The sequence below is a fragment of the Flavitalea sp. genome (assembly GCF_035489435.1).
Taxonomy (GTDB): domain Bacteria; phylum Bacteroidota; class Bacteroidia; order Chitinophagales; family Chitinophagaceae; genus DATHKG01.
Genome location: NZ_DATHKG010000056.1, coordinates 1 through 44284, shown reverse-complemented (window position 1 = coordinate 44284; position 44284 = coordinate 1). Strand labels below are relative to the sequence as shown.

Annotated in this window: 38 protein-coding genes; 6 read left to right on the top strand and 32 right to left on the bottom strand. The window is 40.9% G+C overall.

Going from position 1 to position 44284, the window contains the following annotated elements:
• The first annotated feature begins 276 nt into the window (after positions 1 to 276).
• Positions 277 to 1098 carry a substrate-binding domain-containing protein gene (locus VK664_RS08825; protein WP_461398278.1) on the top strand — a complete coding sequence of 274 codons (822 nt, stop codon included), beginning with the start codon at positions 277 to 279 and terminating at the stop codon, positions 1096 to 1098.
• Here VK664_RS08825 and VK664_RS08820 read toward each other — a convergent pair.
• Positions 1095 to 1367 (bottom strand): TonB-dependent receptor plug domain-containing protein, encoded by a 273-nt coding sequence (locus tag VK664_RS08820; protein ID WP_461398277.1) that lies wholly within the window; start codon positions 1365 to 1367, stop codon positions 1095 to 1097. The two genes, VK664_RS08825 and VK664_RS08820, sit on opposite strands and share 4 nt — an antisense overlap.
• A 154-nt stretch (positions 1368 to 1521) precedes the next feature.
• Positions 1522 to 1692 (bottom strand): peptidase associated/transthyretin-like domain-containing protein, encoded by a 171-nt coding sequence (locus VK664_RS08815; RefSeq protein ID WP_461398276.1) that lies wholly within the window; start codon positions 1690 to 1692, stop codon positions 1522 to 1524.
• A 1032-nt stretch (positions 1693 to 2724) separates the two neighbouring features.
• Between VK664_RS08815 and VK664_RS08810 the strand changes: the two genes are divergently transcribed.
• Positions 2725 to 3507 carry a LytR/AlgR family response regulator transcription factor gene (locus tag VK664_RS08810; RefSeq protein WP_461398275.1) on the top strand — a complete coding sequence of 261 codons (783 nt, stop codon included), beginning with the start codon at positions 2725 to 2727 and terminating at the stop codon, positions 3505 to 3507.
• 186 nt (positions 3508 to 3693) lie between these two features.
• Here VK664_RS08810 and VK664_RS08805 read toward each other — a convergent pair whose 3' ends face one another.
• From VK664_RS08805 to VK664_RS08765, 9 genes are all read right to left on the bottom strand, one after another.
• The gene (locus VK664_RS08805) at positions 3694 to 4473 is read right to left on the bottom strand and encodes a bestrophin-like domain (RefSeq protein WP_461398274.1); all 780 of its coding nucleotides are present in this window, start codon (positions 4471 to 4473) and stop codon (positions 3694 to 3696) included.
• Between the two features lie 55 nt (positions 4474 to 4528).
• Positions 4529 to 5899, bottom strand: coding sequence for a DUF1254 domain-containing protein (locus VK664_RS08800; RefSeq protein ID WP_461398273.1), 1371 nt, complete (start codon positions 5897 to 5899; stop codon positions 4529 to 4531).
• Between the two features lie 39 nt (positions 5900 to 5938).
• On the bottom strand, positions 5939 to 8329 hold the full coding sequence (locus VK664_RS08795; protein WP_461398272.1) for a hypothetical protein: 2391 nt from the start codon (positions 8327 to 8329) through the stop codon (positions 5939 to 5941).
• A 24-nt stretch (positions 8330 to 8353) separates the two neighbouring features.
• Positions 8354 to 9136 (bottom strand): bestrophin-like domain, encoded by a 783-nt coding sequence (locus VK664_RS08790; protein ID WP_461398271.1) that lies wholly within the window; start codon positions 9134 to 9136, stop codon positions 8354 to 8356.
• A gap of 91 nt (positions 9137 to 9227) precedes the next feature.
• Positions 9228 to 10496: a BamA/TamA family outer membrane protein gene (locus VK664_RS08785; protein ID WP_461398270.1), complete on the bottom strand. Its 1269-nt coding sequence runs from the start codon at positions 10494 to 10496 to the stop codon at positions 9228 to 9230.
• A gap of 6 nt (positions 10497 to 10502) precedes the next feature.
• A complete protein-coding gene (locus VK664_RS08780) occupies positions 10503 to 11114 on the bottom strand; it encodes a hypothetical protein (RefSeq protein ID WP_461398269.1) in 612 nt (203 codons plus the stop codon).
• 59 nt (positions 11115 to 11173) lie between these two features.
• Entirely contained in the window at positions 11174 to 11743 is a 570-nt protein-coding gene (locus VK664_RS08775; RefSeq protein WP_461398268.1) for a hypothetical protein, read from the bottom strand.
• A gap of 98 nt (positions 11744 to 11841) precedes the next feature.
• Complete coding sequence (locus VK664_RS08770) at positions 11842 to 12450, bottom strand: hypothetical protein (RefSeq protein ID WP_461398267.1); 609 nt, start codon at positions 12448 to 12450, stop codon at positions 11842 to 11844.
• A 68-nt stretch (positions 12451 to 12518) separates the two neighbouring features.
• Positions 12519 to 13001 (bottom strand): hypothetical protein, encoded by a 483-nt coding sequence (locus VK664_RS08765; RefSeq protein WP_461398266.1) that lies wholly within the window; start codon positions 12999 to 13001, stop codon positions 12519 to 12521.
• 553 nt (positions 13002 to 13554) lie between these two features.
• Between VK664_RS08765 and VK664_RS08760 the strand changes: the two genes are divergently transcribed.
• Positions 13555 to 14565, top strand: coding sequence for a DUF481 domain-containing protein (locus VK664_RS08760; protein WP_461398265.1), 1011 nt, complete (start codon positions 13555 to 13557; stop codon positions 14563 to 14565).
• 54 nt (positions 14566 to 14619) lie between these two features.
• Here the strand turns inward: VK664_RS08760 and VK664_RS08755 are convergent, their stop codons facing one another.
• From VK664_RS08755 to VK664_RS08690, 14 genes are all read right to left on the bottom strand, one after another.
• On the bottom strand, positions 14620 to 15798 hold the full coding sequence (locus VK664_RS08755; protein WP_461398264.1) for a BamA/TamA family outer membrane protein: 1179 nt from the start codon (positions 15796 to 15798) through the stop codon (positions 14620 to 14622).
• Between the two features lie 88 nt (positions 15799 to 15886).
• Complete coding sequence (locus VK664_RS08750; RefSeq protein WP_461398263.1) at positions 15887 to 16702, bottom strand: hypothetical protein; 816 nt, start codon at positions 16700 to 16702, stop codon at positions 15887 to 15889.
• A 26-nt stretch (positions 16703 to 16728) separates the two neighbouring features.
• Complete coding sequence (locus tag VK664_RS08745; protein WP_461398262.1) at positions 16729 to 17451, bottom strand: porin family protein; 723 nt, start codon at positions 17449 to 17451, stop codon at positions 16729 to 16731.
• A gap of 17 nt (positions 17452 to 17468) precedes the next feature.
• Positions 17469 to 18620: a hypothetical protein gene (locus VK664_RS08740; RefSeq protein WP_461398261.1), complete on the bottom strand. Its 1152-nt coding sequence runs from the start codon at positions 18618 to 18620 to the stop codon at positions 17469 to 17471.
• 20 nt (positions 18621 to 18640) lie between these two features.
• Entirely contained in the window at positions 18641 to 19141 is a 501-nt protein-coding gene (locus tag VK664_RS08735; RefSeq protein WP_461398260.1) for a nuclear transport factor 2 family protein, read from the bottom strand.
• Between the two features lie 80 nt (positions 19142 to 19221).
• On the bottom strand, positions 19222 to 19776 hold the full coding sequence (locus VK664_RS08730) for a glycine zipper domain-containing protein (RefSeq protein WP_461398259.1): 555 nt from the start codon (positions 19774 to 19776) through the stop codon (positions 19222 to 19224).
• 49 nt (positions 19777 to 19825) lie between these two features.
• Positions 19826 to 20281, bottom strand: coding sequence for a hypothetical protein (locus VK664_RS08725; RefSeq protein WP_461398258.1), 456 nt, complete (start codon positions 20279 to 20281; stop codon positions 19826 to 19828).
• A gap of 64 nt (positions 20282 to 20345) precedes the next feature.
• A complete protein-coding gene (locus VK664_RS08720; protein WP_461398257.1) occupies positions 20346 to 21167 on the bottom strand; it encodes a bestrophin-like domain in 822 nt (273 codons plus the stop codon).
• A 29-nt stretch (positions 21168 to 21196) separates the two neighbouring features.
• Positions 21197 to 21520, bottom strand: a complete 324-nt coding sequence (locus tag VK664_RS08715) for a hypothetical protein (RefSeq protein WP_461398256.1) — start codon at positions 21518 to 21520, stop codon at positions 21197 to 21199.
• Between the two features lie 272 nt (positions 21521 to 21792).
• Entirely contained in the window at positions 21793 to 23865 is a 2073-nt protein-coding gene (locus VK664_RS08710) for a sigma 54-interacting transcriptional regulator (protein WP_461398255.1), read from the bottom strand.
• 29 nt (positions 23866 to 23894) lie between these two features.
• Entirely contained in the window at positions 23895 to 24647 is a 753-nt protein-coding gene (locus VK664_RS08705) for a hypothetical protein (protein ID WP_461398254.1), read from the bottom strand.
• 88 nt (positions 24648 to 24735) lie between these two features.
• Positions 24736 to 25506 (bottom strand): hypothetical protein, encoded by a 771-nt coding sequence (locus tag VK664_RS08700; protein ID WP_461398253.1) that lies wholly within the window; start codon positions 25504 to 25506, stop codon positions 24736 to 24738.
• A gap of 252 nt (positions 25507 to 25758) precedes the next feature.
• A complete protein-coding gene (locus tag VK664_RS08695; RefSeq protein WP_461398252.1) occupies positions 25759 to 27159 on the bottom strand; it encodes a DUF2252 domain-containing protein in 1401 nt (466 codons plus the stop codon).
• A 19-nt stretch (positions 27160 to 27178) separates the two neighbouring features.
• A complete protein-coding gene (locus VK664_RS08690) occupies positions 27179 to 27550 on the bottom strand; it encodes a hypothetical protein (protein WP_461398251.1) in 372 nt (123 codons plus the stop codon).
• Between the two features lie 160 nt (positions 27551 to 27710).
• On the opposite strand from VK664_RS08690, the gene VK664_RS08685 reads away from it, so the two are divergent.
• Together VK664_RS08685 and VK664_RS08680 are read left to right on the top strand one after the other, a co-directional pair.
• Positions 27711 to 28163, top strand: coding sequence for a hypothetical protein (locus VK664_RS08685; RefSeq protein WP_461398250.1), 453 nt, complete (start codon positions 27711 to 27713; stop codon positions 28161 to 28163).
• A gap of 399 nt (positions 28164 to 28562) precedes the next feature.
• Positions 28563 to 30956 (top strand): arylsulfatase, encoded by a 2394-nt coding sequence (locus tag VK664_RS08680; protein WP_461398249.1) that lies wholly within the window; start codon positions 28563 to 28565, stop codon positions 30954 to 30956.
• Between the two features lie 42 nt (positions 30957 to 30998).
• On the opposite strand, the gene VK664_RS08675 is transcribed toward VK664_RS08680, so the two are convergent.
• From VK664_RS08675 to VK664_RS08660, 4 genes are all read right to left on the bottom strand, one after another.
• Positions 30999 to 31775: a hypothetical protein gene (locus tag VK664_RS08675; RefSeq protein ID WP_461398248.1), complete on the bottom strand. Its 777-nt coding sequence runs from the start codon at positions 31773 to 31775 to the stop codon at positions 30999 to 31001.
• A gap of 214 nt (positions 31776 to 31989) precedes the next feature.
• A complete protein-coding gene (locus VK664_RS08670) occupies positions 31990 to 34359 on the bottom strand; it encodes an arylsulfatase (protein ID WP_461398247.1) in 2370 nt (789 codons plus the stop codon).
• Positions 34360 to 34507: 148 nt separating this feature from the next.
• Positions 34508 to 35320 carry a hypothetical protein gene (locus VK664_RS08665; protein ID WP_461398246.1) on the bottom strand — a complete coding sequence of 271 codons (813 nt, stop codon included), beginning with the start codon at positions 35318 to 35320 and terminating at the stop codon, positions 34508 to 34510.
• Between the two features lie 134 nt (positions 35321 to 35454).
• A complete protein-coding gene (locus VK664_RS08660; protein WP_461398245.1) occupies positions 35455 to 35607 on the bottom strand; it encodes a hypothetical protein in 153 nt (50 codons plus the stop codon).
• Positions 35608 to 35937: 330 nt separating this feature from the next.
• Between VK664_RS08660 and VK664_RS08655 the strand changes: the two genes are divergently transcribed.
• Positions 35938 to 36141 (top strand): hypothetical protein, encoded by a 204-nt coding sequence (locus tag VK664_RS08655; RefSeq protein ID WP_461398244.1) that lies wholly within the window; start codon positions 35938 to 35940, stop codon positions 36139 to 36141.
• Here the strand turns inward: VK664_RS08655 and VK664_RS08650 are convergent.
• The 3 genes from VK664_RS08650 to VK664_RS08640 form a co-directional block, all read right to left on the bottom strand.
• Positions 36120 to 38753 carry a TonB-dependent receptor plug domain-containing protein gene (locus tag VK664_RS08650; RefSeq protein WP_461398243.1) on the bottom strand — a complete coding sequence of 878 codons (2634 nt, stop codon included), beginning with the start codon at positions 38751 to 38753 and terminating at the stop codon, positions 36120 to 36122. The two genes, VK664_RS08655 and VK664_RS08650, sit on opposite strands and share 22 nt — an antisense overlap.
• A 507-nt stretch (positions 38754 to 39260) precedes the next feature.
• Positions 39261 to 41894, bottom strand: coding sequence for a TonB-dependent receptor plug domain-containing protein (locus tag VK664_RS08645; protein ID WP_461398242.1), 2634 nt, complete (start codon positions 41892 to 41894; stop codon positions 39261 to 39263).
• A 611-nt stretch (positions 41895 to 42505) separates the two neighbouring features.
• A complete protein-coding gene (locus VK664_RS08640) occupies positions 42506 to 43510 on the bottom strand; it encodes a methylenetetrahydrofolate reductase (RefSeq protein ID WP_461398241.1) in 1005 nt (334 codons plus the stop codon).
• Between the last annotated feature and the right edge of the window lie 774 nt (positions 43511 to 44284).

Here is a 44284-nt window from a genome sequence, read left to right as displayed (position 1 = left end):
GGTAACCTTATTAAGCTTACAAAAATCTTTTATGGTTATGCCTGGGGTCTTATCAAAATTTGCAATCAATTCAAGTAATTGCTGTTTGTTGCGCCTGGGTGGCCGGTGTTGCGGTTCTTGGTCGTCCATCGATCATTTTTTAGTAAGCGACAAATGTAACCGGCACATTTTGAAATTCAGTCGTGGTTCTGGTTAGAGGTTTACAAGGAAATTGGCTATGAACCAAATACCAAGGCAATTTTATTTAAACAAAAGAGAACCCAGGTTATCGGTGTTGTGTTGCCTTATATCAGGGAAGAGTTTTTTAGTGATGCGATAAGCGGCATTGAAACCGCGGCTATGGAACACGATTACACAATTTTGTTCGGCCAGAGTTATGATGACACTGACAAGGAGATCAAAGTGGTGGAAGCCATGAAAAAACAAAGAGTTGACGGACTCATCATTTCTTTATCAAAACAAACTATTAAATACGATCACCTGGTTGCGCTTGATAAATATAATATTCCCGTGATTTATTTTGATCGCGTTCCTCCATTCGAGAAGGTACACAAAATTTATTGCAACCTGTATAAGGGCACTGTTGAGATGGTTGGCTGGTTATTTAACCAGGGTTTAAGAAGGATTGCTTTTATCAATGGTCCGGATAAAATACTGGCAAGCAAAGAACGTCTCAATGGATATATAGAAGGAATCTCAAAACAAAAACTTAAGGTTGATATGCAACTGGTGGAAAAGACTGACCTTTCAAAGGATAGCACCTATGCTGCCATTAAAAAATTGCTTGAACTAAAAAATCCTCCGACAGCTATTATAACCTTTAATGATTATGTTCATATGGATGCAGTTCAATATGCAGAAAAGCATGGCATCAAAGTGAACAAAGACATTGTTTTCGTTAGTTACGCAAACCTTCCCATTACAAGTTACACCGCCTATCCGCCACTGGCTTCGCTTGAGCAATATCCACTGAAGCAGGGTCAGAGAGCCATGGAACTAATGATCAGCTTGCTTTCCGGTAAAGACGACCTACAAACTAAACCTGTTACGTACCATAATGAAGAGTTGTCGGCTACTTTGATTACCCACGTAAATTAGTGGTGAAAATCTATTTTTTCAACAGTCTCGGGGATAAGAAAATGTAAGTCAGCATATCCCTGGCCATGAGCATGACTAACCATATTAACCGGCATACCATCCACGCTGATGTTGATATCCGTTCCATGGTCTATGTCGAAACCACGCAGGAAGATCTGTTCAGCTTTTCCTCCACCGGCATGCTGGCCAATAAAAAGACCTGGCACCTTACGTAATAATTCCTGGGAATTGTTGACCGGGTTAGTCTGAAGATCGATATTAGATATCACATTCAGATGCCTGGTAGTAGAGCGGATTTCGACTCCTTCCAGTTGGAATGCAGCAGGATTCAGGATAATCCGTTGATTATCGGTTTGTAAACGGGTTCTGATTGTTTCATATGAAACATGGCTTACCTGTATTGAATCGCCGGCAACAGCATCTTTAAGAAAAGAAACCGTATTCGTTAGTATGTGAATGTGTTCCTTTTGAAATTAATGCAACCGTTGCGCCGTCAAGTGGTTTTTTATCACTGCCAAATACATAACCATTTACTGGTTGGCTAAAACCAGGCGCCGAAATGAGCAAAAGAATTATGAATAGTGTAATCTTCATTATAACCGTGTATTAATTCTGGGGTGCTATTTAGCGTGATGATTATTTGATCCAGGATAATTTTTCTTTTTTGATCCAGGATAATTTTTCTTTGAAAAATTGAGTTGGCATCACGTGAACTACGAAAAATAAGGAATCTAAGTTTTATAAAATCACGGTATTTGAAAATTTTCAATACTGCATACATTTCAATACTGCATACTTTTTACTACTGCATACTTTTTACTACTGAATACTTTTTACTACTAAATACTTTTTACTTCTGAATACTTTATACTATTGTATACTTTATACTATTGTATACTTTTTACTACTGCATACTTTTTGCTACTAAATAGCTTTTACTACCGATTGCTTTTAAGTACCGAATCCTTTTTTATCTGAATACGTTTTAGAACTGATTTACGATAAAATATAAGTATGGAAATCGTCACCTCCTGCCGCTATTAAATTAGTTGAGTCTTCAAGCTTGTAGTTCTGGTCAACCATCACAACTGGATAAGCGGAAATTGTAATTCAACTTTAATATTGCCCCTTTTTATATCCATGAGTATCAATGAATTCGTCATTGGATTTGCCCTGCAATAAACACTGGGAGAGACATCGATTATCGGTTATTGAAAACAAAAAATTTTTCATTCTGGGCTAAATTTCGAAAGGTAAAGATAAAGACGCCTACCCTTACATTAACATGCAAAAAAGCCGAAAGGCAAATGCGGATTTTTGGGTTAATATCCACCACTTTGCCCATTTATTAAAGAAAATAGCAGGTTTGGGCGCGCTAAATGGAAGGGGCAATTTCTAATTTTTCTGTTCGTAAAATACTTTTACCAGGATAATGAAATTTGAGAATACGGCATTTTGAGGCGAATTTATTGACGAATCCGTCTTTTGTATTGACGAATACAGAAAAATTGACTGGAATTGCGTCAGTTATATCATCTTTCCCGAAGATAAAAGCAGGGCAGGAATTCAAACCTTTCACTGTATAGAATTTTTGGCCTTCCTTTTGCGACTTCTACAGGCATCCATATGAGCAGAGTGGATTTAGAATCCCTGTTCGTGCTTATTTGCAAGGCGGCAAAGATCAGTCGTTTTGCATTTGTTAATATCCTGTCAAACCAGCTTATGATCATCAAATGTGTTGTAATAGATAATGTGTATTCAGTCCTTTTCCAGTTGCACGAATGGATTGAACGGTTCCCTTTTCTCAGGATTGTTGAAATGTTTGATAACCGGAATTCAGCCGAAGAATTTCTTAAGACCAATCAAGTAGACCTGTTATTAACATTTAGTGACAAGGATGACGTTTCCTGGATCAAACGTATTCGATCCCGGGTTGGAAATCTTTTCGTAATCATCATGAGAGATAGCGAGGAACGTATATCCTGGAAAAAAGAGCAACTCAATCTTTGTTACCTCAGAAAACCGCTTGAACTAAGCAACTTTGAAGCAGCAATAAACCAATCAATTGATTATTACCAGAACAGGGAAGGGGCCCGTGTCGGAAACCTATATGTCCGGTCAGAATACAAGTTGATAAAAATTGAGATGGATGCAATTGAATATATAGAAAGCGTTGAAAACTATCTAAGGATAAACCTGAATAATGAGAAGCCGGTAATGACATTGATGACCTGGAAGGAACTTTTCCAGAAAATTTCCAAGGATAGGTTTATTCGTATACATAGAAAGTATGTGATACCGGTAAGTAAAATAAAGTGGGTAAGAAGCAAGAAGGTTTTGTTGCCGGGAATAGAACTGCCGATCAGCGATAGTTACCTCCCTGCCGTAAAAAATTATTTGAACAAATAGTAAAGAATTATTTGAATAGATAGTAAAGAATTATTTGAATAAATAGCAAAGAATTATTTGAATAGATAATTATGCCTGTTTTAATCAAATATCTATCGGTGAAGGTTTTGTAATTCATATTCTCGTAATGAAGATTTCATAATTCACATTCTCATATTTAAGGTTTCATAACTCATAACTCATAATTCATAATTCTCTTTCATTTATTTTTTTCTGCAGATCCAAAAGTGGTTGTTGTGAAATCTCGAAATGTTTTGTTTGCAATTGATCGAGATTTGAAATGATACCTATCACCAATGAGAAAGAAAAGGCCAATAAGATGGATGCGAAACTCCTTTTAGACTGTATACTGTATGCATAATAGCCAATAGAAAGCATTGCACAGACGAGAAGGGTATACAATGATATCCATAGTCCGGCAGGTATATGCCCCCTGTACCCGATAGCTACCCTTAGTCCCTGGATATCGGCTAATTTATTCAGCGCATCAAAATAAAGAGCTCCAAGGTCTGACTGCAGGTCGTTTCTTGAATGGCTTATTCCCAGGGCCCATAATTTATCATGTATCCTGTCTGCATCTACAACGGATTTTATTATCTTTTCATCCCCCGCTGACTTAAGCAACGAGATTCGAAGATCAAGATATTCTTTCACAAGTTTTTTTGTTACCGAACGATCTGGTTCTGCAATAAAATCTGATCTTAACCACACCGTTCCTATCTGGTTAGCTTCCTCTCTGACCAGTGATTTGCGCAAATCATGCCTGTCAGATACAATTCCGAAAGTAAATGCGAGCATAAAGGACAATAGTCCGAGAATCGACCCCGAAATGACCGAAATCATACCATCTTTTTCATTTTTCTTATAGCGTTGTAATGCTTCACCCATACGCTTTCCCACTTCAATGGATCCAAGGATGACGATGTTTGTAATAATGAATTGCAGGAATAATGGCAGACTTGTCATTGATTTCTAAACAGGTTAAGATCGTGTCAAAAATTCTAAATTTTGTGTGTAGACATTAATTCAGGCATTGCATTGATGGTATTTTCCAACTTCCATTGAGTGCTTCTTCCTTAGGCCAATATAAACGCATTGCCGCCCAAAAAGGGCCTTTAGGTGCAGGTAGCCAGTTAGCTTCTTTTTCTGCGCCAGGTGACTGGTGCCGGATGACAACTGTAAGCCCTCCATCAGCGTCTTTTTTCAACTGTGGAAGCATCGGCGAGTTAATCAGGTAACGATTAATGGGATTTGCTGTGAGCAGGCTCGAAGGCAGTTCATACATTGTCAAAGACCAGAATCCGTTCACAGGTGGCAATTGACCGGGTTCAAAGCGGATGGTGTAAGAATTGGCTCCATCCAGTTTCTTCTCATTGGCATCCACGAAATAAACCGGATACATTGCTTCCTGTTTGGAATTGCCATAGATGCCCATCACAGTCGCAGCCATACGGTACAGGTAATTATTTTTTAGATATTCCCGGTTGCCGAAAATATCCCCGGAGGTTACTTCCTTTGCATCCGTTAATTTCTTCAGACCTGCAAAATCCTGCCACGCGTCCGCTATTCCCTGTTCAAGTGCTGTTTTCAATGCTGGGTTAAGTTTGTTTGCATCGAAATTTTTATCACCACCCACACCAATTTTTGCGAATCGTTCCATTAAATCTTTTTCTGAAGGAACTATCGGACAGAATTGAAGCAGGAAGTTCAGAATATTAAAAAACCCAAGTGATGTCTTCTGTTCTTCAACAGATAGTGGTTGAGCATAGTCAGGAGTTAGAGCTGCCGCGGGGGCTGGTTTATCCATGAATTCTGATAACGTTTGTAATTTGTAACCTTGCTGAATCCTCTTCACATTTTCAAGATCAGACGCATTAAAAAGCTGCGTACGATAAACAGCTAATGCAAATTCGGTTTCTGCAAAAATCACTTTCTTCACACCTTCTGGTTTTTCCCCTTTCCAGTTCGGACCTGCAATAACATAATTGCCGCTTTCGTTCCCGGTAGCGCGGCTGCCTATATAATCGAAGTTATGAGTATAGGCATCGATAAGTTGAATGCTATAATAGCGACCCTTTTCAAATTCTGGTACTGTAAGCACAAGCGGTTCTGTGCGCAGATCCATGCCAATCATAGAATAGGGGGTGTCTGAGTTTGGGGTCTGAACAGCCTTATCCTCCGGCGTGTAAACACGTGGAATGTTGATCAGGTGATTAAAAGGCGCTTTATACTCTTTATTATCATGGTCAATGAAGTAGGCATGCTGGATGCGATAGCTATCTACTACCGGGAAACCGTAGATATAGGCCTCTTTAGCGATGGTCCGGGCTTCTTCGGCGGCCACAACGTCATTAGTCTGCTCTTGTACTTTTGATTTGAATTGCTGGCTCATAATTGTTTTTTTAAAGATTATATTTTGGATTTCGAGAATTTATCTGCGTCTTCCACCACCTCCGCCACCACCTCTCATCGGTGCTCTGCCGCCCTGGTAACTACGCCCGGAAGACATGCGATTATAATTTTGGGTTTGCATATTTCCTCGTTGCCTGTTCTGAGATTCCCTGTTCATCTCCTGCATATTAAAACTGCCCCTGTTGTTTGCTGCATTCATACCTGCGTCTCTGTTTGAAACCGAGGGGCTGGTGGTCTGCCTGTTTGAAACAGATGGCGTGGATGCGGGACGGGTTGAAGCGGAAGGAGTATTGGCAGGCCTGGTTGAAGCAGATGGTCCATTCAGGTCACGGGTGGAAGCAGACGGCGTATTTGCCTGCCTGTTAGATACCGAGGGGTTTGCGGCAGTTCCACTTGTATTGTTCGGATTCACTTTTGGTTGAGGTCTTTCAGCAGATTCCCAACCGTTCCCGGTGTTACGATATAGCTCGCCATTTTTGCTTGCATACATATCGCCATCCTTTGTCCTGATAGCAGCTGTAGTTCCCCCCGCGGTTGTGATATGCCCTGCTGAAGCAGACTGCCCTTTTCCATTGTTAATAGTTGTTGATCCCCATTGTGCATGTGGACTCGAGTTTTGCCTGGTTGAAGCACTGGCACCTGTATATGGATTATATGCCTGGGCAGTGGTTCTGCTGCCATAGGGAGTGGACACAGATGCTCCCCTGGCATAAGTGCCTGTACTTGGATTATAACCCTGGGCTACGGTGGCTTTACCATAAGGTCCATAGGCAGTAGCGCTTCTTCCATACATGCCTGTATTTGGATTATATGATGCATGATAGGCGACCCTTCCATAGTGATATGGCGAATAAGCATACATTCCATAAGTCATTGCATAGGGATAGTACATCGGGTATCCATATGGAGGATAATAATAGAAGGGTGGGTGGTAAAAGCCGGTGCCGACAGCGATCATGATCCCAAGTGGAACAGCCACAGCGAAAACGCCAAGGTATCCCGCTGTATAGCTGGATTCAATAACGTTGGGACTGGTTACAGTTTGTGTAACATAGGTAACATTGTATACCGGTGAACTAACGGGTTGGGCATAAATTACCGGTGGAACAGAAGTAGAAGTTTGCCAGGGCCCGTTGGGAGTGTTTGAATTAAACCAGATTCCTTTTACGCATGCATAATATGCAGTATCATTCACTTTAATAACTTTTTCGGTTGTGTTCACAGCATACGACAAGCTGGTGCTATCAATTGGTTTAAATGTTGGTTCACCTGAATATGGGATGTTGACCTGTTTAGCAGCTTCGGTGGCGTTAACCTGGATTGTAGTTGGTATTTGTGCAATCATCACTGCATCTTTTGCCTGTTCAGTTCCTGGTACAAAAGGGAGTACAGCTGCAGCCGGACTGCTTTCTGGTATTTGTGCAAAATCGGCAGGCAGATCTGGTGTGGCATAGGTCCAGGGGCCATTTAAACTATTTGAGCTGAACCAACGACCGGCTGTTAAATAATAAAACTGTTTATCTGATCCGCTGAAAAAAATATCGCTGGTTGTATTTGTTGCGAATTTCAACTTTGTTCCGCTGATTGTTTTATAGGCTGGTTCACCTTCGAAAAGAATCAGTTCCGCCACTTTCTCAGAGTAAAAAATTCCTGGCATTTTTTTATCCGGTTTGGATACTGCAGGTACAGTTCCCTTAAGCATGGTCCAGTTGGTATCTTTTGCAAGATTGACCAGTGAGACAGGTATTTTGGCCGTGAAAGCCCATGGTCCTCCCGATTCTTTTGCCTGCTGCCATCCCAGTCCATCATAGAGGTACCAGGCACTATCAGGTGTGCTGAAAAACAATGGATAACCGGCATTAACAACATAGTCCAGGTTTTCTTTGCTGGCCGGAGCCCTCACCGGTGAGCCCTCAACCGCGAGTAGCAGAGTTGGTCTTTTGCTTGTGAATATCACCGGGGGATTGTTATTGAGTACGACGGTCTTTACAGTATCTACCTTTGGTGTGCAGGCAACTATTTGTTCGATAGACATAACCAGTGAACGGTCGGGCGACATAAAAGATCTTACCGTTTCTTCCATTTTTTTTGCGTCTGACTCTTCCAGAGAAGGAAAATTTATTTTTGAGGTAGAGAAATTATTAACTACAACCCTGTGTGTTTCCATGTTAGCCTCAGTATCTGCACTCATATATAACACGCCCGAAACTTCCTGGCCCTGGTTCGGTTTCAATGTAAATGCCATGCGGTAATGTAGTCTCTTATATTGTTCCCAACTATCTACCTGTGGTTGGTACATGGTAAGCACGGAACCTTCATTGGTTAGTTGTCTGGGAAATGTTACGTCCTGCGAAAACCCGGGTATGGCGAACAACATAATAACTATGACTGCCAGCAATCTCTTTTTCATAATAAAATGCATTTATTGTTGATGCTATACAAGCTTTCTCAGATTATTTATTTTTTGCTCAACCCCATCCAGGTTAATCAGGCCTTCGCGCGGATGATTTAGTTCAGTAATAAGGTTGAGGGTTAGTGTCATGACTAATGCATAGCCAAGCAATAAAACTATATTTCTCTTTTTACCTTTATAGTCGGATCCTAAAAGAAAAGCAGCTGTTAAAACAAGTGTGAGAAGTGTCCACAATACCAGTTGCGGCACCCTGCTGATTCTCAAGGCATCCCTTGTAGTAACAACATCAATCATGTCATTGAGAATAGGGATCATTTGTTGTGACCTTACTCTGAACTCCGGATCTTTTGAATTTTCCGCAACTGTTTTCCATATCCTCCCTGAAATCTCTTCAGCCTTAACTAATTCCCGGGACATTATGTCCTCATCAGACCCGGCATCATAGTAAGCAATCCTTGCTTCTACATATTCTTTGAAATTTTGCCTAAGAGGATTTCGGATACTGTCCGGGTACATGTCGCAACGGAGAATAGCTGTACCGATGGTATTTGCTTCTTCAACGATTACATGTCTTCGTGATTCAAATTTGCCAACAGCGAGTGAAAAAGTAAATCCAAGCAAAAGCGACATAACACCGAGTATAGATCCTTCAATAGAGCCCATACCTTCCATAACTTGTCCTGGATATTTTTCAAGTTGTCTTTTTTTATACCAATACCCCAACCAGTTCGCCAACAGGATGAAGGAAAATATTAATACAAAGAGGATATAGGTTGGTAGTTGAAAAAAGAGTGTGTCACCCATAAAAATGATTTGTTATTTTATCCTGACTGATATCGTGATCCTTCAATAGTAAAACAGAGTATCTGTGTATTAATCTCCTTGATGAATACAGCTAAAACACTTCGTTTAAGCCAAAGAAAAAGCCACCCGAGCCATATTTTCCTTTCGCGTAATCGATACAAAGCGTTGACCGGCTGTTCTTTTGAAGAAGTATGCGAAGCCCTCCACCAGCGGCCGGTTCAATGTATTGAAATAGTTTTTTGTCCAGATCATCTGAAGCGGTCTGAAGGTTTATAAAAGCAACGCCGCTTATTAGTTTATTCCGGGTAATAGGAAAACGGTATTCACTTTCGAAATAAGCGAACATGGGGCCCTTAAAGCGACCGATGGTATATCCGCGCCCGCTCCTGTTGTAAAGGTCATACCCGGTAGCCTGCAAGGCCAGATAAGGAATATCTCCATCGATTTTAAAAGAAGCCATATGCCAAAAAGCAAGAACATGCTCCGGATTTTTGGTGCTAAGGCTAATATATTTCCTGATATCGTATAAAAACTGAACTGCATTTTTTGTGCTTCCAAGCCATTCCTGGCTGAATGCAAAGTTGAAATCAGCATAGGTTCCTCCATAGGAACGGAGCGGGTGTTCTCTGCTATTATATTCGAAAGCCAGGAGCAACGCATTCGCTGAATATTTCTTGGGGCTGAATCCGTTTCGAAGGCTGTATCGGTAATGTGGTGTACTTGTCAGCGTTTCAAGTTTTTCATCATCAATATGATCGCGATAGTTAATACTTACCCCCAAACCTGCAAATAAATGTTTCCCGATTTTACGAAATACTCTCTCCGTTAATCTCAAATAACTGAATCTCGTGAGAAAGGCACTGTCACTGTTTGTACGATAATCTTTATTGCCAGTGCCTAAATTGTAGTCAGTTATCAGGAACTTTGATAACTGCCAGTTTCCTACGAAATTAAATTTGTTACCGGGAGTAAATACGTTGTGCCGCAGCTGAGCTGTGATAATGCCCTTAGAGGTATACAGCGCTTCAATGCCGAATGCAGACAGATCTGTGTTGCTTTCATTTCCGAATTGTTTGATAGCGGATGCCTTGGCCCCAATCACAAATCCAAAACTTGGATTATATCCTAAAGAGGGTAGTATTGCTATATTCCTTGACTTTTTTACTTTTGAAGTATCGGGTTTTTTATTAAACCATTGCCTTAATACATCGCCTACATCTTTAACGTTTGCTTCAGCTGTATCGTGGACTAAAACATCCTGGGCCTGCATTGCTGCTGAAAAACAACAAAGCAGGCAAAATATCACCAAGCTGGGTTTTAAATACACGGAACTTAAGATGGCAATTTTCTTCCCTGGCATGATGGATTATTCAATGACCTTGACAGACTGATCTAAATTATTTTCCTGATTGTGCGTTTCCCCGTTCACCCAGCATGCGGATCCCTCACCATATTTCCTGATAGTTCTCACCATTTTACTGACTGGAATATTCAGGTGTTTAAGTTTTGATTCGTGCACAAGTTTGATTATCCCCGACCTGGGATCAGGCGGTCCGGGAAAAAAAATGGTGGAATAACCACCAGTTTGCCGGTCAACTTCTATACCCAGTTTCCAGTCGTTATTCTCACTCACCAGGACTGAACGCCATTTATTATCAGCGTCACTTATTGCATCACTGGCCCTTGATTTAAGCATTGAATACCCGGGGATAAATACCAGGAGATTGTCTTCAATTTTTACAATCAGGGATTTAAACAATTTTTTTTCCGACAAAGTGCCTGCTATGAGACAGATCAATATAATAAGAACCAGGCTAATAAAGGTCAGCATCCCGATACCCAGAACACGTTGAAAAGGCAAGTACATTTTTATAGGCAAAATCAGTTTTTGTATAAATGAAATTGCTTTGCCTAAAATAAAAACGAGCAGGGTCATCGGAAGTAAAAAAAGCACAACTCCACTTAAAATTCGTTTCATTAAAGTCTGGAACCAGCGCATAATAAATTAGTAATCGTTTGAAGTTGCAACAAAGAGTTTTAATGCTCTCCATGATGTTTTCTCAGGAGTTTGCTGATGCCAAAAGCAACTACCCAGGTATCATATCCATTCCATTTTATGTCATATGCGAGGCTGACTCCAAATTCCCAATTGTTCTTCATTTCCCAGCCACTTTCAATGCCAAGTCTTGTAACAAAAAAGCTTCCTTCTTTTGCAAACTCACCGCCTGCGCCTCCCAGGAATGTCACATGATCTTTTGGTTTGAATAAGACAGATGCTATACTTGCAAATGGCCTGGTTCTTTCCAGTACTTTTTGGTCATGATCCTCCACTTCGAAGCTTTCAATCATCATATCGTTTTGTAATCCAACGGCCCAATGATTACTTATCCAGTAATCATAGTCTAAGCCCCATGAAGGAATGGCTTTCCAGCCCCGCTTGCCATTTTCCATAATACCCTGACTTAGATGAGAATGGCCAATAAGCAGGGAGAAACGGTGAGTACCTTTAAGATTTTCGTCTCCGGTTTCTTCCGTTTTTTCCTCCTGTCCAAAAATATTTATAGTTATCAGTAAAAAGACAACAATGGAGATCCGGTTTCTTTGCACTATTAATCAGTTTTGCTGGAAATATAATTTTACCTCCATCGTACGATACTGATCGCATATTCGCAGATGCTTATTTATCTCAATTTGCAAATGCTCACTTACCTTAAAAAGCCATCTTTTTTCATTTGTGCTGATACTACATCTGCAATGTCATTTACAGTTTTGTCTATTTTTGACGGATTCACTGTTTTAGTTGTGGAAGTCCAGAGTAATTTATCCGGGCTTACCGAGTAAATGGCGGATTCAATAAAATAGTTTTTGTCAGTTGTATAGTATCCGGGTGAAGAATATGCACCGGCGCCATAACCATAGTACCTTCCATAACTGCCGTAATAAACCGGGGAACTACCAGGCACATAGGAAGTTTCTTTTTCGACATCGGCCAAACGCATCAGAACTATATGTGTAAACTTTCCTTCAGTAAGCATTTTATTTAATACTTCGTCACTTGCCGCCTTCATTAATTCAGGGGTAAGCATAGTATAAGATGCAACGGCTGGTGTGGTAATCCCAACGCGTTTAACCAGTTGGTCTTCTATTAGCCTACGGGACGATTCGTCTTTTACCATAGCTACCAACAACGCCTTATTTGTTGGACCGGGAGTCACACTTGCGCCGGGTTCCTTCCAGGTTTTTACAATTTCTGTTGACGGTGAGCAGGAGACAAGGGCGCCAAGAACAAAAAGCGAGAGGATTAGATTTTTCATTTCCTGTAATTTTTAAGTTAAGTCTGAGTTTGATAAGTCGTGATGTTTGATAAATCGTGATTGATTTATTAGTTCTTTTGGGTTTTATCCAGCTCGCCGATCAGGGGAATATTATTCTGGACAAATCCTTTCCAGGCGGTTTGCAGATAGATCTCCAATTGCAACAACTTTGCTGCTTTTACCGCTCCCAGCGATTTTTTGAGTTTCCCATAGTACTCCTGGTTCAATTTGTCAAGGCTGATTGTGTTTGACAAAGCTCCATTCGCAGTTTTATCCGCCTGGGCAGCGTTGATCGAATCAAGTGAAGCATACTCCTCGATCAGCTTGAGCCTTTCAGTTGCAAGTTTTTCTCTTTTCTTCTCATATTCGCTATATATCGGCCAGAACTTTCCTCCTTCCTGTACATCCAGCGCCATGTATTCTTCAACAAGGGTCTTTTTGTCTTTTGAATAAGCCTTCTTGATATAATCCAGCTCCGGATCTGCAGATTGTGCTTTTACGAATACAATTGAAAGCATAAAAACAGCGGTGAGAATAAATAACTTTTTCATGTTGATTTTTTTTGCGGTAATTTTTTTTGATGTGCTGTAAAGTCTTGTAATGTTTGCTAAAATGTCTGAAGAATGGAGATTGACAGTTCACAATTGTTTCTAATTACGTGCCAGATAACTCAAAGTATACTGAACTGTCCCCTAGCTTGTTGATTACTATAGAGAAGAAAATTTTTCGTTTTAATTCACCACGAATGCTGCTTAAAAAGATGATTACCGGATATCGGAGATTCACGAAATGTCGTAAGTAGTTTGAACGTAAGTAGCATACTATCCATGGTTTTCACGAATAGTTTCCGCCCCATATCAACCTGTTTATCTTTATAGTTTTGCTGTTTTTGCAATTTGGTATTGAACTAATCTTCACGATCAATCGTCCGGCGGATGTCGGACACAATTTGTCCGGACTTTTAAGTTTATCAATCGATCCGCTTATTAATTAAATTAAATGGAAAAGGATTGGAATATGGGTGACAACTTTCTGCAACTAAAATTTAATTGGTAAATTTATTATGTCGGTATCTCTTCTCCACTCAACCTTCCAGTTTCGGTTATGCGAACCATTGCAACCAGGGTTTCCCTGATAATTATTTCTCTGACGCTATCCCTGACGGGCGTTGCACAAAAAACAGATAAGGTCTTTCTGAAGAATGGTGACGTGATAACTGGTGAAATCAAAAGCATGCAGCTGGCCAAACTTAGCTTTGACATGAATGGACCGGGAATTATTAGTATTAAATGGGAAGAAGTAGTACAGGTAAGATCGGTTAAGACATTCCAGGTTACCCTGCAGAAGGGGGATGTGCTGCTTGTGAAATTAGACAGCCTTTTTTTTACAAGCCAGCATGTTAACCTGGACGATATTGTGGAAATCGTGCAGATAAAAAATACTTTTTTTAAAAGACTTTCAGGTGATGTCAACTTTGGATTCAATTATAATAAATCAAGTGACATATTTCAATTGAACTTCGCAGGTTCGATTACCTACCGCAAACCAAAGCTGGAGCGTAATTTTAGTTTGAATACCGTACTCTCCAGGGCCTCAAGCGATACGATTACGTCCAAAAAGCAGGATGCAACTTTCAGTGATCTCAGAAAACTGAAACACCTCTATTATCTGATGAGTACATTGGGATGGGAACGAAATACGCAGTTGGATCTGGCTAATCGTTACCTGGTGACCTTCGGAGGCGGTAAAATTCTGTTTAATAATAATCACCAACGGCTGCTAACAGGTGTGGGCATTTCGTACAATGAAGAAAAATTCTACGAGAGCAATGCTTATCAAAGCAATGTGGAGGCATTGGCTATAATCCAGTTCAAGAAATTCCATTATTCATCGCCTAAAATAAGCATTGATGCACAATATGTGGTTTATCCCAGTCTTTCAAACTGGGGAAGGGTGAGGATGAACCTGCAGGTTAATACAAGTGTTGAAGTTTTTAAAGATTTCATGGTTGGGTTTACATTTTACGACAACTATGATAGTCGACCGTCTGCAGGTGCAGCCTCCAACAACGACTATGGTCTGACCTTTAGCATTGGTTACAAATTTGGGAAGTGAAATATGACTAATAGCCAGCGGTTTTAATTTACGGTGAATGTCTGCTTCCGGTAATTAAAATGCCTCAGCGAAACTGAAATATGTTCCTTTAATTCCGTTTGGTCCAAATCCAAAATCAAGTCTCAGATTGGTATTGTGTTTTGTATCTACCCTGATTCTTAAACCCGCACCATACGATAGCTTCCAGCCATCGAGGGTTAAGTTACTGTATTTATCCGCTACACGTCCTGTTCCGACCCATCCGACCAGGCCGAATATATTCCAGACCGGTGCCCGATATTCAAACTGGGCATCGACAAGCACTTTATCCCGATATGCTCCCTGGTAATAACCACGCATCTGTTTATCGCCGCCCATCATTGAAAGTTCATAAAATGGTGTATTACCACCATTGTAATTTGTAGTTGCCTGCAGGGCGATTACATGTTTTAACCAGGGGTTGAAATATTTTCTTAAGTCCAATTCGAAATGTGTGAATTCGTATTCACTGAGAAATTCAGGATGCGTTACCAATACAGCCATCACAAGACCGCCTTGTGTTGGATTATAACGATTAAGCCTGTTATCATAAACAGCAGCGAGGCCAGTCCCAAAAGTAAATCCACCTTTTAATCCTGAAACTTTATCCTTGATCAGGAAACTATTGCTATCAGTTTTTACATTAAAATAGCTTGAAATATCAATAGGGACACCAACATAAAAAGATTTTTTAACCCTTACGAGGTTAGTCGCAAAAAACTTAATTCTTTCAGCCTCCACCTCTTCGACTCCCTCCCTGGTTACGTCATTACCAATACCAAAAATATACTCAGGTTGTTTCCGGTAATTAAAATAGGCAAGGATCATATATTTGTTTTCCTTGAAAATCAATTCGGTTGAAACGGAAAAGTTTATCCTGCCTTTGGTGGAAAAAGTTACTACCTCCGATAATTTGGATGGTTTGGAAATGGTATCTTTTTTTGATAGTTCAAAGATGTTGTTTTTAGCGAGGCCGAAAATATTCCCTGCTTCAGGTGAATAGGTAATTATTGGTGCTGGAAATATTTTAAAAAAGTGTTCTGCTTTTTTGTTGAACTGGTCAAACTTTGATGGGGCCTTTTTTTGCAATGAAGTATCGGGCAGCATATGAGAAGTCGAATCGGTTTGCGCGACAGTCGTTAAAGATGAAAGAGACATTATAGTGATACAAATGCTTTTCCAGGTTGGGATCAGATAAATGTATGATATTTTCATGTGCTTGAGTTAGTATTTACAAGTGCCCGAGTCGTACTTTGATTGCTATAACCCTGGTTGACTTTTATGTTATCTTTCAATAATGTTCTTACCCACTATTCTTTTTTTTGAGGTTCATCTCTTTGAATAAAAAATACCTGGCACCTACATCTAGACTCCATTGATAGCGTCCTGCAAAATCACCGAAGATTCCGGCACTTGGCGTAATCCAGGCATTAATCCGCGGTGTTAACACATATCCCAACCTGCTTCTCAGGTTCATTGATAAACCGCCGTTTATATAATCAAGAAACCATTCAGGCGCCACTACCATCCAGGTTCGTTTTGAAAAAGTTTTGACCATTATAAACTGCAGTTTCGTAAAACTGATATCAGCTCTCTCTTCATCGCCGCTTACAGAGTTAGTTTGTTGAAGTACCAGGGAAAGAAGCATTTTTCGCTTTGGTATTACCTTTGAATAGCTGACAACCGGAATCAGTAAATTTTTACCGGTACCAAGTATGGGAGACTGAGCAGTATTCAGGCTGATCTCCATGGATGCTGTAAACGCTGATAGCTTAGACTCAAAAAATTTGAAGCCAAGTAAGCGAAATGAAATGTCACCCATGCCAGAAGTCTTGTAATGTGCCGGCGCATTAAATGTATTATTGACATAAGGGAGATCAACCCTTGTTGTGAATCGCTTCCCGATCTTCACAATAGTTCTGACAATAGTCTGATTTAAATAGAAATCATGTTTCTTGTAATACTGTAATTCATTAAAGACTTCTATCCGGGTAAAAAACTGTGATGGGTCCTCGGCTTTGGCGCTGTTGCTTATTGCAGTAGTTGTATCCGCTACATTTTGTGCATAGATAAAAACTGTAAAATGCACCAGGAACAATAAGAAAGCCAGTTTAGCCATTTTGTTTTTTTGAAATTATCGCCCACTTATTGTTCCTTTTGTTTTTTGTTTTTTTTCGGATTTTTTCCAATCGGAATTCCGGCTGTTAAATACAGGACCCTGTTATACTGATTGGGCGTTGAATCGTCAACTACAACATCGATAAGTCCGTAATAATATTGGAGGTTCAGGTTCATTCCATTGCCTTTCATAAGCCGATAACCAATGCCTAATGCAAGGCCTCCATCGAGTGCATGATAATTATCCCTTGTATCCAGCTTATATCTCAGGTCCTTTTTGTCTTCTACTGACCTGGTGAACTCGTCAATACATTTGCTTCTTAATCCCAGTTGTATACCACCTTTTACAAAAAAATGATTTTTGAAGCTGTATTTCATCACTACCGGGACATTGAAATACCTGAGTTTTCTCGCAACGCTACCGCCTTGAAGAGCACTGTCGAGACCTGAATTGTTCAATGAGTAAACGGGCAGATCATCGGCGCCCATCGGAGACTTTACTATTACACCGGTATTCAGCATCCAATTGGGATTTTTAAGTTTGAAATCGAAATAAAAACCAAGATTAAAACCCTGCAGGCTATTGGTGTTGTCAAGATTTTTTAAAGCTGACCAATTGAGTCCCCCTTCTAATCCGAATTCTATCTTCCCGGTGTTAAGTTTGTCTCCCAATAAAAGAGAGATCAGCACCTGTGAATTTGATGTAAATGCTGACAAGAAAAATACTGTGATAAAAAAGAATTTTTTCATGGGCTAGTATTTAATTGTTACAAACCGAAACGGTATTGTAACCCGCCTATAAACTGCTGACGACTGCCAAGAAAACCATATTCTGCTCTTACCATCCAGTGCTTATTCAACTGAAATTGTCCGCCGACAATAAAATTCCACATGTCCTTTACTCTTTTGTTTAATGAATATTGAATAGTGGAATTATTTGCAGTGCCAAGTGCCCCTTCTGCCGCTGTCAGGATATTTGCCGCTTTTGCAAGGGTCCTGTTAGCTGTTTCATATTTGGCTTCATTGATCGGGTTGTTTTGTTGAGGAGGTGTAAGACCATTCCACCAGGTATCGATCTGGGCTTGTGTTTCGGCTACTTTTTGCTGACCCGCATCAATTTTTGCAGCCGCTTCGCCGGCACCTTCTATTACATCACTGATAGCAATCGATCCATTTGTAGCGGCACCATATTTTACACGGAACCCTCCAACCCATAAAGCAACATTTTGCTCTGGCTTTTTGAGTTTAAAGGATTTTCCTAAACGGGGGCCAAACACAAATGAAAATACTGGCTTATCCAAAGCACTTACATCGGTCCATGTAAAGTTCATGTCAAGCGCAATCCAACCTCCGCCGACGCCCATGGTAGGAGTTAAACCAAATCCTACTGTTGTGGAATTGAAATTGGCCTTCGTCGAATAACTTGTAACTTCTTTCCAGTTATTGCTGCTATCCGGTACATAGATTCCAAAACCAACAGCCGTTGAGGGCCTTGCAGCTGCAACAATTCCATAAACGTTTAAAAAAGGGAGTATCCAAACATCGGGTCTGATGTTGAAAGCAGTGGCTTCAGATACTGCCTGGTTGAAGCGTATGATTTCATCCAGGTCATAAGGCTGGCCGTTATTAAACCCCACTTTCAGATCTTCGATTACAAGGTCAGACTTTTGCCAGAATACATTCACACCAATACCGGCAGAGTAGGGCAGGTTATATCCAAGTTTGGCAACTTTCTTCCCGAGAATTGGTAACGCATATGGATACTCGATGTTTGCCAGGCTGTCTCTGAGATCCTCGTTCTTTTTACCAACTTCTTTATTGGTATATACTTGAGAAAACACGGAAGATGAAATGAGGACCATGGGAAGGATCCGGATAGCCTTAGATAGAAATCGCTTTATATTATTCTTGAAAAACATAATACAGATTTAGGGTTTAGCTATTCGCCTGTTGGAGCTTCGATTGTATATCCAAGTTGTTTCAGAGCATCAGCTTCATTATAAAATGTTCTGCTGTGTACAATTTTTCCATTTTCGATCCGGTAAACAGCATTTACCCACAAATTGATCGGGCCTCTTCCGTCTTTGTATTTTATGGTGAGATAAGCCCAGTTCAGCACCCAGTCACCAATAGCTTCGCCTTCAGTAGATGTAACTGCTATTTCTTTATGCCTTGTATATTCAAAAGATTCGTAAAGATTCTCGGCGTTAAATTTAAAGGCCTGGACAGCCTCTTTTTTGGTAGTTGAATCACCAACTGAGGGCCCATATCCAACATAGCTATCGGCAAGGAGAGAATCCATGGTCGCGACATCTTTTGTTTCCACAGCCTTCATAAATTTTTTAGCAATCTCAAGGTTCTCTTTTTCCTTGTTGTCCTTATCTTCTTTGCAGGAATAAAGGCTGATGCTTAATACGATTAACAATAGTAGTTGCTTCATGATCGGTTTAGTTTTTGTTGATTGATATGTATGTTTATGATGTTTTTTTAAAAACAACAATCATTTGATTCTTCAACTAGTTATTTGATAGTGTATCCCTTTCCTTCAAGACAAGCAGAAAATCCTTTCACAAAAGTGGCTTTGATATCTGCTTCCTGGCTTTTTACATTCGCTTCTGCCTGTTGATTTGCTCCTGCCTGTGCTTGTTTTCCAGCCCTTCTTCCGGCTAATCCACCTGCCACAGCGCCAATAGCGGCACCTTTACCGGCATCTCCTGCGATTGCTCCGATAGCGACACCCGCTGCTGCTCCTTTTGCTGCTCCCTTTACTCCACCGCCTGTTGGTCCTGACTGTACTTCTGCGGGTGCGACTTTAGGAAGATTCAATGGGTCAATTCCTGTTTGTTCGATTGACCATTTGTAACATTCGAATTCATCTTTTTTCTGTTGATCCTTGCTTTGCCCTTTTGCTGGAAACACAATTAATTTCAAGCCCTGCGACATCTGGTTATACGTCATTTTTGAAGTGTCCGGTAAAGATGGCGGTGCCTGGGCTAAAGCTGTTTGAAAGATCCCCAGGATAAACAATGGTAAAAACAGCCCCGCAACTGCTTTAGAGAAAAAATTTCGTTTCATTTTTTTTGGTTTTAATAAATAATAACAATAGATAGTATTTGATTCAAGCTTATTTGATTCTGGCAAATTGTACTTTGTATGTATTTCCTTCTACCGCCTGAAAATATTCCCCCGCCAGCATGTCTTTGTCCTGGATATAATACAGGTTGTATTTTGATCCCGGGTAATTCACATCCCTCAGTTCAATATAGATATTCAGAATACTGTCCCTGGTTGACCAGCGTGTATCTGCTACATTTATTGAGCTCGGATTGAAATAGCCAGCCTTTATTTTACCGTTCACATAGAGTTCCGATATTTCGAGCCTATATTCAGCATCCGTTCTGATCCAGTTGCCGGTTACAATTGTCCGGTCAATTGATTTATATTCTTTTATAATAGCAGACTCACCCTCACTGATTTCGGTCTCAGCTGCCTTATCATTGTTCAGTGGTTGATTGCAACCTGAACTGAATACTGCTATTGCAGCAATAAGTATTAATCTATATTGGGTTTTAATCATCATTCAATTAAAAGTCTGTTTAACGTTCATAACACTAGTGGTTCCAGATTTACAGTTGTTTCAAGCATTAATTTTCTGGTATTGTTGATTGTGATTTTAATTCCCTTGCATGCAACTGTTCGTGAAGGATCATCAATGGTCTTTGGTTGACTGGTATTAATCCTAATTCAGGGCGATCCAATGCAAAAATCAGGCACATCACCACGGAAAAAGTAGTCGCCAGCAACAGGTTGATTCCATAACTTCCCTTACCTGAAACCCCGAACTGGTAACCAAGCACCAGCATAGATAAAAATCCGATGATAAATAATACAAAAAGGATTGCTTTAGGTATCCGGTATACAATTACTAATGTTACCCGCTCGTAATAGGCATCTATGACATCGTTAACAGCACTTGTGTATAAGGCATATACTTCAGAACTCCGGTCCTGTACAGCAAGAGCTTCTGTATAGCTCCAGAGTGAATCAAGTATCTTCCGGGAATTCATGAAAGCGTAATCCATTTTCGATAGGTCTTTTAAGAGATCTACCCGCAGGTCCACATATTCAACCAGGTGTTTTTTGGTCGCTGACCGGTAAGGCTCCGGGATTAAACCCGCACGTAAATAAACAATCCTGATATCTTTTACTTCTTCCATTAGCATAGCTTTTCGTGCATCATAACGATTGGCAGCTATCTGGAATGTAAACGCCAGCATGAAAGCCAGAAGCCCAAATGCAGCTGAGACAACAGATTCAATAGGAGTATGTTGTATGTCTAAATCAGTCTTGCGATGATACATACCAACCCGCTGACCGACAAACAGGGGAATGATGACGGCTGCGAGGGGCAAAAGGAACATCCATGCTATCTGGAGTAAAGAAGAAAGAGTCATACCTGTTGCCATTTTTTGATGTGGATGTTTTTAATGTGTGATCAATTCATATTGCTTACACGAAACGCTTGAATATCGGCAATCGGACCATGAACTATTTTCTCATCTTCCCCAAGAGTGAAATAAGCACCTGTAAGCAATTGGAACTCCATGGAAGACATAAATAATTTCATCGAATGCCCGTTCAGCCAGAGTGAAAAAAAATGGTAATGTCCATCATTAAACACATCAGTAGAAAGACTATGTTCTATGCACTCAGCCGGCAACTGGTTAAAGACAAATCTGAATGTTTGTTCAAATTCCTTCCTTTTGTTACCAGGAACATCGCCTGAAATTCTTAGGAAGTGAGGAGTATTTTTTTCCATCTTGCTAACCAATTTTATTTCGGGGAAAGTGGTGAATTGAGTACAGAAATACTGTGAAGATTCTTTCAATAGATGTTCAGGTGTTGCTAATTGTATGCCAGATGAAAAACATGCACCTCCAGACACTCCGTATTACATTGATTATGATAGAAAAGAAAATTATTAGCTTGTAAATCTTCATCGATGGGGTAAAACGTATTGAATACCGCATATCGGAGATATACGAAATATCGTAAGTTGCCTTGAGATAATTGTAGTTGAATCACGCCCTTTTACACGGTATCATGTTTCCATGGAACCGCGATTTTTAGTTTCTTCATCCGGGATCTTAGCGTGTTGGGATGCATCACAAGCTTTTCAGCGGCACCGTTTTCTCCATTTATTTTCCAGTTGCATTCCTGCAATACTTTAAGGATATATGCTGTTTCTACCTGTTCAAGAGAATTTGTAGAAGCCGTTTCGGTTTTATTGGTTTCAATATGCTGATGGAACCAATCCAGTTTAAGCGTATGATTATCACTTGAGATTACGGCGCGCTCGATTACGTTTTTCAGTTCACGGATATTGCCGGGCCACTCATAGTCACAAAGACGATTCATATCTGCCTTTGAAATGTTCTCAAATCGTTTACCATGCTTCTTTGATTTCTTTTCTATAAAGTACTGAATCAGTAAAGGGATGTCTGCATTTCGTTTACGGAGTGGGGGAATGGTGATAGGAAAAACGTTAAGCCTGTAGAAAAGATCATCTCTGAACCTGTTTTCTTTAACTTCTTTTTCCAGGTCGGAATTGGTGGCAGCGATTACTCTCACATCCACTTTAATGGTTTGATGGCCGCCGACTCTTTCGAATTCACCGTTTTGTAATACACGTAATAATTTTGGTTGAAGTACCAGTGGCAATTCCCCAATCTCGTCAAGGAAGATTGTCCCGCCATTTGCTTTTTCAAATCTGCCCATCCGGGATTGAATTGCGCCGGTAAAAGCCCCTTTTTCATGACCAAATAATTCATCTTCGATCAGTTCGGCAGGCAAAGCGCCGCAGTTCACCTTCACAAAAGGCATCTTGCTTCGCAGGCTTGTTTCCTGTATGAGGTCAGCAAACGCTTCTTTTCCCACACCTGTTTCGCCCAGTAACAAAACACTGGCATTGGTTGGAGCTACCTGTTTTGATTTTTGAATAGCATAGATAAAAGGGCGGCTTTTACCGACCACTTCCTGATGCATTCCTGTTGGTATGATGTCTTCGTGCTGTTCCAGGTTTTCTTTCTCCAGTTCCGCTTTTAATTGTTGTACCTGTTGTAAAGCCTCCTCCTGTTTGGTTATATCAGAGCCTATACTCATTCTGCCCATCAGGTCCCCATTGTCGTTGTATAATAAATCACTCGTCCAGTTGATTATTTTCTCTTTTTTGTCTTTCGTCAGAACGGCATTTTTATTTTTTGTTATAACTCCGTTTGGCACCACCATTCCATCAAAGCCTGTTTTGTTACCGGAGTTGCCCGGGACACTCAAACAATGATCTGACCAGTTCGTATCTATTAACTCTGATGCGTCTTTGTAACCAAGCAGATTTAATCCATAACGATTGATATATTTTATCCTCCCGGCAATGTCAGTGTTTATAATGACAAGCTGAATCTCTTCCAACATTGATTGCCAGCGGCTCTCTCTTAAGCCAAGTATTTTTTCAAGATGATATTGTTTATCCGGATTTGCCTGCAGTTGTATCCCGATAATCAGGATAAACGCAAGCGGGCAAAGGTTGAAAGGGAAGAAAATAGCGGTCCAGTCCCCGGTTAAATTATCGTTGCTTAGTTGATTGATAGCACCGAAGACATTCAAAACCGTAAACACAACCAGGGCGACAAAAAGGCATAAGGCTTTTGGCCTTTCGGTTTTGTATTGGCGAAACCCGGCATAAAAACCATGAGCTATGATGACCGCCAGTATGCTGGAGGCAGTCGCAATCCATACTTTGTCAGTACTCCTGGTTGAGGTGCCAATCATTAATATGTAAGAAATAACTATCGAAAGCGTTACAAGGAAAGGCACCAATTTGGGTTTATAACCAGTATATAACGAGATAAACCAGGGAAGCATAGCTATAAATGAAAAGCTGAATAGTTGTTTCACATTTATATTGGTTGGATAGGGTACAGTATCCAATAAAATGAAGCCGCTGGGAGGGAGTAATATAAATATGACAACGGATAAACACAGCAGAGAGAAAAACAGATCAATTTTTTTTCCGCTCTTATGGAGAAAGGTTAACAGGCTGATTAGTCCTATTGCCAGTGCGATGCCGGAAGCTAAAATTGCGGCGGCGTAGTAGAATGTTTCCATTGGCTTATATATAAGTGTTAGCGACCTGGTTAAAATCTGTATCCAATCATTACCATATACCTGAAGCCTATACTTGTAGTATTTGCGGATCCTTTTTTCTGAAATTCTCCTTCATCAATAATCTTATTGTAACCTGGAAATTTTTCTGCCAAAGCATCGTTTAACTTTTCAAAAAATTTCTGTTTGTCCTCTTCAGATAAATTAGAACCAAGAGATGCTTTTAAATTATAGGTTGATACACCAGGACCTGCAAGTATCATATCCAGGGAGATTCGTTTCCAGAGTATAAACTGGTATCCCAATTCAAAACCAAGCGTATGCGTTGAAAGCGAAGTTTTTGATTCTATATTCTGAGTGGCGCCTCCGCTGGAGCTTTTCAATGCCCAGGTATTTGTTTTTTCAAAAAAATTGTAAGAGTAATAAGGTCCGATATAAACACCCCTTGGTGCATTGTACTTATTTTCTTTTGAAAGATAGAAGCGATAATCAACTGAAAAATTAAAACCTTTTTCGCCGTCGCTTGAATTGACTCTCAGCGAGTCACTGTTTATAAGATTAAGGGTTGGAAAGCTTGCCCGGCCAATATTTACGGAGATCGACTGATGACTATTAATCAGCCTTTCATATCCAAAAATGAGGGACTTACTACTGAAGATTAATGGATTCGTTATGTTAAAACGAAAGGTGTTCTTATGAATTTTTTCTCCTGCCACCTTTTCCTGGGCCACCAATCCCTGGAACATAATGTGGAAGATCAGTATTAACAAAATAGCATTTTTCATACTCCTGGTTTTGCGAATCTTTACCTTCTCAATGGCAAATACTTCGAATTGATTTATGCAACACTCTAGAAATTAAAGCCAAGTCTTATTACAGTCCGAATGTATTTACATCATATAAAAGACGACTTTCATCGCTTCCGTTTTGATAATCTATACTTATGATTTTGTATCCACCGGTTAGTTGGAAAAGTTTGGAAAAGCGATAGCCCGCATAGGCCTGTAATTGCCATACAAAGTCTGACCCAATTCCAAATCCGCCCAGGTCGCCGCGGAACTGGTAAATAAATTTTTTGTCTGATTTACTATTTATGCGCGCTATAATTATGGGATCCAGCCATGTATGTGATATAGATTTGCTCCGAAAGTTTGTGCCGCCACCAATTGTATTTGTAACCAGGTCTGCACTCGCTTTAAGATTATTTAGCCTTCCTCCAATGCCTGCTTCAAGCCAGGGCAATACCCTTGCCAGGCCTGCGACTTCCCACGAAAATTGTTTAAAATTTACATCGCCGCTATTTATAAATTTATCAGGTGTTGCATTTTCATCCAGGTTCATATAAATGAGGTCAGAAGTAAATGCCCATTTATCACTGGCCATTTCCAGGTATAAAATAGCTGCGATCTTCATGTGGCTGAAAACGTCTCCGGGGTCAGCATCAAGTTTAGTGTCCGGTAATGTACCTACACCGATGGTCCCATTTAGATTCGGAAACATCAGGTATGGTTCTACAACAAAATTCCATTTTTTCCTGGTTTTGAGACTGTCTTGTGCAGCAACTGAAAAAACAATTAAAATAATGCATTGCAAAAGGCAAAATGCTTTTGTAAGACCACGGTTTATGTAACTGGTTGTAGACATTGAACGAAATTTTGCTCCAACGGTAACCGTTATCGTTGGTTCTCCCAACGTGGCATAGCTATTACGAACAGTTTAACAAAACCCTCTGCTCAGGTGAAAGAACCTTTTTATTTTATTTTGCCGGTCTGGTAAAGTACTAGCTGAACCCGGAGTTTTACATTCAGTATGTAGCTGCAATTAAGTCAAAAGAAAGGGATCGGCAAATCAGACACAGCCTGCTTTTGAAACAACTTATAATTTTATGCCTTTTAATTAGTTTGTTTCACCGGGTGCGACTTTAATTCTGCCGCTTTTAGCAGCAGCCTGAAGGGCCCTGAAATCTTTTTCATTCTGGGTGGCATAATCAAATGCAAACCGAACCATTGCCTCATCCAACTCATTACTATTTCCTGCATAACCTGCAATCATTGCGGCATCGCCCGATTTTGCATGTGCCAAAGCAAGGGCCCAGCTGCAAAGGCTGCAATAGGCAGGCATGTTTTCAATCTTCACTGTCTGCGGATCAAATTCCACTCCTCCTTTCATATCGCGGAGCTGTCGCACATAGAAATGAAAGCCATCATATTCTCCCCAACCCAGGAAAATATCAGGCGCGCCCTGTATAAGTCTTTGTCCCTGCACAACCCGCTCGCCCGCATTTGCATATGACGATTTCGCCAGAAAAGGTTCCAGCACCGATGCCTGCGCTTCTTTTACTTGTAAAAAAAGCGGATCTTCTGAATGGGATCCTTTAAGAAATATTATCCAGCACCTTGTGCCTACACTTCCAACACCCACTACTTTCCTGGCTACATCCACAATCTTATAATGACTGAGCAGTTTTTTCCGGTCATCCCCAATTGAAATCTTGTATGACTCAAGTAAGGCTGCGAGCGCTTCCTCAATTGGTAGCCCGGCCTTTGTATGCGTTTCATGGATTACGAAGGGTGGATCATCCTTCAGGCGGTGAGTGTCGTCTACTATATCTGTAATTTTGCCGAGCACCTGTACATGTGTACGTGACCTTGCTTTGGTAGTTATTTTTTTAAGACCCTTCTGTTGTGCAGAAGTGATGGTTTTAAGAATGTCTTTTTCCCTGATAGTTGCATACCACAATTCCATATTTCCCATCTCTGCATATTGCCTGATACGTTTTCTATATGTGCTTACTGCTGCGCGTACTGAATCTGTACATAATGCTGTATCTGCTCCCAGGAATTTTCCACCTACAATTATACTCGCCACCAATCTTTGCAGATCCCATTCCCATGGACCGGGAAAAGTTTCATCGAAATCATTGATGCCGAAAATGAGATTACGTTCGGCAGACGCGAAGACGCCGAAGTTTGCTATGTGCATGTCCCCACATGCCTGGACATTAATTCCGGTGTTTTCTTGACCAGCCGCGAGATCCCCTGCCATAACTGCGGCGGCACCGCGAAGAAAAGCGAATGGCGAACTAAGCATCCTGGCATAACGAATAGGTACCAGGTCCTGCACGCGCGACTTGCCCTGTTCTTCTAAAATAGCCACAGGATCAGCGCGATTGGAGGCTACCTCAAAATCACCCATTCTTGCCCTTGGAAAATTTCTCCGTAGTTCTTTACCTGCAGCCAATCGTTCCCCGATAGTCCGGTCTTTTTGTCGAAATTCACTTTTCGGTTCTGCCCACATAAAACTGATTTTAATCGAGTTACTTTAACCGGGGTTTCGATAAGGAGAAAACACACCAGCCCAATAAAACAGCATGAAGGAAAACTGCCGGCCATAAACCAGGCCCGGAGATTCCCTTAAAGAGTCCTGCATACACCAGTAGTGTTATAGAAAATACATTATATCCCAGCATTGTTTTAACCATCAGGTATGATTGGCTATCATCCCTTGAAAACAAACATGCAATAGCAATAGTAAACAATGTTGCTCCTGCAAGTCTTCCTGTTAATATCGCAACCGGGTCAGTAAGGGAACTTCCAAGTAATATCGAAACCAGGAATGAAGGCACAATAAACAGCCCTATCCCGGTGATGGCCTCAATTAATCCTGTAATCCTTAATAATGATTTCATTCATTTCCATTTGCCAGACAATAGTATCAAAGTTTAATATGAGAATCCATTTAATTAGAGTTATTCACTGTTAAACAGTTAATTTAACGTGCAACTGGCATCTGTATGGCCAGTGATTAACAAACGACGATTAAACTGCTGTTTTTAATTTAGATACATCATGAAAAATGCCATCATGCTTCTCCTTTTTAATTTGACCATTACAACATTCTTGTATAGTCAGAACGGTTTGCCTGATAACAGGCAGCGCAAAGATCTTAGCCTCCTGGTTGATAAATATTCACAAGCGAGGGAAAACAGGGATACGACTTTGCTTAAAAATATTTTATCCGGAGATATTGATCAATTGGTTTCTACAGGCGAATGGAGAAATGGAACAGAGTCTGCAGTGAAAGGAATGTTGAATAGTTCAGCATCAACTCCCGGTACCAGGACTCTTGCTATTGAGAAAATAAAAATGTTGAGTCCGGTTATTGCAATCATCGATTGCAGATATGAAATTCAAAATGCATCCGGAAATCCGAAAAAGATGTGGAGTACTTTTATAGTTGTGTCTCTTAAAGGGGTTTGGAAGATAAGTGCTATAAGAAACATGTTGCCGGTAGCCTCATAACTGTGCGGTTCAATAAATTGTTACCAAAATCCACTCACGATATTTCGTAAATCTTCGAAATCCGGTAATCATAGCCGGGTCGTGATTTTTCTATTGTTCTTCTTCAAAAATTTTCTTTTCTATAGTAATCAACCAGCTATGAGCCATTGCTAAGTGCCTTTTTTCTATTGGCACGCTATTGGACTTAATTGACCACTATGGGTATGATGCTTCGGCAAACTTTCTTTGTTTATCTCCCCGCTTATCGCATATAGGTCAACGTTAATAAAAATCAGGTTAGCAAAAGCACCGTTATTAGTGATCACTCGTGCTTTTAAATGTAATAGACAAGAATTTTATTGATAAAGAATTGATTGATAAACCATCTGAATTTATATATCAAAATAACAAGTTTATAAAATGAAGAGCAAAATCAAATTCACTACACTGCTGACTGTTTTAGCCATAGTGGTTTTCAGTTGTAACCAATCGGAACAAAAAGAAGTAAATGTTTCCTCAGCAGATTCTGCCACAACAGTTGAATTTGATCGTACCATTCTTCCTGTTAAGGAACCAACTTATTTAAACGATACCACTTCGGATGCGAGGATTGCAAAAGCTCCGCAACGATTTGTTGTAAAGGCCCCGGCGAAAGCTCCGAATATAGTGATAGTGCTAATTGATGACCAGGGCTTTGGTGTGTCCAACGCTTTCGGGGGACCGGTCAATGAACCGACAGCGGATAAACTGGCTGCAAACGGCTTAAAGTTTAATCGTTTTCATACCACTGCATTGTGTTCTCCAACACGGGTAGCTCTACTTACCGGGAGAAATCATCACCTGAATAATGCTGGTGCTATCATGGAACTTGCCACTGCATTCCAGGGGAATACCGGGATAAGGCCAAATGCGATTGCTCCATTGGCGGAGATGCTTCGTTTGAATGGATACAGCACGGCAGCGTTTGGTAAGTATCATGAAACTCCGCCCTGGGAGGTATCTGTTTCGGGACCTTACGATCGCTGGCCCACACATTCAGGCTTTGATAAATTTTATGGATTCATCGGTGGTGAGACCAATCAATGGGCACCAGCTGTTTACGATGGTACTGTAAGAGTTGAAACGCCTCATGATCCCAATTATCATTTTACAACAGACATGACTAACCAGGCCATAAACTGGGCAAGCGCACAGAAGACCTTAACTCCTGACAAGCCATTCTACATGTATTTTGCGCCTGGGGCAACGCATGCACCTCATCATGCGCCCAAAGAATTCATAGACAAATACAAAGGTAAATTTGATCAGGGTTGGGATAAGCTTCGGGAAGAAACATTCGAAAGGCAAAAGGCTTTAGGTGTGATTCCCAAAGATGCAAAATTGACTGCACGTCCTAAGGAGATCCCAGCCTGGGACTCTCAAAGTGTTGCTCAGAAAAAATTATTCGCTCGGCAAATGGAGGTTTTTGCAGGGTTTGCAGAACACACGGATAGTGAGGTGGGACGGCTGGTTGCATCGCTGGAAGAAATGGGAGAACTCGACAATACACTTTTCTTATACGTGATGGGAGATAACGGCGCCAGCGCCGAAGGAGGTCCGGAAGGGAATTACAATGAAATGATGGCCCTGAACGGAATAGTTGGAAAGGCAGATCAGATGATAAGCCATATTGATGAATGGGGTGGGCCAAGCACGTTTCCGCATTTTGCAATCGGATGGGCGCTTGCGTGTAATACACCTTTTCAATGGACAAAACAGGTTGCTTCCCATTTTGGCGGTACCCGCAATGCCCTGGTGGTGCATTGGCCTAATGGAATTAAATCGAAAGGTGAACTGCGGTCACAGTTTACGCATGTAACAGATCTTGCACCCACTGTAATGGAAGCAGCTGGCCTGCCATTTCCGAAATCTGTAAATGGAACGGAACAGATACCCTTCAGCGGGTCATCATTTGTCTTTGCATTTGATGATGCAAAAGCAGCTGATAAACATATAACACAGTACTTTGAAATGTTTGGCAACCGGGGAATCTATGATAATGGATGGGTGGCCTGTACCAGGCATTCAATCCCGTGGTTAGCAGCAGCCCTTCCAAATTTGAACGATGATGTATGGGAATTATACAATGTGAATGAAGATTTTTCACAAGCCAATAACCTCGCAGCAAGTAATCCTGGAAAACTTAAAGAGCTACAGGAAGTATTCAAAAAGGAAGCCATAAAAAATCATGTTTTCCCTATCGATGACCGCCGGTTTGAACGATTTAATGCTGAAATGGCGGGACGCCCCGATCTGATTGGCAAACGTACTTCCTTAACACTTTATGAAGGTATGACCGGGCTTAGTGAAAATGCATTCTTAAACATCAAGAACAAAAATTACACGATGACTGCTGACATCGAACTAAAAGATGCAAAAACCAATGGCGTCATCATTGCCCAGGCTGGCCGGTTTGGTGGATGGGTATTGTATATGAAAAACGGGATAGTGCATCATGAATACAATTTCTTCGGCCTGGAGTGGACCAATATTCAATCGGCTAAAACACTAGGTGCGGGAAAGCATGAAATTAAATATGAATTTCTTGTCGACGCACCCAAGCCGGGTTCAGGTGGCAAATGTATTTTGTATGTGGATGGTGCAAAAGTGGCTGAAGGGAAAATCCCGAAATGCCAGCCTTTTATTTATTCTGCAGATGAGGGAATAGATGTAGGGATGGATAATGAGACAAACGTTTCCAGGGATTATAAAGAAAGAGAGAATAAGTTTACAGGAAAAATAAAGAAAGTGACAGTAGACATTGCGAAAAAATAATAAGAATCTTTTCCTGATCTATTTATTGTTTTTTAAAGGTTGCTATACAAGTTTCCTGAGATTACTCATTTTCCGTTCAACCCCATCCAGGTTAATAAGCCCTTCGCGGGGGTGATTTAATTCAGTGATGAGATTCAGGGTTAGCGTCATTACCAATGCATACCCCAGTAATAAGATAATATTTCTTTTATTGCCTTTATAGTCCGAACCTAAAAGAAAGGCTGCCGTGAGCACCAGTATCAGGAGCGTCCATAAAACCAATTGTGGCACCCTGCTGATCCGCAAAGCGTCCCTGGTAGTAACAATATCAATCATCTCGTTAATAACGGGTATCATTTGTTGTGAACGGATTCTGAAATCCAGGTCACTTGAATGAAAGGTTACGCTTTTCCATATTCTTGCTGAAATGACTTCAGATTTGTCTATCTGATTACTCATTATCTCCTCGTCATTGCCGGCCTCGTAGTATGCGATTCTTGTTTCTACATAATCCTTGAAATCTTTTCGGAGGGGAATCCGGATGCTGTCGGGATACAGATCACAACGCAATATCGCTGTACCGATAATATTGGCTTCGTCAACGATCACATGTCTTCGTGCTTCAAATTTTGACACAGCCAATGAAAAAGTAAATCCCATTAAAAGAGACATAACACCAAGTATCGATCCTTCAATGGAACCCATTCCTTCCCGTGCCTGGCCGGGATGTTTTTCAAGTTCCCATTTCTTATACCGGTATCCTAACCAATTGGCAAGTATGACCAGGGAGAAAATGATCGCAAAAAGAATATAAGTCGGCAATCGAAAGAAAAAGTTCATAAGAATTAATTTGATAATAGTGTGAAAAGCAAAGCGTCTCGGACTGTATTTTGAAACACTTCATGCAATCCAAAGAAGAATCCACCGGAAGCATATTAGCTTTGGCGTAATCGATACAGATAGTTGACCAGCTTTGTTTTGGTTCCTCCCTGGGTCCGTATAATCGCATCGCCATAACAAATGGACCATTAGGTGGTATTTTCGTTAATTGTTTTTATTTTTTAGGATACCAAATCTTACTGACTCCCAATGTGCCATTGAAAGCAAAAGGGGCTTTGTCATAATAATCGAGTGATACGGGCGAGCCCAGGTCACTTCCAAAATCAAGGCAATCATTTGCAGTAAATGCGAATGGTACGGAAATCGGAGCTTGTCCCTGTGCTACTTCTTTACCGTTTACTTTTAACACAATGTTCAACGGGGCGCCCGGTTTTGGCGCAGTGCGCCTGGATTCTACTTCTATCGTCATTTTACCGGCAGCTAATTTATTCGTCGATTTAATTTTCGTCCGGGTAATTTCAAACAGGTTGTATTCATAGTTTAAGTAGCCATCCTTCATATAACAGGTAAGCCCACCCGAGAATCCACCCAGGGCATAAAGAACCCCATTTGCGTTATCAGGTACGGTCACTTCCATACTAACATTATTATCAAATTTTCCCAATTTAGGTGCGGTAAATTCCGGCATCCTGTTAACCGGACCGCTGAAGGTCCATGCAGTATAAGGCGTGGCAGGTGCATCTTCAGGATGATAAATTATTGACCAAAGACCACCACCGATAGGTAAGTTTTTATTTTTTGCAGATTCAATGAGAAAGATATTTTTTAATTCTGCAAGTTTTCCCGGATTTGTCGCTGCAAGGTCTTTTGCCTGGCTCCAGTCTTTATCTATATTGTAGAGTTCCCAGACATCATTCTCAGGATTCCAGTCAGCTGCTCCTTTTGGAATACCGGGAACCCAGGGATTACGAAGGCCAAAGGCGCTTGCAAACCAGCCATCGCTATAAATACCGCGGCTCCCCATAATATCAAAGAATTGTGTTTTACGTGTTCCTATGGCTTTTGCATCTGCAAAAGTGTAAGCCATACTGACACCATCAATAGGGTCCTGGGTAAAGCTATTGACTACCCGGGGCGGGGTAATCTTATTAACCTCATAAATAGTAGGCACTATATCAATTACGTGATGAAATTGAGCGCGCGGAGTATTGTCTTGTTTGATTTTTGCTGGCCATGATACCGCCATTGGTTGCCTCGTTCCGCCAAAATGGGCCGCCACTAACTTGGTAGATCTGTAAGGTGTACTACCTGCCCAGGCCCAGCCTGAATGGTACATATTGTCCGTTTTTGGTGAGCCCAGTACATCCATGCCTCCAAGATCGTTGAGTGTTTTAATGTGCTGATCAATAGTAGTGGGGATACTATTTTGTGCAAGCAATTCACTGATGGTACCATTCTGCCCTTCAGCCGAGGAGCCATTATCACCCCAGATATAAAATATAAGGGTGTTCTCAAGTTTGCCCTGTTTTTGTATCTCATCGATTATTAAACCTGCATTGTAATCTGCGTGCTCTGCGAAACCGGCATACACTTCCATAAGTCTTCTCTGGAATGGCTTTTCATTATCAGGAATACTTTCCCAGGAAGCCATCGTTTTATCACGGGCTGTTAGCTCGGCGTCCTGGGGTATCCAACCTAAGGTTTTTTGCCTGGCAAAAGCGCGTTCACGATATTTATCCCATCCATCATCAAACTTGCCTTTGTATTTGTCGGCCCATTCCTTTGCTACCTGGTGAGGACCATGTACCGCGCCGGGCGCCCAATACATAAAAAAAGGTTTATCGGGGGAGAACGCTTGTTGTTCACGCAACCAGTGTATTGCGTCATCCGCTATGTCTTCAGTGAGATGATAGTAGATGTGGCCCTGCGTTTTATGGGGATGTTCTACCGGTGTTGTATTACGCACCATATTAGGCTCGTATTGCGAAGCTTCGCCTGCCAGGAAGCCGTAGAAATATTCAAATCCATAGCCGGTCGGCCAGTAGTCGAAGGGTCCTTTAGTGGTAGTTTGCTCGGCAGGGGTGTTATGCCACTTACCAAAGGCACTCGTATTATAACCATAATCTTTTAATACTTCCGCAACTGTTGCAGAAGTCTTTGGAATAGTACCGCTAAATCCATCCCAGTCGTTTGCTATTTCTGCAATTTGTCCGTTGCCTACTACTGTATGGTTACGGCCGGTAAGCAGGGATGCCCGCGTCGGTGAGCACATTGCTGTAGAATGAAAACGATTGTAGGAAATGCCACTTTTCGATACCCGGCTTAATGTCGGTGTATTTATTTCGCCTCCATAGGTAGCGGGCGTAGCAGGACCCGCATCATCCATAAGAATGATTAAAATATTTGGCGCACCGGGTGCAAGTCGCACAGGATCCACCCGCTTCTTATACGTTGAAGTCGCCATAGTAAGACCTGCTTTGCTGGCAGAAGGTGTAGGAGGAAAAGGCAAGGCATCCTGTGCAACCGCCGCATTCGTGACCAGACCAAGGGTCAGAAAAATGCCAAAAATTCTGACAATTTTCATGTTGGGTTTTTTGTTCATTTTGATCAGCTTATTCATCATAAATTGTTTTGCATTTTTTAAAAATCTACCGCGGCCAAAGCCTTAAATATATCTGAACTTATGGGCTCTAATCTTGACTTATGCTCTCACCTGGTAGTTGACATTTGTTTTATTTTTTTGGAAAAACAAAAACCACTGTTGCTCTCACTCCCAGATCAGCTTTGTTATTATTCGGCGCAACGACCTGTATTCGCGGCCCAACCGATATTGAAACAATTTGTTTACCCAGTTTAGTGACACCGGATACCGAGGGGATAATAAAAACCGAAGAGGTGGTTGCTTCCCAGTTCTGTGTTATATCGGCATTCAAACCCACCCCGGCCCCGCTTTTCCAATTATGAACTATAAAAGGCTGTACGAACATCTGGCTTACGTCTGCCCGTACATCGTCGCCGGCAACAGACCAGATCTGGTTTATCAAAGCTCCAAACGTCCACCCGTGGGTTTGTTTTAGTATCAATGCAGTGGGTCCAATACCAAACTTTTTTGATCCAAGTAAATCGTTGGTTGCCGTAGGAACCAGGAAAGCCGGACCTGCACCCCAGACAATACCATTTTTAGGTTCGGCAGGAGAAAGAAATGCGCTTACAACTGCATCACTAAAGCCACTTTCCTTTGTTGTTTCAGCCGTGATATTATGTTGTGTTATTACCGGAAGAACTACGCGTCCAATCAGGTTGAGGTTAGGCGTAAGTTTTATTGGGATAACCGGCTGAATGTTCAAGGTGTTTTTAGAACCATTATAGGTACCTATACCTACGTCGGTGTTATTTTGAAAAGGCATACTAATAAGTGATGCCACGGGGTTAGCTAGTTTTTTAGCAAGTTCTGCTGCATCGGTTGCCGCCGGAACCGCCAGTTCCTGTGCAAACAACACTACCGGACCAAGACTTACTCCCAGAAGGACAACCAATGATTGCATAGATCTTATTTTCACCTGATCTTTGTTTTTGTATTTGAAGTTGGTATACAAACTTTACCTGGACTTCGTGTCAATTAATGTTATCTACCTGAAACGTTTGGATTTCTGCCATTTGGCCATGCATGATTTCTTTCTCACTCACGGGCATCAACAAAAACACTTATTGAATGGCTGTGTTTAATGGGGAATTGATTAAATACAAACTTGAAAATTTGTTCAAATACTTTGCGCTTGTTTCCGGGGACAACTCCGGAAATACCTAAAAAGTGACGAATAAATTTTTCCATCGTGCTGACCTTTTTATTACTGTAAAGATGTGAACTAAGTAAGGGGAAAGCCGGAAAGTGGAATCGATCGAAGCAAGTGTGTTGCTAATTGTATGCCAGATGAAATATGCAATTCTAAATTGACTCATAGCTCATTGATTATGACAGGAAATAAAATTTTTCGATAAAATCATGTAACCAAAAGTCTGATCACAATGAATACCGCATATCGGAGATGTACGAAATATCGTTAGTTGATCTAAGTACTGGTTCAATAAATCAACAAACATAATCTCTGCCTGGCCGGTTGACGCACCCAAACCGGGTTCGGGTGGTAAATGTATTTTATATGTGGATGATGCAAAGATGGCCGAAGAAAAAATTCCTAAATGCCAACCTTTCATTTATTCTGCAGATGAAGGAATAGCTGTAGGGATGGATAATGAGACAAACCTTTCGAAGGACTATAAAGAAAGAGAGAACAAGTTCACGGGAAAAATAAAGAAAGTGACGGTAGATGTCGCAAAGCTGATTTATTTTTGTTTCGAAAACTGATAATTAAATCCGAATAACCAGGTGGCGCCATGAGTGGGATAATCATTGGAGTAGTCGTATTGATAGTTATTCAAAATATTGGAGCCCTGTACAAAGAACCTGAGATCATTGGTGATAAAATAGTCAGCATATAGACCAACTCTGAATACGGGTGAATATGTAACCGGGTATGCAATCTTCCCAGGGTCATATAGGGCGCGTCCGTATGATACATCCAATGCGTAGTTCCTGAAATCTAAAGACTTTACTCCGTCTACTTCTGTAATATTCAACGAAAGTGATCCCTTATCAATCCTGCCAATCAACTTCGAAAAATTATAAGATATATTGAAACCCGCTGTATGTCTTGGAAGATTGACCAATCTCTCCCCCGGCGCTAACTTAAGCTGTGGCAAAATGTTGCTACCGGTTGAGTCTTGAATGATAGAATTCATGCTGGTGAATGTTCCCTGCACTGTAAAACGACTTATTTGATATTCAGCCGAAAATTCCCATCCCGTGTTTGCAACCTTGCATACATTGGTATAAAAATTTCCGCTCAACCAGCCTATCATGTCTTTGATAACATTGTCGTAATACACAGTTTCTAATCTGAATTTGCCTTTTTTGTCATAGAGTTCCAGGCCATAGTCGAATCCTTGTTGAATCTGTGCTTTTAGATCCGGGTTTGAGGGGTCAGTCAGGCTAAATAAACGCCTGCCAAATCTCTGTACATATGTCGGGGCAGTAATTCCGCGGCCCCAGGTAATCTTTGGTTTGAAAGTCACTATGTTCATATCGAAGTTTGTGGTAAGTCCAATTCTTGGATTCCACGCAGCTTTAAAAAGATTGTTGTGTTCATAACGCAGCCCCATTGTTAAATACACATTTTTATAAGATGGATTTAGCTGGACAAAAGCTCCGTAATTTTCGTTGGCCGGATAATCAAGTAATAACGTCGTGGCTGCTGTTGCCCTGGTGAAAGCAGTCAATACTGATTGCTTTTTATATTCTAATCCACTGTTCATAACTGTTTCAAAGCCGTTTTTATCGTTGTAAAGGCGAAGGACATTTGAATACCGGATAGTGATAACTTCATATTTCTCAGATGAATATTGCCTTTGCAAAGGATTTACTCCCTCATTATTGGGAACTTCGATTGAACTATTCATGGTATAACCGGCACTAAGGTTGTTTGTCCAGCTCCTGTTGGTTTTATGAGTCAGGTTTATACCGTTTACATAAGTTTCTGTTATCGAGTTTTTGTTCCTGGAAGCAGTAGGTTGAACATTGAACCATTTATAAGCCGGCGTCTGAAGACCCGGTACAGGTTCAATAATGATATCATCCCTGTGATTGATAGCTGTATCATAATATGGTTTTCTTGACAAACTAAAGTTCCTGACATTATAACGACCAATCAGGTTCACCTGTAATTTTCTCTTTGTAAACCTGGCACTCGCATAGAATCCTTTATTTTTTTCTCCACCATCTGGCAAATAGGCGTCAACAGTTCTATATGTTCCCCCAATTTTTATTGCGATATTTTTCAACCCGGTTGTTGTTTCAAGGGTGTGCATTTGCTGAAACGGATCGTTTTTAACCCATTTACTTTTAAAGAAGCCGGCGCTCGTTGTTAAGCTGACACTACTCTCATCTGTTCTTCCCGCTTTAGAAAAAATCTGAACAATGCCACCATTGCTGCCCGTGCCATACATAGTTGCAGCAGCGGGACCTCTTACCACTTCAATTCGATCAACATTATTTTTATCCAATTGAGACAGGTATCCAGAGCCTCCGGCATATTCAATTCCATCTACATAAACTGAAATAATGTCAAGTGACGTAGGTCCTGCCGCCCCCCTGATGCTTAAAGTGGGAAAGCCCTCAGGTTCAGGTCCGATATCAAAACTGTTTACCCCGGGAACCCATCCCCGGAATATCTGGTCCAATGTATTTGCGGGTATTTTTCCCAGCCTTCTGGAATCAAGTATTGTTACAGAAGTAGCGTCTGCTTTACGTTTTATCGCATTAATATTTCCCCCGATAAAATAGACTTCCATAGGTTTGACATCCATTTCCAGGACAATATTCATTTTATCTTTCACTACCCTAACTTCTTTACTGATATAATTTACTGAGGAAAATACGAGAGTATTTGTTTGATCTGCCGAAATGAAAAATTTACCGGCTTCATTCGAGACAGTACCCATTTTGGAATCTTTAATCAGCACGCTAACTCCATGAATTGGATTCCCTTCTATATCTTTAATCGTTCCCTTAACATGACCAGATAGTTCTTCCGCAGATACGTCTTCGACCGGCTTGGTATAGCGAAAGGGATTTTTAACAATCGTCACGGTCTTATCTTCTAATACCCAATTAAGATTTTGCTCTTTAAAAATCTCGTTCAATGCCGTCTCGAGAGGTACGTTTTTTAGTTCAACCGTTACTGTTTTTGTATCCTGTAATAAAGCGGCATCATAGAAGAAAAGTACTCCTGTTTGTTTTTTTATTATCGTAAATACATCGGCCAGTGCAACATCCTTAACCGTAAAATTGACGGTTTGCCCAACTCCTGATCTAGCAGCCTGTAGAAGAACAATTGTAATTAAAAAACGCGCAAAATTCATAAAGAGTCATTTTTTAGAAAGCTCAACATTTGCGTAATCAGATTAACCCATTGCATATTTTGCAATCTTTGGTTGAGAATGAATGACCTCTCAAGTAATTAAATCATTTAACTGATCCGAGCACTTAATTGATCAGACCACCAGCTAGGATGTAAACAACATTCCTCGCTTTACAGATCTTTTTGAATTCATTTGAACGAATAAAATATCCGACAACCCGATATAGGCCTTAGCAAATATTAAATGCTGCAGGATCTATAAATGATTGGTCAAAATAAAGAGAGCACAAGACAGATGTATGGGCTATCCCCGGTAGAAGATGGCCTTGATACGATTAAACCCTGTCGATAGATGAGATAAAATATTTAAAACGGAGAGGATGGCGGATGATCACCAATCGGCTGAGATGCTACTAACGATTCAAAACTAAGGCGATTCAGGGAAAGAAAAAAATCATACTACAGTGATTGCGTCGCCTGGGTGTTTTGAAAATCCAGCGGGTAAAGCTTAATTTTTGTTCAAAAATTGATATTTTAATCCAAATAGCCACGTGGCCCCATGCGTAGAGTATTCAGTAGAAACCTCCGCCTTATTATCATTCAGGATATTTGAACCAAGTATAAAAAAGCGTAGATCACTGACTATATTATATTCAACATAAAGACCAACACGAAAGACTGGTTTGCTCTCAGTATCGAAAGAGGATCTTCCGGGCTCATATATTGCTCGTCCATATGCGACTTCCACAAAATAATTTCTGCCATCGAAATATTTGATGCCGCCTAGCTCAGTAGCATTTAATGAAATCAAACCTTTATCATTCCTTCCAAATAATTTATAAAATTGGTAGTCGATCAAGAGACCTGCAGTATGCCTCGGTAAACCACCTAATCTTGTACCCGGAGGCTTATCCTTATAGCGGTCAAAGTAATAAATTCCTGTTGTATCAGCGAGCGTTGAATTCATAATCGAAAAAGTTGCCCTGATATTAAAGCGTGTTGGTTTGAACTCAGCCAGAAACTCCCATCCCCGGTTAGCAACTTCGCCAACATTCTTATACATAAATCTCCCGAAATTCGGATTTCCGGGAAGCGAACCAAGATCTTCTTCTGCTATCATATCCTTCAATAAATTATCGTAGTAACCGGCCTCAAATTTAAATTTCCCTTTTCTATCATACAGTTCCAGCCCATAATCAAATCCCTCCTGGCTTTGCGCTTTTAGTTCGGAGTTTGGGAGAATCACGTAAATGGAATTTGCAGGTTGGCCAAATCTTTGCAAATAGGAAGGCGCAGTAATGCCTTTACCCCATGAAATCCTGGGTTTAAAAATCAAGAATGCAGTTTCAAAGTTAGTAGTGAGCCCGATGCGGGGATTCCAGGTTGCCTTGAACAAATTATTTTTTTCATAGCGAAGTCCCATTGTCAGATACACATCTTTATAAGATGGATTTAGCTGGACGAACCCTCCATAATTCTCATTGTCCGGATTGTTTGGAAGTTGCGAGCCGTTGAGTGTTGCCCTGGTAACGATTTGCAGAGATGAATATTTTTTATACTCCGCCCCGCTGGTTATTGTAGTTGCGAAATCATTGCCGGAGTTTTGAAACCTGAGTACATTGAAATAACGCAGTGTGATTATCTTGTTTTGATATGCAGTATAAAAAGATTGAAGCGGAATCAGGCCATCGGTTTTTGGAACATCTTTCATATTGTTAGCTGTGTAGCCCGCGTCAAGGTTATTTGTCCATTTTACAGAAGTTTTATGAGACAGGTTTATGCCGGTGACATAAGTCTCGGTGATTCCATCTCTATTTATGGAAGGTCTGGGTCGCACGTTAAAAATGATATAGGCAGGTACTTTCAGGCCTGGAAGCGGCTCTATTATAATGTCTGTCCTTGGATGAATTGCTGTGTCATATATAGGATTTCTTGAAGAATGAAAATTTCTTACATTATAACGGCCACTGATATTTGCCTGGAGCTTTCCAAAGTTCAATTTCGCACTTGAGTAGAAGCCTTTGTTTTTTTCTCCACCCTCAGGCAAATAGGCATCAATAGTTCGGTAGGATCCTCCAACCGTCAGGCTCGCATTTTTAAAGCCGGTACTTGTCTCCAGTGTATGCATTTGTTGAAAAGCGTCGGGTTCTACCCATTTGCTTTTATAGAAACCCGCAGCAGTAGAAACGTTCACTGAAGTTTGGCCGGCTTTAGGTTTCTTCGTAAAAATTTGTATAATTCCACCATTGCTGCCCGTTCCATAGAGGGTTGCGGCTCCTGGCCCCTTTACAATTTCGATGCGGTCTATATTAGTTTTATCTAGCTGAGACAGGTATAAAGATCCGCCTGCGTATTCAATACCATCTACATAAACGGCAATAGCTGCAAGTGGAACAGGCCCCGCGGCACCCCTGATGCTTAAGGCGGGACGTCCTTCCGGCTCAGGACCCACATTAAAATTATTTGCTCCCGGCACCCATCCGCGAAACACCTGGTCCAATGTATTTGCGGGAATTTTTTCCAATGTTTTTGAATCCAGCACCGTTACTGAAGTTACATCTGCCCTACGTTTGATAGCATTCATATTGCCCCCGACCAACAAGGCTTCCATCGGTTTCAGATCCAGTTGCATGACAATATTCATATCTCCCCTGGTCACCCTCACTTCTTTACTGCTATAGCTGATGGATGAAAATACAAGCGTGTTGTTTTGTTTAGCCGCAATTGTAAATTTGCCAGCTTCGTCCGATGCTGTACCTATTTTAGTTCCTTTAATCAGCACACTGACACCACTGACTGGGTTTCCAACTTCGTCTGTAATGATACCTTTTAAATATCCGGGCGGGTGTTGCACCGATAGGTTTTCAACCGGCCCGGAATGTTGTGATAGATATTTAAGGATCGTCACCGTCTTATCTTCCAAAATCCAACTGAGGCCTTGCCCCTTGAATATTTCGTTAAGTGCAGTTTCGAGAGTTGCGTTTTTCAGTTCAATCGTCACCGGCTTTGTGTCATCTAACAATGCAGCATCATAAAAGAATAATATTCCTGTTTGTTTTTTGATTATTGTAAAAATATCCCTGAGTGAAACATCTTTAGCCGTTAAAGTAACGGTCTGGGCGCCGGCTGATAGAGTAGCCATTAATAAGACAGTTATAATAATCCAACGATAGAAATTCATAAGGAGTCATTTTTAAACAGCTCATTTGCCTGGTGGTATCAACCCATTGCACACTTAGCAATACCTGGTTGAAAATGAATGACTCTTCAAGCGATTACATTATTTAACTCAACTATACAACAATCCGGAATGTAAACAGCAGTCCTGGTTGCTGTATAAATGGTCTTAAATAAATTTGACCTCTTAAACTATTCACCAGGTATTATCTGCTGTTGGCCAATAAAACCTACTCCCGGCTTCGTAGAAGAGGTGGTCAACAGAATGAGGAACACAATATTAATGTATCGGGCTACCCTGGTAAATTATGGCCTTTGATTTCATTTAAACCCTGTCGATAGATGAATAGATATGTCTGGCTGAAAAAGATAGTGGATGATCACCTATCGGCTGAGATGCTACTGACTTTTCAAATCTAAGAGGATTAAGGGAAGAAAAAAAATTAACGATAGACATGTCTTTAACTGAAATGACTTTTCCATGGAATACATTAGCAGCAACAATTGTATGTTTCTGGCATCACCCGGATTCCGGATTTTCTGAGGATTTATAAACCGATGCAATAATCCCGACAACTACTGATTTACTTCGCTGTCGGCTGTAATAATACCTGATTTTGCACTATGAATTGGCTTAACGATTTGATTGTTGTCTTGCAGGTAAGTCTTTGATAATCTCAAAACATCAATGAGTAACTCATTGGCAGCTTCAATTTCATCTTTCTTTATAGATACACTTTCAATATTAAATCCAATCGGAATTTTTTTGATGGAGGCATACTCCATTATTTCCATAGCGATATTCTTACAGGTATGTACTGATGCCGTCAATATATTTTTCGAATGCTTCAGGTCATTGTATAGCCATTTGGGAACTTCAATTCCAAGCCATTCCATAAACTGCAATGTTTTCAGCGATCCACAGGGAGCAAGGGTAAAGATTATGGGGGATAACTCCTTTCCGGTTTCCATTGCGGAGAAGTAGAAATCAGACATAAGATCTTTAGTATCATTGATACTGTATACACACTGGGAAACAAAAAAGCTGCAACCTTTATCTGCCTTGTTGAACAGTCTTAAGTGTTCGTCTCTTTTTTTGGTATGTCGCTCCGGGATGGTTACGCCACCAACCAATAATGATGCTAAATGATTATTCTTTGTTTCATAAGCATCGTTTAATGAGAAGTTTGTCGCCAGCAATTGCTGATTTGAAGAAGCACCAACAAAAACAGCAAATTCGAGATCCTGGTTAGACTTTGCCCAGTCAACAAACTGGTCTTTGGTTAAGTTGCCTATGCTTTTATAAATAATTTTCGGTGCATTAAGATCCGCCAGGTATTCACGGCTGTAATGTTCCGGAGTAATGGTCGGCGAGAAGGCAAAAGTTCTTTCTTTTTCTGTTCTGGAGGATTCATCCTGGATATCATATAATAGCAGCCCGTCGATACTTAAGTCCTTAAGCCTGTCGACTTGCTTTTTCGCAATCTCTTTCACTTTTTCAAATTCAGTATTGATTTTGGGCGGCGTCAGGCTATAAAAGATCAAACCGGTTTCTTTATTCAATATCTTGTCTCTTAGCATATGATGTTTTTGCTTCAGGGCTTCTCGATTCAAAAGCCTCTATAATTACAAAAATACGTCAGTAAATGTCTAAAATCAAGCGTTAAGCTTTCTGGACCTGCGAAGTAATAGTTGGTCTGTACTCTTGATCAGCGCTGTGATGCAACAGTTCTGTTTCATTCCTTCGCTCCGTTGGGAGCAGGATGGTGCCTTTTCGCGTCTGTGTCCCGTCCCGCATTTGGCGGGATTCTTTATGCCGGTGGCTACTATTGTCTCCGGTCAGCTTTTTGTGCCATGCTTAGCTTTGTGAGGTATGCTTCCAGTGGTAGTTGCAGTTGGTCCCGCACGTGCGGCCTTCGTACTCCCGTACGTACGGGAGTACGAAGGCCGCTCAAAGGCACCATCCCGCTCCCAACTCTCTCATCCATTTGGGTGATAGGCGACCAGTCATAACATTTCTTACTATTCCTCCATTGCTGGTTTTCTAGTTGGCTTCATTGCCGGTATCATCAAAGCATCATCCATAGCGCCAATCACTTTGATTAGAATAAATCAATGGGCTAAAGTTCAGGATCTTCATTTGTCTGCAGCGCTCACCTTCAACTATAGTGGTAAAACTGTAACTAGTGAAACTGCAACCAGCGCGGTTTGTAGCCTTGAAACGCTTTAACGTTGCAATCAGATGATCAGCCATTCTTTATTATCTGCTCGTATCAATGGTAAGCTCCAGTTATCAGGTTGCCGGGGAATTGAAGGCGGTGTGGTTCATTACAGATAAAGAAAAGAGAAAACAGA

What these genes read in the sequence shown, in the direction of transcription:
- VK664_RS08710 (WP_461398255.1), bottom strand. Translation starts at nt 23,865, where the DNA reads ATGGAAACATTCTACTACGCCGCCGCAATTTTAGCTTCCGGCATCGCA.
- VK664_RS08780 (WP_461398269.1), bottom strand. Translation starts at nt 11,114, where the DNA reads ATGAAACGAATTTTAAGTGGAGTTGTGCTTTTTTTACTTCCGATGACC.
- VK664_RS08730 (WP_461398259.1), bottom strand. Translation starts at nt 19,776, where the DNA reads ATGAAACGAAATTTTTTCTCTAAAGCAGTTGCGGGGCTGTTTTTACCA.
- VK664_RS08750 (WP_461398263.1), bottom strand. Translation starts at nt 16,702, where the DNA reads ATGGCTAAACTGGCTTTCTTATTGTTCCTGGTGCATTTTACAGTTTTT.
- VK664_RS08765 (WP_461398266.1), bottom strand. Translation starts at nt 13,001, where the DNA reads ATGAAAAAGTTATTTATTCTCACCGCTGTTTTTATGCTTTCAATTGTA.
- VK664_RS08760 (WP_461398265.1), top strand. Translation starts at nt 13,555, where the DNA reads ATGCGAACCATTGCAACCAGGGTTTCCCTGATAATTATTTCTCTGACG.
- VK664_RS08715 (WP_461398256.1), bottom strand. Translation starts at nt 21,520, where the DNA reads ATGGAAAAAAATACTCCTCACTTCCTAAGAATTTCAGGCGATGTTCCT.
- VK664_RS08810 (WP_461398275.1), top strand. Translation starts at nt 2,725, where the DNA reads ATGAGCAGAGTGGATTTAGAATCCCTGTTCGTGCTTATTTGCAAGGCG.
- VK664_RS08790 (WP_461398271.1), bottom strand. Translation starts at nt 9,136, where the DNA reads ATGGGTGACACACTCTTTTTTCAACTACCAACCTATATCCTCTTTGTA.
- VK664_RS08800 (WP_461398273.1), bottom strand. Translation starts at nt 5,899, where the DNA reads ATGAGCCAGCAATTCAAATCAAAAGTACAAGAGCAGACTAATGACGTT.
- VK664_RS08770 (WP_461398267.1), bottom strand. Translation starts at nt 12,450, where the DNA reads ATGAAAAATCTAATCCTCTCGCTTTTTGTTCTTGGCGCCCTTGTCTCC.
- VK664_RS08695 (WP_461398252.1), bottom strand. Translation starts at nt 27,159, where the DNA reads ATGTGGGCAGAACCGAAAAGTGAATTTCGACAAAAAGACCGGACTATC.
- VK664_RS08650 (WP_461398243.1), bottom strand. Translation starts at nt 38,753, where the DNA reads ATGAATTTTGCGCGTTTTTTAATTACAATTGTTCTTCTACAGGCTGCT.
- VK664_RS08805 (WP_461398274.1), bottom strand. Translation starts at nt 4,473, where the DNA reads ATGACAAGTCTGCCATTATTCCTGCAATTCATTATTACAAACATCGTC.
- VK664_RS08745 (WP_461398262.1), bottom strand. Translation starts at nt 17,451, where the DNA reads ATGAAAAAATTCTTTTTTATCACAGTATTTTTCTTGTCAGCATTTACA.
- VK664_RS08740 (WP_461398261.1), bottom strand. Translation starts at nt 18,620, where the DNA reads ATGTTTTTCAAGAATAATATAAAGCGATTTCTATCTAAGGCTATCCGG.
- VK664_RS08685 (WP_461398250.1), top strand. Translation starts at nt 27,711, where the DNA reads ATGAAAAATGCCATCATGCTTCTCCTTTTTAATTTGACCATTACAACA.
- VK664_RS08665 (WP_461398246.1), bottom strand. Translation starts at nt 35,320, where the DNA reads ATGCAATCATTGGTTGTCCTTCTGGGAGTAAGTCTTGGTCCGGTAGTG.
- VK664_RS08675 (WP_461398248.1), bottom strand. Translation starts at nt 31,775, where the DNA reads ATGAACTTTTTCTTTCGATTGCCGACTTATATTCTTTTTGCGATCATT.
- VK664_RS08735 (WP_461398260.1), bottom strand. Translation starts at nt 19,141, where the DNA reads ATGAAGCAACTACTATTGTTAATCGTATTAAGCATCAGCCTTTATTCC.
- VK664_RS08725 (WP_461398258.1), bottom strand. Translation starts at nt 20,281, where the DNA reads ATGATGATTAAAACCCAATATAGATTAATACTTATTGCTGCAATAGCA.
- VK664_RS08690 (WP_461398251.1), bottom strand. Translation starts at nt 27,550, where the DNA reads ATGAAATCATTATTAAGGATTACAGGATTAATTGAGGCCATCACCGGG.
- VK664_RS08755 (WP_461398264.1), bottom strand. Translation starts at nt 15,798, where the DNA reads ATGAAAATATCATACATTTATCTGATCCCAACCTGGAAAAGCATTTGT.
- VK664_RS08700 (WP_461398253.1), bottom strand. Translation starts at nt 25,506, where the DNA reads ATGTCTACAACCAGTTACATAAACCGTGGTCTTACAAAAGCATTTTGC.
- VK664_RS08640 (WP_461398241.1), bottom strand. Translation starts at nt 43,510, where the DNA reads ATGCTAAGAGACAAGATATTGAATAAAGAAACCGGTTTGATCTTTTAT.
- VK664_RS08670 (WP_461398247.1), bottom strand. Translation starts at nt 34,359, where the DNA reads ATGAAAATTGTCAGAATTTTTGGCATTTTTCTGACCCTTGGTCTGGTC.
- VK664_RS08785 (WP_461398270.1), bottom strand. Translation starts at nt 10,496, where the DNA reads ATGCCAGGGAAGAAAATTGCCATCTTAAGTTCCGTGTATTTAAAACCC.
- VK664_RS08680 (WP_461398249.1), top strand. Translation starts at nt 28,563, where the DNA reads ATGAAGAGCAAAATCAAATTCACTACACTGCTGACTGTTTTAGCCATA.
- VK664_RS08660 (WP_461398245.1), bottom strand. Translation starts at nt 35,607, where the DNA reads ATGGAAAAATTTATTCGTCACTTTTTAGGTATTTCCGGAGTTGTCCCC.
- VK664_RS08815 (WP_461398276.1), bottom strand. Translation starts at nt 1,692, where the DNA reads ATGAAGATTACACTATTCATAATTCTTTTGCTCATTTCGGCGCCTGGT.
- VK664_RS08720 (WP_461398257.1), bottom strand. Translation starts at nt 21,167, where the DNA reads ATGGCAACAGGTATGACTCTTTCTTCTTTACTCCAGATAGCATGGATG.
- VK664_RS08705 (WP_461398254.1), bottom strand. Translation starts at nt 24,647, where the DNA reads ATGAAAAATGCTATTTTGTTAATACTGATCTTCCACATTATGTTCCAG.
- VK664_RS08645 (WP_461398242.1), bottom strand. Translation starts at nt 41,894, where the DNA reads ATGGCTACTCTATCAGCCGGCGCCCAGACCGTTACTTTAACGGCTAAA.
- VK664_RS08795 (WP_461398272.1), bottom strand. Translation starts at nt 8,329, where the DNA reads ATGAAAAAGAGATTGCTGGCAGTCATAGTTATTATGTTGTTCGCCATA.